This is a genomic window from Streptomyces tremellae (assembly GCF_039540215.1).
In the GTDB taxonomy this organism is placed as follows: domain Bacteria; phylum Actinomycetota; class Actinomycetes; order Streptomycetales; family Streptomycetaceae; genus Streptomyces; species Streptomyces tremellae.
On the sequence record NZ_BAABEP010000036.1, the window covers coordinates 1 to 57,193 of the forward strand.

The window sequence follows — 57,193 nt, forward strand, 5'->3', positions numbered from 1 at the left end:
CAAGGAGTTGGGATCGCACGTTGTCTTCCTAAGACCGCTTGGCCTCCGACTTGAGGGCGCGGACGGCGGGCCTGAGGAGGCGGAGGAGGCCGGCGGCGCGGAGGAGGCCTGCGGGGCGGGAGGCGCGGGCGGGGCCGCCGGGTCCTGCCGGCCGGCGGGGGCCGGCGCGCTCGCCTGGGGCGGCGCGGCCACCGCGTCGTCGTCCACCGAGACGCCGAAGTCGGTGGCGATCCCGGCCAGCCCGTCCGCGTACCCCTGGCCCACGGCGCGCACCTTCCACGCGCCGCCCCGCCGGTAGAGCTCCACGACGAGCAGCGCGGTCTCCGCGCCGAGGCGCGGCGGGGTGAACGCGCCGACGACGGCCCCGTCGTCGGTGCTCCGGACCGTCGCGGTGGGCTCCGTGCCCTGGAAGGTCGCACCCGCCGCGTCCGGGCTCGCCGTCACGACGATCTTCTCGATGTCCGCGGGCACGGCCGCCGTGTCGACGACGACCGCGTCGGGTCCCGAGCCGCCGCCCGAGCGGTAGGTGACACCGGGGCCCGCGGGCTGGTTGTAGAAGATGAAGTCGTCGTCGGAGCGGACCTTGCCCGCGGCCGTGAGCAGCAGTGCCGACACGTCGAGCCGGACGGGCGCCGCGACGTCCACCGTCACGCGGGTGGTCGGGAGCGGGAGGTTCGAGCCCGGGGTCATCTCAGTCATGCCAGGCGTAACGAGCGGCCCGGCTTTGCCGTTCCCTTACTTTTCAGCGGGGCCACAGGGGCGGGTTCGACACCCAGTGACCGCCGAGCCCCGCGTGGTCGGGCTCGTCGGGGCGCAGCTCCCCCTGTTCCGCGATGAGCTTCGCCGCGTACGGCTCCGAGTCGTCCTGCGGCTCGTAGCCGAGGGCCCGCGCGCTCGACAGGTCCCACCACAGGCGGGTGTTGGCCGAGGAGCCGTAGACGACGGTGTGGCCGACGCCCTGGGCGGTGAGGGCCGCGTGGAAGAGGCGGGCGCCGTCGGCGGGGCTCATCCACAGGGAGAGCATGCGCACGGTGGTCGGTTCGGGGAAGCAGGAGCCGATGCGGACGGAGACGGTCTCGATGCCGTGCTTGTCCCAGTAGAGCTGCGCCAGGTCCTCGCCGAAGCACTTGGAAAGCCCGTAGAAGGTGTCGGGGCGGCGCGGGGTGTCGACGGGTACCAGGGGCTCGCCCCCGGCGGGGCGCGGGGTGTAGCCGACGGCGTGGTTGCTCGACGCGTAGACGATCCGCCCGACGCCCTCGGCACGCGCCGCCTCGTAGAGGTTGTACGTGCCCTCGACGTTGGCGCGGAGGATCTTCTCGAAGGTGGACTCCAGGGAGATCCCGGCGAGGTGGAGTACCGCGTCCACGCCGCGCACGGCCTCGCGCAGCGCGCCGGTGTCGGCGAGGTCCGCGGTGATCGCGTCCGGCTCCCCCTCGACGGGGACGGCGTCGAAGAGGCGCAGCTCGTAGCCGTGTGCGGGCAGCAGCCCGCGCATCAGGGTGCCGAGGCCGCCGGCCGCGCCGGTGAGCAGGACGGTACGAGGTGCGGGCATGGCGGTCACTCAGCTCCGTAAACGTCGTTCATATGCGTGATCGAGCGGTTCCCGCTCAACCTAGGGAGGCCGCGCGGGGGGCGTCAAGGGGGGCCGGTCGCGGGCGCCCGGCGGGGCGCGCCACCACCCCGTTCCCCCTCTTCCCATACGGGAATATCGTGAATCGGGCCGGGCCGGCGCACCGCACGCCCGGGGCGCGACGGAACGCGAGATCGGGCGACACCCGGCTTGACCGGGGCGGAGGGGGCCCATTAGCGTGGGAGTGTTCAGAAATATAGACACAAATCACAGACGTGCACAGAGCAGCAGGGAGCATTCCGTGACCTCAGCCGCCCCGCTCACCGACCGCCTCACCCGCGGGGAGGGGCCGCTGTTCTTCCCCGTCACCGCGTACGGCCCGGACGGCGGTCCCGGCCTGGCCACCTACCGCGAGCACGTCGCCGCGGGCGTCGAGGCGGGCGCGGCGGCCGTCTTCGCCTGCTGCGGCACCGGCGAGTTCCACGCCCTCACGCCCGAGGAGTTCCGCGCGTACGTCGCCGCCGCCGTCGAGGCCACCGCCGGGCGCGTGCCCGTCGTCGCGGGCGCCGGATACGGCACCGCGCTCGCGGTCCAGTACGCGCGCATCGCGCAGGAGGCGGGCGCGGAGGGGCTGCTCGCCATGCCGCCGTACCTGGTCGTCGCCGGCCAGGAGGGCCTGCTGCGGCACTACACCGCGCTCGCCGCGGCCACGGAGCTGCCGGTCATCGTGTACCAGCGGGACAACGCCGTCTTCACGCCCGAGACCGTGGTGGAACTCGCCCGGACCGAGAACATCGTCGGCCTCAAGGACGGCGTGGGCGACCTCGACCTGATGCAGCGCATCGTCAGCGCCGTGCGCAGCGCGGAACCAGGCCGGGACTTCCTCTACTTCAACGGCCTGCCCACCGCGGAGCTGACCGGTCTCGCCTACCGCGGCATCGGCATCACGCTCTACTCGTCGGCCGTGTTCTGCTTCGCGCCGGAGATCGCCGTCGCCTTCCACCGGGCGCTGAACACCGGCGACGACGCCACCGTGAACCGCCTGCTCGACGGCTTCTACCGGCCGCTCGTCGAACTGCGCGCCAAAGGCCGCGGCTACGCGGTCTCACTGGTCAAGGCGGGCGTGCGGATGCGCGGTCTGGACGTCGGCGAGGTGCGCAGCCCGCTGTCCGAGCCGCAGCCCGCCCACCTCAAGGAGCTGACGGAGATCGTGGAGCACGGCCTCGCGCTCGTCGCCCGGACGCAGGGCGAGGACGCATGAGGGCGTCCGCGTTCCTCTACCCGTGGGACGTGCGGGGCGACGCGGCGGCCCCCGGGCGCGTCGCGGACCTCGGCGTCCAGCAGGCCACACTGGCCTCCGCGTACCACTCGACGCGGGCCGTCACCCCGCGCCACCCGCACCACAGGATCGTCACGGCGGAGCACGCGGCGGTGCTCTACCCGCCGTCCGAAAAGCGCTGGGCCGGCCGGGAGCTGCGGCCCTACGCGGCGGGCGGGTGGGCGCGCGGTGACGCCTTCGGCGAGGCCGCCTCCGCGCTCGCCGACGCGGGCCTCGCCGTGCACAGCTGGGTGGTGCTCGCGCACAACTCCCGCCTCGGCGCCGAGCACCCGGAGACCTCCGTGGTCAACGCGTACGGCGACCGCTACCCGTGGGCGCCGTGCATCGCACGCCCCGAGGTGGCCGCGTACCTGACCGACCTGGCGGTCGAGGCGGCCGTGCGCCCGGGCGCCACGGGCACCGAGCTGGAGTCCTGCGGCTGGTACGGGCTCGCGCACCTGCACGCGCACGACAAGACCGCCGGATTCGCCGCGGGCGAGACCGAGCAGTACCTGATGTCCGTCTGCTTCTGCGGCGTCTGCCGCGAGGGCCTCGCGGAGCACGGGGACGGTGTGACGCCCGAGGAGGTCCGCGCCGCACTCGCGGACAGCGCCCCGGACGCCGGCGGCGCGCTGCGGCGCAGGACCATGGGGTGGCGCGGCCGCGTGGCCCGCGCCTTCCAGGAGCGGGTGGTGGCCGCGGTGCGCGCGGCGGCGCCCGCCGGCTTCCGGATCCTGCTGCACGCCGACCCGCACCCGCACCGCACCGGCGCCAACACCGGGGTCGACGCGGCGCACATCGCGAAGGTCGCGGACGGCGTCGTCGTCCCGTGCGCGGGCGGCCCCCAGGGCGTGCTCGAACCGTTCGCCGCGGCGGGTGCCGGGGTGGTCGCCGCCAACTTCACCGTGGTCGGCGGCATGGGCGGCAGCCCCGCCACCCTCGCCGCCGACGCGTCGCGGGCCCGCGCGCTCGGCGCCACCGAACTGCGCCTGTACCACGCGGGCCTCGCCTCCACGGCCGACCTGGCGGCCGTACGGGAGGCCCTGCGCGCGCTGTGAGGCGGCCCCGGAAGGGGCGATCGCGCGCCCGCCGGCGCCATGCGGCCCAGGCGTGCTCCACAGGACGCGGAAGGTGGCGGGCTCCCGGCCGGTCAGTTCGGCCGGCGTCGGGTCGACGGACGTGAACTCGCCGTTCCGCGCCGCCGCGAAGATGCTCTGCATCAGGTCGGCGACCGGCGCGGGGACACCGTGCGCCAGGGCCTGCTCGCGGAAGGCGCCGTCCGTGACGGCGGTGCGGGTGAAGGGCCTCCCGGTGGCCCGGGACGCGATCCCGGCCACCGCGTCGAAGTCGAGCGCCGCCGGGCCGGTGAGCGGCGGGGTGGGCCCCTCGAACCGCCCCTCGTCGGCGAGGATCGCCGCGGTGGCCTCAGCCAGGTCGTCGTGGCCCGTCCAGGCGACCGGGCCGTCCACGGGGAGGGCGATGTCACCGGTGCGGCGGGCGGACTTCAGGAACTCCAGTGCGCCGGCGGCGTAGAAGCCGTTGCGCAGAGCGGTCCAGGACACGCAAGCGCGCGCAGTTCGACCACGCGCCGGAAGACCCCGCGGAGGAGCTGCGCCGCGCCTGGGACGCGGTCGTGGGGTTCGGGACCTCGCGCCCCGAACTGTTCGCGGTGATGAACCGGGCCATCGGCCGGGTACCGGACTTGGCACACCGCACGGGCCTGGAGATGCTCCGCGGCCGGGCGCGCCGGCTGGCGGCCGGAGGGAGGCTCCGGGTCGATGAGGAGCCGGCGGCCCAGATCATCCAGGCCACCGGCCAGGGCGCGGTCATCACCTGGAACTCGACCCCGCAGGGACGGCGCAGTCCGGCGCTGCTCACCGTTCTCCGCGAGTCCATGGTCGCCGCCGTCACCCGCGCGCAACCGGCCCGTCCCCGCCGCGGAGTCAGGGCCCGCCCCGGCGGCCCGCGCCCTGCGCGCCGCCCTCCCGGACGATGCCGACGTCCTGAGCGGCGCCGAGCAGCTCCTGCTGCGCGAGTGGCTCAGCCGCCCGGCGGCGGACGGCGGCGCGGCACACGCCTGATCCCGCGTCAGGCGCCCTCGTTCAGGTCGAGCCTCCCCGGGAGCGGCCGTTCGACGGCGCGGCCCGCCGTCGACGACGCCCGGCACGACCCGCCCGGCTCGGCGGGGTCACGCCTCGCCGCGGGAACGGCTGCGGAACGCGGCCTTCCTGGCCTCCTTCGCGAGGGCCCGGTCCGGGTGGAGCCTGCCGATCGCCTCCAGCACGTCGGCGGTCGCCGGGTGGTCCACCCGCCACGCCTCGTCGAAGAAGCCGGCATGCCTGCCGACGAGTCCCTCGACCAGCTCCCGGAGTTCGTCGGGTTCACCCTCCGCGTCGAGCTGGGCCGCGATCGTGTCGACGGTCAGCCAGAACACCAGCTCGGGTGAGGGCGGCGGCACCGGGGTGCCCGTGCCGAGCTCCGCGAGCCAGACCCGCGCGAGGCCGCCGAGCTCCGGGTCGTCGAGCACACCGCGCACCGCGGGCTCCGCGGCGGGGCCGATCAGCGCGAGCGCCTGCTGGCAGTTGAGGCGGCGCAGCGGTGCGCCGGCGTCCCTGCCGTGCGCGGCCTCCAGCAGGGCGGCGGCCGCCTGCCCGGCCCCGCGGCCCGCGAGCCACTGCTCGGTCTCCTCGCGCGCCGCCCACTCCGGGTAGCCCGCGATGCCGTCGAGCAGGCCGCGCGCATCCCGGTCCGCGAGGTCGCCGACCCGGGGCGCCGCCATGCCCGCGTCCATCAGCCGGGCCCTGAGCCCGTACAGGCCGAGCGGGGTCAGCGTGACCAGGCCGTAGCGCGCCACGTCGTCCTCGCTCAGCGGCGCCTCCTGCTCGCCGGCGGGCGCGTCGGCGTCCGCCATCAGGGCCGCGTCGACCGGGGTGTAGGCGACGAGGCCGACCGGTTCGAGCACCTGGAACTGGTCGTCGAGCCTGACCATCGCGTCGGAGACCTGCTCCAGGACGTCGTCGGTCGGCTCGTCCATGTCGTCGGGCACGATCACCGACGCGGCGAGCGCGGGCAGCGGCACGGGAGCGGCCGCCCTGCCGGTCGCCGTGTCGTCCCTGACGGTCAGCTGGTAGAGGTTGCCGAGCACGCCGTCGAGGAACTCGGCCTCCGCCTCCGGGTCGAGGTCGAGGGCGTCGAAGTCGAAGCCGCCGTCCTCCTGGAAGGCGGCGGACGTGGCGTCCAGCACCGGCGCTGCCGCGTCCACGAGGGCCACGTCGAGCAGGTCGAGCCAGTAGGCGAGGACGTCCTTGGGGCTGCCCGAGGTGACCGCCTTCAGCTGCTCGCCCGGCAGGACGCGGCCCGCACCGCCCCCGCCGTCCCCACTGTCCTCGTCCTCTGCGGGCCCGGCACCGCGCGCCACCTCCACGAGGCCGGTGTCGAGCGCGGCGCGCCAGGCGTCGGCCGCGTCGTCCTCGCCCGTCTCCCCCGTCAGCCCGAGCACCTCGGCGGCGGACGCGAGCTCGTCGGCCACGAGCTCGCCCTCCGCGTCGACCCGGGTCCCGGGGCCGGCCCAGCGCGCGAGCCGCACCGCGCGGCCGACCAGCGGCGCGGCGAGCGCGTCCCGCGCGAGCTCGGCCTCCGAGGGCAGCCGCACCGGCGGCAGGGTCATGCGGTCTGCGGGCACGGACATCTGACGGCTCACTCCTCGGTGGACGGCTGCGCGCCGCAGCGTCGGCGGTCGGCGACCCCAGCGTAACCGCGCCGGACTCCCGGGCCGCACCGCTCGCCGCCCGCGGCGCCCGCCCCCGCGGGCGCGGGCGCCGCGGTGGTTCATCCCGGCGACAACCCCCGTACACCCAGGCACTCTTGACACGCCCGACACCGACAGACGAGATTGACGCGCGTAGAAATCGACGAAGTCCACGCCCCCGCTTCCGCCGGCGCCTGCCAGTTTCGGAGTCTGTGATGGTCTCTTCCCTGCCGAGAACGGCCGCCGTGCCGGCCCTCGTCGCCCTCGCCCTCGCGGGCGGGCTCATCGTGACCGCGGGGCCCGCGTCGGCCGCCGGGGTACGCATCCACGGCATCCAGGGCACCACGAGGATCTCGCCGCTCGTCGGGTCGCCTGTCGCCGACGTGCCCGGCGTCGTCACCGGCGTACGGGCCTACGGCAGCTCGAAGGGGTTCTGGTTCCAGGACCCGGAGCCGGACGACGACCCGGCCACCAGCGAGGGCCTGTTCGTCTACACCGGCTCCGACCCGGCGGTCGCGGTGGGCGACAGCGTCACGGTGTCGGGCACCGTCAGCGAGTTCGTGCCCGGCGGCGCCGCCTCGGGCGAGCAGTCGGAGACCGAGCTGACATCCCCCGAGGTGACGGTCGTCTCGTCGGGCAACGCACTGCCCGCCCCCGTGAAGATCACCGCCAGGTCCGTCCCCGCCGCGTACGCTCCTACGGGCACCGCCGCGACCGGCGGCTCGGTCAACGGCCTGAAGCTGAAGCCCCGGCAGTACGCGCTCGACTACTTCGAGTCGCTCGAGGGCATGAACGTCAGCGTCTCCGACACCCGCGTCGTGGGCGCGAGCGACCAGTACGGCGAGCTGTGGGTGACGGTGAAGCCGTCGGAGGACGCCGACCGGCGTGGCGGCACGGTCTACGGCTCGTACGACGAGCAGAACACCGGCCGGGTGCAGATCCAGCAGCAGGCGTCCACGGCGCAGAGCCCCTTCCCCGCGGCGAACGTGGGCGACCGGCTCAAGGGCACCACCGAGGGCCCCCTCGACTTCAACCAGTTCGGCGGCTACACCATCGTCGCGGGGCGGCTCGGCACCGTCGTCGACAAGGGCCTGCGGCGCGAGGTGACGGCGAAGCAGAAGAAGGACCAGCTCGCCGTCGCCACGTACAACGTGGAGAACCTCGCACCCACCGACCCGCAGTCGAAGTTCGACTCGCTGGCGTCCGCCGTCGTCACCAACCTGTCCTCGCCCGACATCGTGTCGCTTGAGGAGATCCAGGACGACAGCGGCGCGAAGGACGACGGGACCGTCTCCGCGGCCGGGACCGTGCGGAAGTTCGTCGACGCGATCGCCGCGCACGGCGGCCCCGCGTACGCCTGGCGCTCCGTCGACCCGGAGAACGACAAGGACGGCGGCCAGCCCGGCGGCAACATCCGCAACGTCTTCCTCTACAACCCCGCCCGGGTCTCCTTCGAGGACCGCGGCACCGCGGACGCCACCACCGGGACGCGGGTCGTCTCCGCGCAGGGCGGGCCCGACCTGACGCTCTCCCCCGGCCGCCTCGACCCGGGCAACCCCGCCTGGCAGGACAGCCGCAAGCCGCTCGTCGGCGAGTTCACCTTCCGCGGCAAGCGGGTCTTCGTGGTGTCGAACCACTTCGTCTCGAAGGGCGGCGACGAGTCGCTCACCTCGCAGCACCAGCCGCCGACGCGCTCCTCGGAGGCGCAGCGGCAGGAGCAGGCGAAGGCCGTCAACTCCTTCGTCAGGGACATCCGCGCGGTACGGAAGAACGCGGACGTGGTGGTGCTCGGCGACCTCAACGACTTCCAGTTCTCCGGCACGCTCGCGGCCCTGACCAAGGGCGGCGTGCTCCACGACGACATCGACACGCTGCCGGTGCCCGAGCGCTACTCGTACGTCTACAACGGCAACACGCAGACGCTCGACCACATCCTGACCACGCCGTCGATCACGGACTTCCGGTACGACAGCGTGCACATCAACGCGGAGTTCGCCCGGCAGGACAGCGACCACGACCCGCAGGTGCTGCGCCTGCGCCCGTGAGGCGCGCGCGGCGCGCGCGGGGGCGCGGGAGCCAGCCGTGTGCCCCCGCGCCCCCGCCGCGCCCGACCCGCCGCTGCCGCCGTCAGTTGTGCGCGTGCAGCACGTCGTTGAGGCCGCCCCAGGCCGCGTTGTTCGGGCGGGCCTCGACCCGGCCCGTCTCCGAGTTGCGGCGGAAGAGGATGTTGCTCGCGCCGGACAGCTCGCGCGCCTTGACGACCTGGCCGTCGGGGAGCGTGACCCGGGTGCCGGCCGTGACGTACAGGCCCGCCTCGACCACGCACTCGTCGCCGAGGGCGATGCCGACGCCGGCCTCGGCCCCGATGAGGCAGCGCTCGCCGATCACGATGCGCTCGGTGCCGCCGCCGGAGAGCGTGCCCATGGTGGAGGCGCCGCCGCCGATGTCGGAGCCGTCACCGAGCACGACGCCCTGCGAGATCCGGCCCTCGACCATGGACGTGCCGAGCGTGCCCGCGTTGAAGTTGACGAAGCCCTCGTGCATCACGGTCGTGCCGGCGGCGAGGTGGGCTCCGAGCCTGACCCGGTCCGCGTCGGCGATCCGCACGCCCTGGGGCGCCACGTAGTCCGTCATGCGGGGGAACTTGTCGACGGAGGTCACCTGGAGGTGCAGGCCGTCCGCGCGGGCGTTGAGCCGCACGGTCTCCAGGCTGTCCACGGGGACCGGGCCGAGCGAGGTCCAGGCCACGTTGGCGAGCAGGCCGAAGATGCCGTCGAGGCTCTGGCCGTGCGGGGGGACGAGCCGGTGGCTGAGCAGGTGCAGCCGCAGGTAGGCGTCGTGTGCGTCGAGCGGCTTCTCGTCCAGCGAGGAGATGACCGTACGCACGGCCACGACCTCCACACCGCGGCGCGGGTCGGGGCCCGCGGCGCGCCGGGCGGCGTCGCCGAGCAGTTCGGCCGCGCGCTCGGCGGAGAGGCGCTCGGTGCCCGCGGGGCCCGGCTCTGCCACGAGCTCGGGGGCGGGGAACCAGGTGTCGAGTACGGTGCCGTCTGCGGCGACGGTGGCGAGGCCCGCGGCGGCCGCGCCTGAGGGGCGGGAGGTCGTATCGGTCATACCGAAAACCTATCCGCAGCGGCGCGCCCGGGGCCAACCGCCCCGGTCCGCCGGGGCCGCTCAGCCCAGTCGGTTGGCGTCGGCCCCGCAGCCGTGGCCGCGGTGCTCGTCGTCCTCGGCGCGCGGCAGGGGCCTGTGCCCCTCGGAGTGGTGGTTGACCCAGCCGCAGACGCCGCAGCTGTAGCGGCCGTCGAGCCCCGCGATGAGCGTGCCGCACTGGCGGCACTCGGCGTAGGTGATCTCGGGGGCCGTGCCGGGGCCGGCGGGGCTGCCCTGCGGCTCGGCCTCAGGCGGTACGGGCGTGTTCACACGGGCCAACCTACCCGTCCCCGCCCGGTGCCGCGGCGCCCTCGCGCGGCCCGCTGCCGCCGCCGAGCAGCACCCTCCCGAACATCTCGCGCGCGTACGCCTCGTCGTAGGTGTCGCCGGTCAGCAGCACCTGGAGGCAGATGCCGTCGAGGAGGGCGACCAGGGCACGGGCGGTCGTCGGGTCGGTGTGCGCGGAGAGGATCTCCGAGACGGCGTCGGTCCACTCGGCGGCGACGGGGCGCAGGGCGGGCCTGCGCAGGGCCGCGAGGTAGAGCTCGTACTCCAGCTCCACCCCGGTGCGCTCGCCCGCGAGCCACTCGCCGGTGAGCCGGGCGAGTGTGGTGGCGACGTCCGCGCCGGGGCCCGCGAGGCGCCCGCCGTCCCCGATCAGCGCGGCGAAGCCCTCGTTGGCCTGGCGCAGCGCCGCGATCAGCAGCTCGTCGAGCGAGGCGAAGTGGTACGTGGTCGAGCCGAGCGGCACGTCCGCCTCGGCCGCCACGGTGCGGTGGCTGAGCCCCGCGATGCCGGAGCGGCCGACGACCCGGATGGCGGCGTCGATGATCCGCCCGCGCCTGTCGGGGTCGTAGCGGCGCGTCATGAGTGGCTTCCGCCGAGGTTGAGCAGCACGACCCCGACGATAACGAGGGCGATGCCCGCGAGCCGCGCGGGGCTCACGGACTCGTGCAGGAACAGCATGCCGATCACGGCGATGACGGCCGTGCCCGCACCGGCCCAGATCGCGTAGGCGGTCCCCACGGACAGCGTCCTGAGCGTCTGCGAGAGCAGGGCGTACGAGAGCACGTATCCGCAGAGCGTGACGAGCGAGGGCCACAGCCGGGTGAAGCCCTCGCTGAACTTCATGGCGGTGGTGGCGGCGATCTCCGCCGCGATGGCTCCCGAGAGGAGCAGATATCCCATGCGTACGAGCGTACACAGCACTGTGTACGACCGTACACAGTCCCTCGGCGAGCGCGGCCGGCCCGGTCAGGCCGTGGGCCCGGTGTCCTCGCCGGGGCGGGGAGCGGTGGCGGGGGGCGAGTCGTACTCGGCGGTGCCGCCGTCGAGCAGCGGGGGCTGGGGGGTCCCCGCGGTCTTCGAGAGCCAGCGCAGGCCGTGGTACGCGGTGAGCACGACCAGCGTGCCGAGGGCGATGCCGCTCAGCTCGAAGTCGCCGGTGATCTTCAGCGAGACGCCGCCGACGCCGATGATGACGCCCGCGGCGGCCGGGACCAGGTTGAGGGGCTGGGCGAAGTCGACCTTGTTGCGGATCCAGATCTGCGCGCCGAGCAGCCCGATCATGCCGTAGAGGATGACGGTGATGCCGCCGAGCACCCCGCCGGGGATCGCGGCGACGACCGCGCCGAACTTCGGGCAGAGCCCGAACAGCAGCGCGAAGCAGGCGGCGGCCCAGTAGGCGGCCGTCGAGTAGACCCGGGTCGCGGCCATGACGCCGATGTTCTCCGCGTACGTCGTGGTGGCGGGCCCGCCGAAGGCGGTGGAGAGCACGGTGGCCGCGCCGTCCGCGACGATCGCGGTGCCCATCACGTCGTCGAGCGGGTCGCCCGTCATCTCGCCGACGGCCTTGACGTGCCCGGTGTTCTCGGCGAGCAGCGCGACGAGCACCGGAAGCGCGACCAGGATCGCGGAACCGGTGAAGTGCGGGGCGTGGACGTGCGGCAGGCCGATCCAGTGGGCCGAGCCGACACCGGAGAAGTCGACGCGCCAGTGGTCGACGACCTTGCCCGAGCCGTCCGCCGCGTGGATGCGGCCCGCGGTGCGGTCGAGCACCCAGGACAGCACGTATCCGAAGACCAGCCCGAGGAAGATCGCGACACGGGACCAGAAGCCGCGCAGCACGACCAGGGCGAGGCCGGTGAAGGCCATGGTCGCGAGGGCCGTCCACTGGTCCTGCGGCCAGTACGTGCCGGCCGTGACGGGCGCCAGGTTGAAGCCGATCAGCATGACGACCGCGCCGGTCACGGGCGGCGGCAGCACCGCGTGGATGATCCGCGCGCCGAGCACCTGCACGGCGACGCCGCACCCCGCGAGGCAGGCACCGACCACGAGCATCGCGCCGGTGAGGGTGCCGGCGTCGCCGCCCTGGCCGGCGATGGCGGCGGAGACGCCGACGAAGGAGAGCGAGGAGCCGAGGTAGCTCGGCACCCGCCCGCGGGTCGCGAGCAGGAACAGCGCGGTGGCCACCCCCGACGCCATCAGGGCGAGGCTGGGGTCGAGGCCCATCAGGACGGGCGCGACGAAGCACGCGCCGATCATGGACACCACGTGCTGGGCGCCGAGGCCGACCGTGCGGCCCCAGGAGAGCCGCTCCCCCGGCCTGACCACGTCCCCGGGTCCCAGGTGCTTGCCGTCGCCGTGCAGCTTCCACCCGAAGCCCGCCATGGCCGTTCTCCCGCTTCGTCGCTCTCGCCTGCGTCGCCGCTTCCGGCGGAGCCGCGCCGCTCCGCCACCGGTCGAACAGCTGAACAGCTCATTTAAAGCGGAACATCAGCGCGCGGCCAAACCGGACGGGCCCGGGACACCGGAAGGGGCGGAGAAACGGAGAAAACACGAACGGCCCCGTGGCCGGCCCTCGCAGGGGCCGGCCACGGGGCCGTGCGGCGCCGCCCGGTGCGGGCGCGGTCAGACGTTGAAGCCGAGCGCCCGCAGCTGCTCGCGGCCGTCGTCCGTGATCTTCTCCGGGCCCCACGGCGGCATCCAGACCCAGTTGATCCTGAGCTCGTTGACGATGCCGTCGGTGGCCGCCTTCGCCTGGTCCTCGATCACGTCGGTCAGCGGGCAGGCCGCGGACGTCAACGTCATGTCCAGGGTGACGGTGTTGTCGTCGTCGATGTGCATCCCGTAGATGAGGCCGAGGTTGACGACGTCGATGCCCAGCTCGGGGTCGACGACGTCGTACAGCGCCTCGCGGACCTCGTCCTCCGAGGCCGGCTTCATCAGGGTCTCGTTCTCGCTCATGCCGTCTCCTTGTGCGGGCTCTCGCCCAGGGCCTGGGCCGTCGCGTCCTTCCAGGCCATCCAGCTCAGCAGGGCGCACTTCACACGGGCGGGGTACTTGGAGACGCCGGCGAACGCGACCGCGTCCTCCAGCACCTCCTCCATGGCGTCGTCGGGCTCGACCTGTCCCCTGGACTGCATCAGCTCCAGGAACGTGGCCTGGATCTTCTGCGCCTCCGCGAGGTCCTTGCCGACCAGCAGGTCGTTCAGCACCGAGGCGCTGGCCTGGCTGATGGAGCAGCCCTGGCCCTCGTAGCTGACGTCGGCGACGGTCGAGCCCTCGTAGCGCACGCGCAGCGTGATCTCGTCGCCGCACGTGGGGTTGACGTGGTGCACCTCGGCGTCGCCGTCCCGCAGACCACGCCCGTGCGGGTGCTTGTAGTGGTCCAGGATGACGTCCTGGTACATCGAATCCAGTTTCACGACTCGGCCCTGTCCCTATCCGAAGAAGTCACGGACGTGCTCCAGGCCGTCGACCAAGGCGTCCACCTCGGCCGGGGTGGAGTACAGATAGAACGACGCCCTGGTGGTCGCGGGAATTCCGTACCTGAGGCAGACGGGCCGCGCGCAGTGGTGGCCGACGCGCACGGCGACGCCCTGCTCGTCCAGCACCTGCCCCACGTCGTGCGGGTGGATGTCGCCCAGGGTGAAGGAGATCGCCGCGCCCCGCTCCTCGGCCGTGGTGGGTCCGATGATGCGCAGGTCGGGGACCTGGAGCAGACGCTCGACCGCATATGCGGTGAGGGCCTTCTCGTGTGCGAGCACCCTCTCCATGCCGATGGCGGAGAGGTAGTCCACCGCCGCGCCGAGGCCCACGGCCTCGGCGATCGGGGGCGTGCCCGCCTCGAACTTGTGCGGTGCGGGGGCGTAGGTGGACGAGTGCATCGACACGGTCTCGATCATCTCGCCGCCGCCGAGGAACGGCGGCAGGTCCTCCAGCAGCTCCTGGCGGCCCCACAGCACACCGATGCCGGTGGGGCCGAGCATCTTGTGGCCGGTGAAGGCGACGAAGTCGGCCTGCAGCGCCTGCACGTCGAGCGGCATGTGCGGGGCGGCCTGCGAGGCGTCGATCATGACGAGCGCGCCGACCTGCTGCGCCCTGCGGACGATCTCCTCGACCGGGTTGTGCGTGCCGAGGATGTTGGAGACCAGCACGAAGGAGACGATCTTCGTCTTCTCCGTGATGACCTCCTCGATGTTCGACAGGTCGAGGCGGCCTTCGTCGGTGAGGCCGAACCACTTCAGCTTCGCGCCGGTGCGCTGCGCGAGCAGCTGCCACGGGACGATGTTGGAGTGGTGCTCCATCTCCGTGATGACGATCTCGGTGTCGCTGTCGACGCGGTACGGCTCGTCGGCCCAGCCCAGCATGTTGGCGACCAGGTTCAGCGACTCGGAGGCGTTCTTGGTGAAGATGACCTCGTCGCGGCTCGGGGCGTTGACGAACGACGCGATCTTGTCGCGCGCGCCCTCGTAGAGCGCCGTGGCCTCCTCGGCGAGCACGTGCACGCCGCGGTGGACGTTGGCGTTGTGGCGCTCGTAGTACTCGGTCATCGTGTCGAGGACCTGGCGCGGCGTCTGGGACGTCGCGGCGTTGTCCAGGTACACGAGCCTGCGGTCGTCGTGGACCAGTCGGCCGAGGACGGGGAAGTCCTTGCGGATCGCCTCCGTGTCCAGCAGGCCGTGCGGTTCCCGCGTCTGTGTCACGCCGTCGCGCCTCCCTTCACATATGCCTCGTAGCCCTCGTTCTCCAGCTTGTCGGCGAGCTCGGCGCCGCCGGACTCGGCGATGCGGCCCTGCGCGAAGACGTGCACGAAGTCGGGCTTGATGTAGCGCAGGATGCGCGTGTAGTGGGTGATCAGCAGCGTGCCGACCGTGCCGGTGTCGCGGACGCGGTTGACGCCCTCGGAGACGATGCGCAGGGCGTCCACGTCGAGGCCCGAGTCGGTCTCGTCGAGGATCGCGATGTGCGGCTTGAGCAGTTCGAGCTGGAGGATCTCGTGGCGCTTCTTCTCGCCGCCCGAGAAGCCCTCGTTGACGTTGCGCTCGGCGAAGGCGGGGTCGATCTGGAGGTTCTCCATGGTCTCCCGCACCTCCTTGACCCAGGTGCGCAGCTTGGGGGCCTCGCCGCGCACGGCGGTGGCCGAGGTGCGCAGGAAGTTGGAGACGGACACGCCGGGGACCTCGACCGGGTACTGCATGGCGAGGAAGAGGCCGGCGCGGGCCCGCTCGTCCACGGTCATCGCGAGGACGTCCTCGCCGTCGAGGGTGACGGTGCCGCCGGTGACCGTGTACTTGGGGTGGCCCGCGAGGGAGTAGGCGAGCGTCGACTTGCCGGAGCCGTTGGGGCCCATGATGGCGTGCGTCTCGCCCTGCTTGACGGTCAGGTCGACACCCTTGAGGATCTCGCGGGGGCCGCCCTCCGCCTCGACGGTGACGTGCAGGTCGTTGATTTCGAGCGTTGCCATGGGTGCCTCAGGACTCCTGGGTGACGGAGACGAGCACATCGTCCCCTTGGATCTGTACGGGGTATACGGGGACGGGGCGCGTCGCGGGCAGTCCGGACGGCTTGCCGGTGCGCAGGTCGAAGCTGGAGCCGTGCAGCCAGCACTCGATCTGGCAGTCCTCCACCTCGCCCTCCGAGAGGGAGACGTTCGCGTGCGAGCAGATGTCGTTGATCGCGAACACCTCGCCCTCGGTGCGGACGACGGCGACGGGGGTGCCTGAGAGCTCGATCCGTTTGGGGGTGTCCTCTTCGAGCTCGCTCAGGGCGCAGACGCGGGCGAAGGCCATCAGACGGATGCCTCCAGCTCCGCCTCGATCTTCGCGATGAGCCGCTCCTCGACGTCCGGCAGGCCGATCTGCTGGACGAGTTCCGCGAAGAAGCCGCGGACGACGAGGCGGCGCGCCTCGGTCTCCGGGATGCCGCGGGCCATCAGGTAGAACAGCTGCTCGTCGTCGAACCTGCCGGTGGCGGAGGCGTGTCCGGCGCCGGCGATCTCACCCGTCTCGATCTCCAGGTTGGGCACGGAGTCGACGCGGGCGCCGTCGGTGAGGACGAGGTTGCGGTTCATCTCGTAGGTGTCGGTGCCCTCGGCCGCCGCCCTGATCAGCACGTCGCCGATCCACACCGCGTGCGCGTCGTCGCCCTGGAGCGCGCCCTTGTAGGTCGCGTTGGACTTGCAGTGCGGGGTGTTGTGGTCGACGAGGAGGCGGTGCTCCTGGTGCTGGCCGCGGTCGGTGAAGTACAGGCCGAGCAGCTCGGCCTCGCCGCCGGGGCCCGCGTACTCGACGCGGGGGTGCAGCCGCACCAGGTCGCCGCCGAAGGTGACGACGACGGACTTGAACGACGCGTCGCGGCCGACGCGCGCGTTGTGCTGCGCGACGTGCACGGCGGTGTCGTCCCAGTCCTGCACGGACACGACGGTCAGCTTGGCGCCGTCGCCGACGAGGAAGTCGACGTTGGCCGCGACGACCGCGTCCCCGCTGTGGTCGAGGACGACGACGGCCTCGGCGAAGGCCCCGAGCTCGATCACCTGGTGGCTGAAGGCGGTCCCGCCCTGCCCGTGCACGGCGATCCTGATGGGCTCGGTGAGGACGGTCTCCTTGGGGACCGTCACCACGGACGCCTTCTCGAAGGAGGAGTACGCCTGCGCGGCCACGCGGTCGGCGGGCACACCCGCCCGGCCCACGCGGGGGTCGTCGCGGCCCACGGTCTCCTGCGTGACGCCCTCGGGCGCGGTCAGGTCCACCCGGATGCGGCCGTCGGCGACCGCGGTGCCGTCGTGCAGCCCGCGCAGGCGCTCCAGCGGGGTGAACCGCCACTCCTCCTCGCGGCCGTGCGGCACGGGGAAGTCGCCGACGTCGTAGGAGGGCGGCGCGCTCATGCGCGTGGCCACGGTGGACTCGGCCGCCACCGCGATGGCACCGGTGGTCGTGGAGCCCGCGGGTGCGGGGGAATTCTGGGCCTCAGCCATGGCTGTCGTCGTGTTCTCTCTGTCTGTCACTGGTGCTGTCTCGGGGCGGGGGCGGGGGCCGTCAGCCGACCGCGCCCTCCATCTGCAGCTCGATCAGCCGGTTGAGCTCCAGCGCGTACTCCATGGGGAGTTCCTTGGCGATCGGCTCGACGAAGCCGCGCACGATCATCGCCATCGCCTCGAACTCGGAGAGGCCGCGGCTCATCAGGTAGAACAGCTGGTCCTCCGAGACCTTGGAGACGGTGGCCTCGTGGCCCATCGACACGTCGTCCTCGCGCACGTCCACGTAGGGGTACGTGTCGGAGCGCGAGACCGTGTCGACGAGGAGCGCGTCGCACAGCACGTTGGACTTGGAGCCCTCGGCGCCCTCGCCGATCTCGATCAGGCCGCGGTAGGAGGTGCGGCCGCCGCCGCGCGCCACCGACTTGGAGACGATGTTGGAGGACGTGTGGGGCGCCATGTGCACCATCTTGGCGCCGGCGTCCTGGTGCTGCCCCTCGCCCGCGAAGGCGATGGAGAGGGTCTCGCCCTTGGCGTGCTCGCCCATCAGGTAGACGGCCGGGTACTTCATCGTGACCTTGGATCCGATGTTGCCGTCGACCCACTCCATGGTCGCGCCCTCGTACGCCACGGCGCGCTTGGTGACCAGGTTGTAGACGTTGTTCGACCAGTTCTGGATCGTCGTGTAGCGGCAGCGGCCGCCCTTCTTGACGATGATCTCCACGACGGCGCTGTGCAGCGAGTCGGAGGAGTAGATCGGCGCGGTGCAGCCCTCGACGTAGTGGACGTAGGCGTCCTCGTCGACGATGATCAGCGTCCGCTCGAACTGGCCCATGTTCTCCGTGTTGATACGGAAGTAAGCCTGGAGCGGGATGTCGACGTGCACGCCCTTCGGCACGTAGATGAAGGAGCCGCCGGACCACACGGCCGTGTTCAGCGACGCGAACTTGTTGTCGCCGACCGGGATGACCGTGCCGAAGTACTCCTTGAACAGCTCGGGGTGCTCCCTGAGGGCCGTGTCGGTGTCCTGGAAGATGACGCCCTGCGACTCCAGGTCCTCGCGGATCTGGTGGTAGACCACCTCGGACTCGTACTGCGCGGCGACGCCCGCGACGAGGCGCTGCTTCTCCGCCTCGGGGATGCCGAGCTTGTCGTAGGTGTTCTTGATGTCCTCGGGCAGCTCCTCCCAGGACTCGGCCTGCTTCTCGGTGGAGCGCACGAAGTACTTGATGTTGTCGAAGTCGATGCCCGACAGGTCGGAACCCCAGCTGGGCATGGGCTTCTTGCCGAACAGCCGCAGGCCCTTGAGGCGCAGCTTCAGCATCCACTCGGGCTCGTTCTTCTTCGCCGAGATGTCGCGGACGACCTCTTCCGAGAGGCCTCGCTTGGCGGCGGCACCCGCGGTGTCGGGGTCGGCCCAGCCGAATTCGTAGTTACCCAGGCCTTCGAGTTCGGGATGGGCGGTATCCGTGGGGAGCGTCATGCGGGGTTCCTCCCGGCTGTGCTGTCAGTGGTGGGGTCGGTGCGGGGGGCGGCGCCGTGGGGCGTCCGCGGTACGAAGGTCGTGCACACGCCGTCCCCGTGGGCGATGGTCGCGAGCCGCTGCACGTGCGTGCCGAGGAGCTGGGAGAAAGCCTCCGTCTCGGCCTCACAGAGCTGCGGGAACTGCTCCGCCACGTGCGCGACGGGGCAGTGGTGCTGGCAGAGCTGCTCGCCCTGGCCGTTCGGCGCGGCGCGGGTGGTGGCCGCGAAGCCGTCGGCGCTGAGCGCCTCGGCGAGCGCCGCGGCGCGGGTGCCGGGGGGCGCGGCCTCGACGGGGGCGCGGTACGCCTCCATCTGGGCGGCGAGCCTGGCGCGGGCGAACGCCGCGACGGCGGCCTCGCCCGCCTCGCCGCCGCCCGCGGCGGCGGCGATCCAGCGGAGCGCGTCGGCGGCGAGCTTGTCGTAGGACTGGTCGAAGGCGTCCCTGCCGCAGTCGGTGAGGGCGAAGACCTTCGCGGGGCGGCCGCGGCCGCGCGAGCCGTAGACCCGCTTCTCGCGGGGCTCGACCACGCTCTCGGCGGCCAGCGCGTCGAGGTGGCGGCGCACGGCGGCGGCGGTCAGGCCGAGGCGGTCGGCGAGCTCGGCCACCGTGGAGGGGCCGTGGTCCAGGATGGACCGCGCGACGCGGTTGCGGGTCGAGTGCTCACCGGTCGCCAGGTCGTCCTGCGGGGTCCCCTTGGGGGCCTCCCGAGTCTCGCCGACGTTTTTCACAACGCCATTGTTGCGTAATTCCGAGCACAGTGACAACCACGGTCCGCGACGATCGACGGTGCCCTACATCACTTAGGGTAACCTAACCAAGGGGGCGGGTCCCCGGTGGTCCCGGCCCCCGGAAGCGCTGCCTAGACTTCCGCCATGCACAGCGACTCCCCCGACACCACAGGCGGCGGCCCGGATCCCGTCGTGTCGATCCGGGGCCTGGTCAAGCGCTACGGGACCAAGACCGCCGTGGACGGCCTCGACCTGCTGGTGCGCGCGGGCACGGTGACCGCGGTGCTCGGACCGAACGGCGCGGGCAAGACCACCACCGTCGAGATCTGCGAGGGCTACCGCAGACCCGACGCGGGCAGCGTACGCGTCCTCGGCCTCGACCCGGTCGCCGACGCGGCGGCGCTGCGCCCCCGCGTCGGCGTGATGCTCCAGTCGGGCGGGGTGTACTCCGGCGCGCGCGCCGAGGAGATGCTGCGCCACATGGCGCGCCTGTACGCCAACCCGCTGGACGTGGACGCGCTGATCGAGCGCCTCGGCCTCGGCTCCTGCGGCCGTACGGCCTACCGGCGGCTCTCCGGCGGCCAGCAGCAGCGGCTCGCGCTCGCGCTCGCCGTCGTCGGCCGCCCCGAGCTCGTCTTCCTCGACGAGCCCACCGCCGGCCTCGACCCGCAGGCACGCCACGCCACCTGGGACCTGCTGCGGGAGCTGCGCGCCGACGGCGTCAGCACCGTGCTGACCACGCACTTCATGGACGAGGCCGAGAGCCTCTCGGACGACGTGGTGATCGTCGACGCCGGGCGTGTCGTCGCGCAGGGCGACCCCGAGGAGCTGTGCAGGGGCGGCGCGGAGAACACCCTGCGCTTCACCGGCCGCCCCGGGCTCGACCTCGGCTCGCTGCTGAAGGCCCTGCCGGACGGCACGGGCGCCGCGGAGCTGACGCCTGGCGCGTACCGGATCACCGGCACGGTCGACCCGCAGCTGCTCGCGACCGTCACCTCCTGGTGCGCGCAGCACGGCGTGCTGCCGGACGGCATCTCCGTGGAGCGGCACACGCTGGAGGACGTCTTCCTCGAACTGACCGGCAAGGAGCTGCGCCGATGACCGCCACCACCGGCCCCGCGGGTACGGGCACGGGCTCGGGCACGGGCGCCCACGCACCGGCGCCCGGCGCGGCGCCGCTCGTCCGGATGATCGCCGCGCAGACCGCGTTCGAGACCAAGCTGCTGCTGCGCAACGGCGAGCAGCTGCTGCTCACGGTGGTCATCCCCTCGCTGCTGCTTGTGCTGTTCTCCACGGTCGATGTCGTGGACACCGGCAGCGGCAGGTCCGTGGACTTCCTCGCCCCCGGCGTCCTCGCGCTCGCCGTGATGTCCACCGCCTTCACCGGGCAGGCCATCGCGACGGGCTTCGACCGGCGCTACGGCGTGCTCAAGCGGCTCGGCGCCTCGCCGCTGCCGCGCTGGGGTCTGATGGCCGCGAAGACGCTGTGCGTGCTGGTCACGGAGATCCTCCAGGTGGCACTGCTCACGGTCATCGCGCTGCTGCTCGGCTGGTCGCCGCACGGGGACCCGGCCGCCGTGGCGCTCCTGCTCCTGCTCGGCACGGCCGCGTTCTCCGGGCTCGGGCTGCTGATGGCGGGCACGCTCAAGGCCGAGGTGACGCTCGCTGCCGCCAACCTGGTCTTCATCCTGCTGCTGGTCGCGGGCGGGGTGGTCGTGCCGCTCGACAAGTTCCCCGACGCGGCGCGCGAGGTGCTCCAGCTGCTGCCGATCGCCGCGCTCTCCGGCGGGCTGCGGGACGTGCTCCAGCACGGCGCCTCGATGCCCTGGGGCGACCTCGGCGTCCTCGCCGCGTGGACGGTCGCGGGGCTCGGCGCGGCCGGCGCCCTCTTCCGCTGGGAGTGACCCGCGCGGCCCCCTCGTGCGGTCGGGCTCTCCGCGGAGCACCCCTCGTGAAAACGCGCACAAGCGGGCGCCTACGATGAGGCCCATGCCGAACGTCACCCGGGCGGCCGTGGCCGAAGCGGCCCGCAACCCCCTGGCCTTCCTCGCCGCGCGCTGGACGCCCTCCCCCCGCCTGGTCCGCTGGTCGCTGCTCGCGGCGGTGGTGATGAGCGTGGTCATCGTGGTCACCGGCGGCGCGGTCCGCCTGACGAGCTCGGGGCTCGGCTGCCCCACGTGGCCCAAGTGCTCGGACGCCAGCCTGACGGCGACGCCCACGCTCGGCGTGCACGGCGCGATCGAGTTCAGCAACCGGATGCTGACCGACGTGCTCTGCGTCGTCGTCGGCTGGGCGATCGTCGTGGCCCGCTGCGCCGAGCCCCGCAGGCGCAGCGTCACCCGGCTCGCCTGGTCGCAGTTCTGGCTGGTCGTGGCGAACGCGGTGCTCGGCGGCATCACCGTGCTGGTGAAGCTCAACCCCTGGACCGTCGCGGGCCACCTGCTGCTCGCCATGGTCTTCGTCACCGTCACCACCCTGGCCTGGCTGCGCTCCCGCGAGGGCGACCTGCCCGCCCGGCCGCGCGCCCCGCTGCCGCTGCGCCGCCTGACGGCGTGGATGGTCGCCGCGACGGCCGCGCTGATCGCCGCGGGCACCGTCACCACCGGCTCCGGCATCCACGCGGGCGACAGCAGCAAGGTGCCGCGGATGCCGTTCGACTGGCTGGACACGGTGTACGTGCACGGCGGCCTCGCCTGCCTCGTCGTCGCGATGTCCGCCGCCGTCTGGATCGGCCTGCACGTCGTGGACGCGCCGCGCGACACCCGTGCGCTGGCCCGCAACTTCCTCTTCGTCCTGCTGGCACAGGGCGTCGTCGGTGTCGTGCAGTCCGCGACCGGCGTGCCCGAGACGCTCGTCGCCGTGCACATGCTGGGCGTCTGCGCCGTGTGGATCGGCGTCCTGCGCGTCGCGGTGAGCCTGCGCGAGCGCCCGGTCACGGCGCCGGGCCTCCCGGCGCAGACCGAGCCGCCGCTCGCCGCCACGGTCTGACCGCGGCCGCCGCCCGCCGTACGGCCGACGGCCCGGTCCCTCCCCCGCGGGGGTGGGACCGGGCCGTCGTGCGCGGTACGGGTGGTGCGTACGGGCGTCAGGGCGACGCCGGCGGGTAGAGCGCGCGGGGCAGCTTCGACGCCGCCGCCTCGTCCATCAGCCAGAGCGTGCGGGAGCGGCCGGTGGCGCCCGCCGCGGGCGCCTGGAGCTCCCCCGCACCGGAGAGCGCGATCTCCGCCGCCTCCGCCTTGTCCTCGCCCGCTGCCAGCAGCCACACCTCGTGCGCGGCCCTGATCGCGGGCAGCGTGAAGGAGATCCGCAGCGGCGGCGGCTTGGGCGCGCCGTGCACCGCGACGACCGTGCGCTCCTTCTCCCGTACGCCCGGCAGCTCGGGGAAGAGGGACGCGACATGCGTGTCGGGGCCCACCCCCAGCATCAGGACGTCGAAGGAGGGGACCTTCGCGTGGTCCTCGGGGCGCGCGGCCGCGGCCAGCTCGGCGGCGTAGGCGGCGGCCGCCGCCTCGATGTCGCTGCCGTAGGGGCCGTCCGAGGCGGGCATCGCGTGCACCCGCTTCGGGTCGAGCGGCACGCTGTCGAGCAGCGCCGCACGCGCCTGGGTGGCGTTGCGCTCGCCGTCGCCCTCGGGGAGGAAGCGCTCGTCGCCCCACCACAGGTCGAGGCGGGCCCAGTCGACCGCGTCACGCGCCGGGGACGACGCGAGCGCGGCCAGCAGGCCGTTGCCGTTGCGGCCGCCGGTCAGGACGATCGAGGCGGAGCCGCGCGAGGCCTGCGCGTCCACGATCTTCGTGATCAGCCGCGCGGCGGTGGCGCACGCCATCAGCTCCTTGTCGCGGTGGACGACGAGCTGGGGCGTGGTGCTCACTTCGACGCCGCCTTCCTGGCCGCCGTCTTCTTCACGGGTGCCGGGGCCGCGCCGTCCTTCCCCTGGCCCGCGTCAGCCGAGGCCTCCCGCAGCCGGTCCACGCCGAAGCGCAGCGTCGCCGCGTAGGTGTCGTCGGGATCGAGCCTGCGCAGCTCCTCCGCGATCAGCTCGGCCGTGTCGCGGCGGTTGAGCGCGACGGCGCGGTCGGGCTGGCCCTCGATGGAGAGCGTGGCGAGGGAGCCGTCCGCGCGGTCGATGGCGACCGGGCCGCAGGTCGTCTCCATCCGGACGGCGGTGAGGCCCGGTCCCTTGGAGACCGCGCGCCTGACCGGCACGCCGAGGCGGTCGGCGAGCCACATGGCGAGCAGCTCGCAGCTCGGGTTGTCCTGCTCACCCTCCACCTCGACGGAGCTGACCTTGCAGGTCACCTGGTCGAGTGCGGCGGCGAGCATGGAGCGCCAGGGGGTGATCCTGCTCCAGGCGAGGTCGGTGTCGCCCGGCGTGTAGACGGAGGCGCGCTTCTTGAGCTCCTCGACCGGGTTCTGCGCGGCGAACGAGTCCGTGACGCGGCGCTGGGCGAGCGCGCCCAGCGGGTCCTTGGCCGGGTTGGCCGGCGCGTCGACGGGCCACCAGGCGACGACGGGCGCGTCGGGCAGCAGCAGCGGCAGCACCACCGACTGGGCGTGGTCGATGACCTCGCCGTACAGCCGCAGGACGACCGTCTCGCCGATGCCGGCGTCCTCGCCGACCCGCACCTCGGCGTCGAGGCGCGCGTTGGCGCGGTCGCGCGGGGAGCGCGAGGGGCGCTTGACGACGACGAGCATCCGCGAGGGGTGCTCGCGTGAGGCGTCGCTCGCCGCCTTGAGGGCGTCGTACGCGTTCTCCTCGTCGGTGACGACGACGAGGGTGAGGACCATGCCGACCGACGGTGACCCGATGGCCCTGCGGCCCTGCACCAGCGCCTTGTTGATCTTGCTGGACGTGGTGTCCGTGAGGTCGATCTTCATGGCCGCCGCCAGCTCCGTCCGTCTCGTGCGAGCATTTCGTCCGCCTCGGCGGGGCCCCAGGTCCCGGACTCGTACTGGGCGGGCCTGCCGTGCTTGTCCCAGAAGTCCTCGATCGGGTCGAGGATCTTCCAGGACAGCTCGACCTCCTCCGTGCGGGGGAAGAGGTTGGCGTCGCCGAGCAGCACGTCGAGGATGAGCCGCTCGTACGCCTCGGGGCTCGACTCCGTGAAGGACTCGCCGTACTGGAAGTCCATCGAGACGTCCCGTACCTCCATGGAGGTGCCGGGGACCTTCGAGCCGAAGCGCATGGTCACGCCTTCGTCCGGCTGGACCCGGATGACCAGGGCGTTCTGCCCCAGCTCGTCGGTGGCGGTGTGGTCGAAGGGCGAGTGCGGGGCACGCTGGAAGACGACCGCGATCTCGGTGACGCGGCGGCCGAGGCGCTTGCCGGTGCGCAGGTAGAAGGGCACACCCGCCCAGCGCCGGTTCTCGATCTCCAGCTTGACCGCCGCGTAGGTGTCGGTCTTCGACTTGGGGTCGATGCCGTCCTCTTCGAGGTAGCCGACGGCACGCTCGCCGCCCTGCCAGCCCGCGGCGTACTGGCCGCGCACGGTGTCGGCCGCCAGGTCCTTCGGCAGCCGCACGGCGCCGAGGACCTTGGTCTTCTCCGCGACCAGCGCGTCCGCGTCGAAGGAGGCGGGCTCCTCCATCGCGGTCAGCGCCATCAGCTGGAGCAGGTGGTTCTGGATGACGTCGCGGGCGGCGCCGATGCCGTCGTAGTAGCCGGCACGGCCGCCGATGCCGATGTCCTCGGCCATGGTGATCTGCACGTGGTCGACGTACGAGCGGTTCCAGATCGGCTCGAAGAGGGTGTTGGCGAAGCGGAGCGCCAGGATGTTCTGGACGGTCTCCTTGCCGAGGTAGTGGTCGATCCTGAAGACCTCGTTCGGCGGGAAGACCTCGTGGACGACCGCGTTGAGCTCCTTCGCGGACTTGAGGTCGTGGCCGAAGGGCTTCTCGATGACGGCGCGGCGCCAGGAGCCCTCCTTCTGGTCGGCGAGCCCGTGCTTCTTGAGCTGCTGCACGACCTTGGGGAAGAACTTCGGCGGCACCGACAGGTAGAAGGCGAAGTTGCCGCCCGTGCCCTGGGACTTGTCGAGGTCGTCGATGGTCGACTTCAGCGTGTTGAACGCCTCGTCGTCGTCGAAGGTGCCCTGCACGAACCGCATGCCCTGGCTCAGCTGCTGCCAGACCTCCTCGCGGAACGACGTGCGCGCGTGCTCCTTGACGGCGTCGTGGACGACCTGGGCGAAGTCCTCGTCCTCCCAGTCGCGGCGGGCGAAGCCGATGAGCGAGAAGCCGGGCGGCAGCAGGCCGCGGTTGGCCAGGTCGTAGACGGCCGGCATCAGCTTCTTGCGGGACAGGTCCCCCGTGACACCGAAGATGACCAGGCCCGAAGGCCCCGCGATGCGCGGGAGCCTCCGGTCCGCGGCGTCACGGAGCGGGTTGGCTCCGTGTGTTGCGGTCAAGGGGATCAGCCCTCCGAGGGGGCGAGGCGCTTGAGCTCCGCCTCGGTCGACTTGAGCAGGTCCGTCCAGGACGCCTCGAACTTCTCGACGCCCTCTTCCTCAAGCAGCCGGACGACCTCGTCGTAGGAGATCCCCAGCTTCTCCACGGCGGCCAGGTCGGCACGGGCCTGGTCGTAGGTGCCGCGGACGGTGTCACCGGTGACGCCGCCGTGGTCGCCGACCGCTTCGAGGGTCGCCTCTGGCATGGTGTTCACCGTGTTCGGCGCGACCAGGTCGTCGACGTACATGGTGTCCTTGTACGCCTTGTCCTTGACGCCCGTGGAGGCCCACAGCGGACGCTGCTTGTTGGCCCGCTCGCGGTCGAGGGCGGCCCAGCGGTCGCTGCTGAAGACCTCCTCGTACGCCTCGTAGGCCAGCCGGGCGTTGGCGACGGCGGCCTTGCCGCGGGCCGCCTTGGCCTCGTCCGTGCCGAGCGCGTCGAGGCGCTTGTCGATCTCGGTGTCGACGCGGGAGACGAAGAACGACGCCACGGAGTAGATCGTCGAGAGGTCGAGGCCGGCCGCCTTGGCCTTCTCAAGGCCGGTCAGGTAGGCGTCCATGACCTTGCGGTAGCGCTCGAGCGAGAAGATCAGGGTCACGTTGACGCTGATGCCGCGGGCGATGGTCTCGGTGATCGCAGGCAGGCCCGCCTCGGTCGCCGGGATCTTGATCAGCGTGTTCGGCCGGTCCACCAGCCAGGCGAGCTGCTTGGCCTCGGCGATCGTCGCCAGCGTGTTGTGCGCGAGACGCGGGTCCACCTCGATGGAGACCCGGCCGTCCTGGCCGCCCGTCGCGTCGAACGTCGGGCGCAGGATGTCCGCGGCGTCGCGGACGTCGGCCGTGGTGATCATCCGGATGGCTTCCTCGACGGTCACCCTGCGGGCCGCGAGCTCGGTGAGCTGGGTGTCGTACCCGTCGCCCTGGGAGATCGCCTTCTGGAAGATCGACGGGTTCGTCGTGACGCCCACCACGTGCTGCTCGTCGATCAGCTCGGCGAGGTTGCCCGAGGTGATCCGCTTGCGCGACAGGTCGTCCAGCCAGATCGCTACGCCTTCGTCGGAGAGGCGCTTCAGTGCGTCTGTCATGTCGGTTGCATCTCCTACTTGTCGTGTACAGGCGTCAGCGTGCGGCGGCGGCCAGAGATTCCCGCGCCGCGGCGGCCACGGCCTCGGGCGTGAAGCCGAACTCGCGGAAGAGGACCTTGCCGTCCGCGGAGGCGCCGAAGTGCTCAAGCGAGACGACCCGGCCCGCGTCGCCCACGTACCGGTACCAGGTCAGGCCGACACCGGCCTCGACCGCGACCCGCGCCTTCACGGACGGCGGCAGCACGGACTCCCGGTACCCCTGGTCCTGCTCCTCGAACCACTCGACCGACGGCATCGACACGACGCGCGTGGCGACCCCCTCGGACTGGAGCTGCTCGCGGGCCGCGACGGCGAGCTGCACCTCGGATCCGGTGGCGATCAGCACGACCTGCGGCGCGCCGCCCTCGGCCTCCGCGAGCACGTAGCCGCCGCGGGCCGCGTCCTCGTTCGGCGCGTAGGTCGGCACGCCCTGGCGGGTGAGCGCGAGGCCGTGCGGGTGGCCCTTGCCGTACTCCTTGGTGTAGCGGCGCAGGATCTCGCGCCACGCGATGACCGTCTCGTTCGGGTCGGCGGGGCGGACGATGTTCAGGCCGGGGATCGCGCGCAGCGAGGCCAGCTGCTCGACCGGCTGGTGCGTGGGGCCGTCCTCGCCGAGGCCGATGGAGTCGTGCGTCCACACGTACGTGACCGGCAGGTGCATCAGCGCGGACAGGCGCACGGAGTTGCGCATGTAGTCCGAGAAGATGAGGAACGTACCGCCGTACACACGGGTGTTGCCGTGCAGGGTGATGCCGTTCATCGCCGCGGCCATGGCGTGCTCGCGGATGCCGAAGTGGATCGTGCGGCCGTACTGGTCCGCCTCCGGCAGCGGGTTGCCGACCGGGAGGAACGACGAGTTCTTGTCGAACGTCGTGTTGTTCGAGCCCGCGAGGTCGGCGGAGCCGCCCCACAGCTCGGGCACGATCGGGCCGAGCGCCTGCAGGATCTTGCCGGACGCGGCGCGGGTGGCGAGGGACGTGCCGGTCTCGAAGACGGGCAGCGCGTCCTCCCAGCCCTCGGGGAGGGTGCCGGACGCGACCCGGTCGAAGGTCGCCGCGTGCTCGGGGTTGGCGGTGCGCCAGGCGGCGAACGACTTCTCCCACTCGGCCCGCGCCTCGCGGCCCCGGTCGAGGGCCTTGCGGGTGTGCGCGACGACCTCGTCGGCGACGGCGAAGCTCTGCTCGGGGTCGAAGCCGAGGACGCGCTTGGTCGCGGCGACCTCGTCGGCGCCGAGCGCCGAGCCGTGCGCGGCCTCGGTGTTCTGCGCGTGCGGGGCGGGCCAGGCGATGATCGAACGCATCGCGATGAAGGACGGCCGGTCGGTGACGGCCTTGGCCTCCTGGATCGCCGCGTACAGCGCGTGCGGGTCGAGGTCGCCGTCCGCCTTCGGCTGGACGCGCTGGACGTGCCAGCCGTACGCCTCGTACCGCTTGACGGTGTCCTCGCTGATCGCGACCTCGGTGTCGCCCTCGATCGAGATGTGGTTGTCGTCCCACAGCAGGATCAGGTTGCCGAGCTTCTGATGGCCCGCGAGGGAGGACGCCTCGGCCGAGATGCCCTCTTCGAGGCAGCCGTCGCCCGCGATCGCGTAGATGTAGTGGTCGAACGGGGAGGTGCCCTGCTCTGCGTCCGGGTCGAAGAGGCCGCGCTCGTACCGGGAGGCCATGGCCATGCCGACGGCGTTGGCGACGCCCTGGCCGAGGGGGCCCGTCGTCGTCTCGACACCGGTGGTGTGGCCGTACTCCGGGTGCCCCGGCGTCTTGGAGCCCCAGGTCCGCAGGGCCTTCAGGTCGTCCAGCTCAAGGCCGAAGCCGGCCAGGTAGAGCTGGATGTAGAGGGTCAGGGACGAATGCCCGGCGGACAGCACGAACCGGTCGCGGCCCGTCCAGTCGGCGTCGGCGGGGTCGTGCCGCATCACCTTCTGGAAGAGGGTGTACGCGGCGGGGGCCAGGCTCATCGCCGTACCGGGATGGCCGTTGCCGACCTTCTGCACGGCATCCGCTGCCAGGACTCGGGCGGTGTCGACCGCCCTCTGGTCCAGCTCTGTCCACTTGAGGTCTGTGGTGGTCGGCTTGGTGCTCACCCTGAGTCAGGGCTCCTCTCCACATGTCGCGGCCGGTGTCCTGCGGGCGCACCGGATCGGTGTCGAGCCTACCCTTGCGCCCGTGGCCGACCGCGCACGCATTTCCCCTGTATTTCCCGTGCATTCCCAGGGTGCGGTCTCGGCCGGAAGTCCGCCTCCCGATGAGCCGTTCGCCGCGCCTTTGAGCACCCCCAACACGAGCGACCCCCGCGGGGGACGGCATCTGGGCAACGTCTAGAGTGGCGTGGTACGCGCAAGGCTTCACCGGGGCTTCACGACGCCCGGGACTTGCTGGGATTTCTCTGTCAGGGGTGTACGTGACGGCCGTCGAGTCCCGACCCGCAGGGGTCGCCGCGACGTCGAGCCCGAGGGCCCAACGGCCGTTCGGAGCCCGCGTCAGGGCATTCGTGGAGCTGACGAAGCCGCGGATCATCGAGCTGCTGCTGATCACCACCGTGCCGGTGATGTTCCTCGCGGCCGGGGGCGTGCCCGATCTGTGGCTGGTGCTCGCGACCTGCCTCGGCGGTTACCTCTCCGCGGGCGGCGCCAACGCGCTGAACATGTATATCGACCGTGATATCGACGCTCTGATGGACCGGACGTCCCAGCGGCCCATCGTGACCGGAATGGTCTCGCCGCGCGAGGCGCTCGTATTCGGCATCGCACTCGCGGCGGTCTCGACGCTCTGGTTCGGTCTGCTGGTCAACTGGCTGTCGGCGGCGATGGCGCTCGGCGCGCTGCTTTTCTACGTCTTCGTCTACACCCTCGGCCTCAAGCGCCGTACGTCACAGAACGTGGTCTGGGGCGGCATCGCGGGCTGCATGCCGGTGCTCATCGGCTGGTCCGCCGTGACGGACTCGATGTCATGGGCCGCGGTCGTCCTCTTCGTCGTCATCTTCTTCTGGACGCCGCCGCACACCTGGGTCCTGATGATGCGCGTGCGCGACGACTACGAGCGGGTGGGCGTGCCGATGCTGCCCGCCATCGCCACGAACAAGGCGGTCGCCAAGCAGGTCGTGGTCTACAGCTGGGTCATGGTCCTGGTCTCGCTGACGCTCACCCCGCTCGGGTACACGGGCTGGTTCTACACGGCGGTCGCGGCGCTGTCCGGCGCGTGGTGGCTCATGGAGGCGCACCGCCTCAGGGCGCGCGCCAACGCGGGCGTGACGGGCGCGAAGCTCAAGGAGATGCGCCTGTTCCACTGGTCCATCACCTACGTGTCGCTGCTGTTCGTCGCGGTGGCCGTGGACCCGTTCCTGCGCTGACCCGTACGCTCCCCGGCGCCCCGGTGATCGCGTGGCCCACACCACGCGCCCGGGGCGTCGCCGTACCCGCTACCCGTGGGTAGCCTTCGCACATGGCAGAGAGCGAAGACAAGGGCGCCACGGACGCCGAAGACGCCGGTACGCCCGGGGACACGAAGCCGGCGGGGCCGCCCGCAGCGGAGGCGACGTCCACGTCCGCACCGGCGGCGGCGCCGAAGGCGGACGCGGCGGCGGCCACCGAGGAGCCTGGGGCTGGGTCCGCCGCGAAGACGGAGGCTGCGGCCGACAGGCCCGCGACCACGCGCGAGACCGCCCCGCGGGCCGAGTCCGAGCCGGAGCCCGCCGCACGGGCCGAGGCCGCGGACGCGAAGCCCGCGCCGGAGGCGGACGCGGCGGCGGCCACCCCGGAGGCCGGGGCTGGGCCCGCCGCGAAGGCCGGGGGCGCGGCGGAGAAGCCCGCCGCCAAGGCTGAGGCTGCGGCCGAGAAGACCACGTCGAGGGCCGCGGCCCCGGAAGCGGAGCCGGCCGCCAAGGCCGAGGGCGGGGACGGGAAGGGCGCGCCCACGGGCGAGTCCGGCGCGCGGGCCGAGGGCGGGGCCGGCGTGGATCCCGCGGAGCGGCGGCGGGCGGCGCGGGCTGCGCGGAGCGCGGCACGGCTCGCCAGACGGATCGGCGCGTTCGCGGCGCGGCACGGCGGCGCCGAGGGCCAGGTCGCGTACCTCGGCAGGCGGGGCACCCGCATCGTGCTGGTCGGCGCGGACGGCGGCTGGGGCGACCTCGTGGCGCCGTCCGACGAGGTCGCCCGCAGGGCGGCCGGGCAGGCGGGGCTCGAACTGCGGGAGTCCTTCGACGGCGAGCTCGCCGCGAAGGTCGTCACGGGCCCGTACGAGTGGAAGCGGATGGCGGGCATCCAGCTCGGCGGGCGCGGCGCGGCCTGAAACCGGGCACCGCCCGCCTGCTGCCCTCCCCGAGGGGCGACGCCCGTCAGGGACCGTGCGGCGGCCACGGCGTGAGGAACGGGGCCAGCAGGCCGGGTACGGCCTCCTCCGCGAAGGCCAGCGCCTCGGACTCCGCGGCGTCCGGCACGCGGTAGCGGCCCCGGCCCGCCGCCGTGGTCGCGGTGAGCGTGACGAGCCCGGCCCTGCGCTGGACGTACGACTGCCGTACGGTCCAGCCGATCACCCCCGAGCGCTGCAGCGCCACCGTGGACCTGCGGACCGCGCCGGAGCGTGCCACCAGGTAGGGGCCGCTCAGGCGGTGTCCCAGGGCCCGGTACGCGCTCCGGGCCAGCGCCGCCGCCACGGGCAGCGCGACGGTCGCCACGCACACCGCCGCCCACCAGGGGCCGAGCACGACGGCGAGGCCGACCGGCACGAGCGCCGCGGCCAGCGCCCGGCGCAGCCGCCTGCCCCCGGCCGCCGCCGGGTGCGCGGCCAGCGGGGCGGCCGTGGGCGGCACCGGTTCCCTGAGCACCCGCGCGGCGACCTGATGGGCGACGGCGCGCGGCGCGGCGGGCAGCAGGTTGCGGTGGTCGACGTGCCTCTCCCGGGCCTCCTTGTGCACGAGCCCCGTCGCGACCGCGTCGACCCGCGCGGCGCGGAGCAGCCGTACGCCGAGCGGCTCCACCACTTCGACACCCCGCAGCCGCCGCTCCTCGACGGAGACCGACCGCGCGGTGAACAGGCCGCGCCGCACCCGCAGCGTGCCGCCCGGCTCGCGCTCAAGGCGGTGGTTCCACCACATCTCGGTCCACACGCCGAGCGCGCCGACCGCCCCTGCGGCCAGCGCGGCCCCCGCCGAGCCCGCGACGGCCCACCCGAGCGGCGCGTGCCGGAAGCAGCGCGCCACCAGTCCGATCACGTCGCGCTGCGCCCCGAACCAGTCGCTGATCTGGAGCAGGCCGCCCGCGGAGGCGCCGGCGAGCAGCGGGGAGAGGAACGAGACGGGCGCGTACAGCACCCAGGCGGGCCGTATCGAGCCGAGCGTGCCCTCGTCGGGCGGCGGCGCCTGCGGCGCCGGGGGGTGCGCGAGGAGCTCCCGCCGCAGCCGCTCGCCCTCGGCGCGGGCCACCGACTCCAGTTCGAGGGCGCCGTCGCGGGCGTGCTCGCCGGTGCCGATCCGTACGGTGACCAGGCCGAACACCCGCAGCAGCGGGTTGGCGGTGAGGTCGACGGTCCGGATGCGCTCCAGCGGCAGCGAGCGGCGCTTCACCAGCAGCAGGCCCTGACGGAGCTCGGCGCGCTCGGGGCCGACGCGGTAGCCGGTGCGGCGCCAGCGCACGTAGTCGACGCCGGTGCCGAGCGCGGTGACGAGCACGGCGCCCGCCACCGTCCACAGCGTGGCGTGTGCCACGCCGAGGGCGGCCGTGACGCCGAGCCCGGCGGGCACGCCCGCGGTGACGACGACACCGGCGAGGACCAGTGCCGTGACGATGTACGTCCGCGGGTCGAGGCGCCGCCACCGCGCGGCCCTCCCGGGGCCCGGCGGCGCGGTCCGCCCGTCCGCCTCCGCCGCGTCGGCCTTCATGTGGCGTCGCCCGGGGTCTCCTGGGTGATGCGGGTGAGGCGCTCGGCCAGGCCCGCGGCCGTGTCCCGGTCGAGGCCCCTGATGTGCACGGCCCCCTTCGCGGACGCCGTGGTCACCGTGACGGTCGACAGGCGGAACAGCTGTTCCAGGGGGCCGCGCACGGTGTCCACGGTCTGGATGCGGGACATCGGCGCGACCCGCCACTCCTGCCAGAGGAACCCGGAGCGCACGTAGACCGCGTCGTCGGTGACCTCCCACCGGTGCACCCGGTACCACCAGCGCGGCAGCGTGGCCGCGCAGGCGAGGCCCGCGGCCGCGACGGCGACCGCGGCCGTGAGCAGCTGCCCCCGCGCGGGCCCGACGAGCGCGCCGAGGAGGGCGAGCAGCGCGGCCGGGCCCGCCGCGGCCAGCAGCCACTGGGTGCGCCACCAGGCGACGGCGCGCGGGTCGAGCGCCCTGCTGGGCGGCCGCAGCCGGTACTGCGCGGCGGGACCGCCGGGCCCCTGGTGCGGCGCCGTGTGCGCGGACCCGGCCGCCTGCGCCCCCGTCGTCATCGGTCAGCGGCCGCGCAGCGAGCGGTAGAGGGCGACGAGCCCGGTCGTCGAGGAGTCGAGCCCCTCGGCGGACTTCTCGCCGGTGAGGACGGGCTCGATGTTCTTGGCGAGCACCTTGCCGAGCTCGACGCCCCACTGGTCGAAGGAGTCGATGTTCCAGACGGCGCCCTGCACGAAGACCTTGTGCTCGTACAGCGCGATCAGCTGGCCGAGCACCGAGGGCGTCAGGTCGGGCGCGAGGACGGTCGTCGTCGGGTGGTTGCCGCGGAAGGTCTTGTGCGGCACGAGTTCCCCGGCGACGCCCTCCGCGCGCACCTCGTCGGGCGTCTTGCCGAAGGCGAGCGCCTGGGTCTGCGCGAAGAAGTTGGCCATCAGCAGGTCGTGCTGCGCGGCGAGGGGGGCCGGCAGGTCCGCGCAGGGGCGGGCGAAGCCGATGAAGTCCGCCGGGATGACCTTGGTGCCCTGGTGGATCAACTGGTAGTACGCGTGCTGCCCGTTGGTGCCCGGGGTGCCCCACACGACGGGGCCCGTCTGCCAGTCGACGGGCTTGCCCTGACGGTCCACGGACTTGCCGTTGGACTCCATCTCCAGCTGCTGGAGGTAGGCGGTGAACTTCGACAGGTAGTGGCTGTACGGCAGGACCGCGTGGGTCTGGGCGTCGAAGAACGAGCCGTACCAGACGCCCAGCAGGCCGAGCAGCAGCGGCACGTTGGACTCGGGCGGCGCGGTGCGGAAGTGCTCGTCGACGGTGTGGAAGCCGTCGAGCATCTCGCGGAAGCGGTCGGGGCCGATCGCGATCATCAGGGAGAGCCCGATGGCCGAGTCGTACGAGTAGCGGCCGCCGACCCAGTCCCAGAACTCGAACATGTTGTCCGTGTCGATGCCGAAGTCGGCGACCTTGCCCGCGTTGGTGGACAGCGCCACGAAGTGCTTGGCCACCGCCTCCTGCCCCGCGCCCAGCTCGCCGAGGAGCCACTGGCGCGCGGAGGTCGCGTTGGTGATGGTCTCGATCGTCGTGAACGTCTTGGACGCGATGATGAACAGCGTCTCGGCCGCGTCGAGGTCGCGCACCGCCTCGTACAGGTCGGCGCCGTCGACGTTGGAGACGAAGCGGACGGTGAGGTCGCGGCGGGTGAAGGTGCGCAGGACCTCGTAGGCCATGGCGGGGCCGAGGTCGGAGCCGCCGATGCCGATGTTGACGACGTTCTTGATGGGCCTGCCGGTGTGCCCGGTCCACGCGCCGGAGCGCACCCGCCCGGCGAAGTCGGACATCTTGTCGAGGACCGCGTGCACGGCCGGTACGACGTTCTCCCCGTCGACCTCGATGACCGCGTCGCGCGGGGCGCGCAGCGCGACGTGCAGGACGGCGCGGTCCTCGGTGGTGTTGATCTTCTCGCCGCGGAACATGGCGTCCCGCAGCTCCGCGACGCCCGTGGCCTTCGCGAGGTCCCGCAGCAGCGCCAGCGTCTCGTCCGTCACCAGGTGCTTCGAGTAGTCCACGCGGAGGTCGCCGACCCGCGCCGTGTACTCGGTGCCCCGCGCGGGGCGCGAGTCGAACAGCTCCCGCAGGTGCGTGTCGCCGAACTGTTCGCGGTGCTTGGCGAGCGCGGCCCACTCGGGCAGCTTGTCCAGCCTGGTGCGAGCCCCGTAAGCGTTCATGTCGGATCAGCCCACTTCTTCTCGTGCCTCGATGCGTGCCCCTGTTCGGCTTCCAACCTAATTGATCAGGCGGACGGCCGAGGGGCCGGCGGGCACGGACCCGTCCGGCCGGGCACCCCTGGGGTGTCCCGGCCGGTCCTCCGCGTCAGATCTCGCCGCGCAGCTTCGCGAGCGCCTCGGCGAGGATCGCCTCGCCGTCCGCGTCGCTGCGCCGCTCCCGCACGTACGCGAGGTGCGTCTTGTAGGGCTCGGTGCGCGGCGGGTCCGGCGGGTTGTCCTGGTCCTGTCCGGCCGGGAAGCCGCAGCGGGGGCAGTCCCACGTCTCGGGGACCTGCGCGTCGCTGGCGAAGCTCGGCTGGGTCTCATGCCCGTTGGAGCACCAGAAGGAGATGCGCAGGCGGGGCGCGGACTCGCCGCGCTCGGCCTCGCCCATCGGCCCCGCTCCGACCCGGCTGCCCCGGATCGCGTTGCCACTTGCCACGGTCGTAACTCCCTGCGTGATGGTGCCGCAAAGCATCGAACGGCAGCTGCGCTGCCGGGCTCCCCGACGGCCGGGCGCCCCTGGGCGCCCCAGTCTAGAGAGCGCCGAACACGCGTCCAGTCAAGGGAGTTGCTGCCCCTCGCGCCGGGCGCGGACCCTCATGATAGGCCGCGCCGGGCAGGGCGGTACCCGCGCGCGCTCAGCCCTTGAGCTTGATCACCAGGCCGAGCACCACGATGCACGCCACCCACAGGAGGGCGACGACGACCGTGATCCGGTCGAGGTTGCGCTCCGCGACCGAGGAGCCGCCCACGGAGGACTGCATGCCGCCACCGAACATGTCGGAGAGGCCGCCGCCCTTGCCCTTGTGCATCAGCACCAGCAGCATCAGCAGCAGGCTGAAGACGATGAGGGCGATCGAGAACCCCAGAACCACGGCTGAACCAACTTCCTCGGACAAGCGGATCGGACAGGACGGACAGGACGTGCGGCGGCCCGGGCGGTCGCACCGCCCGCCGCGCACTGCGGGGGCCCGCCGCCGGACGTTCGCGTCCGGGGCCGGCCCCCGCAAGGGTACGACGAATCCGTACTACGGCACACTCACTGGTCGCGGAAGCGCACGATCTTGACGTACTCGTCCGTGTCCAGCGAGGCGCCGCCGACGAGGGCGCCGTCGATGTCGGGCTGCGCCATGATCCCGGCGACGTTGCCCGACTTGACCGAGCCGCCGTACTGGATGCGCACCTTGTCCGCGACATCCTGCGCGTACAGCTCCGCGATCTTGCCGCGGATGGCGCCGCACACCTCCTGGGCGTCGTCGGCGCCGCAGGTCTTGCCGGTGCCGATGGCCCAGACCGGCTCGTAGGCGATGACGAGCGTCTCGGCCTGCTCGGCCGTGACGTCCCTCAGGCCGCCCTCGACCTGGGCGAGGGTGTGGGCGACGTGGCCGCCCGCCTCGCGCACGGACTCGGGCTCGCCGACGCACAGGATCGGGGTGAGGCCGTGCCGGTAGGCGGCCTTGACCTTGGCGTTGCACAGCTCGTCGGTCTCGCCGTGGTACTGGCGCCGCTCCGAGTGGCCGACGACGACGTACGAGCACTTCAGCTTGGCGAGCATCGGGCCGGAGATCTCGCCCGTGTACGCGCCCGAGTCGTGCGCGGAGATGTCCTGCGCGCCGTACTTGATCTTGAGCTTGTCGCCGTCGATCAGGGTCTGGACGGACCTCAGGTCGGTGAACGGCGGCAGGACGGCGACCTCGACGGCCGCGAAGTCCTTGTCGTTCAGGCCGAAGGCCAGCTTCTGCACCTGGCTGATGGCCTCCAGGTGGTTGAGGTTCATCTTCCAGTTGCCCGCCATCAGCGGGGTGCGGCCGGTGCTCTCGGGTGTTGCGGTCATGGGAAGGTCAGTCCTCCAGTGCGGCGAGGCCGGGGAGCGTCTTGCCTTCGAGGTATTCGAGGCTGGCGCCGCCGCCGGTCGAGATGTGGCCGAACGCCGACTCGTCGAAGCCCAGCGTCCGCACGGCGGCCGCGGAGTCGCCGCCGCCGACGACGGTGAAGGCGGAGGAGTCGAGCAGGCCCTGGGCCACGGCCCTGGTGCCCTCGGCGTAGTCCGGGTGTTCGAAGACGCCCATCGGCCCGTTCCAGAAGACCGTGGCCGCGTCGGCGAGCTTCGACGCGTAGAGCGCGCAGGTCTCCGGGCCGTTGTCGAGGCCCATCTTCCCCGCGGGCATGGCGTCGGCGCGCACGGTCTCGGGGTGGGCGGGCGCCTTGGTCTTCAGGTCGGGGAACTCGGCGGCGACCTTCAGGTCGACGGGGAGCACGAACTCCACGCCGCGCTCGTCGGCCCGCTTGAGGTACTCCCGCACCGCGGGGATCTGGTCCTCCTGGAGCAGCGAGGAACCGACCTCGTGGCCCTGGGCCTTGAGGAAGGTGAAGGCCATGCCGCCGCCGATGAGGATGCGGTCGGCCTTCTCCAGGAGGTGGTCGATGACGCCGAGCTTGTCGGAGACCTTGGCGCCGCCGAGCACGACGGCGTAGGGGCGCGCGACGTCCTCGGTGAGCTTCTTCAGGACACCGACCTCGGTGGCGATGAGGAAGCCCGCGGCGTGCGGGAGGCGGGCCGGCAGGTCGTAGACGGAGGCGTGCTTGCGGTGCACGGCGCCGAAGCCGTCGCCGACGTACAGGTCCGCGAGGGCGGCGAGCCGGTCGGCGAAGGCGCCGCGCTCGGCGTCGTCCTTCGCGGTCTCGCCGGGGTTGAAGCGCAGGTTCTCCAGCACGGCCACCTGGCCGTCCTTGAGGTCCGCCACGGTCCCCCGGGCGGAATCGCCGACCGTGTCGGTCGCGAACGCCACGTCCTTGCCGAGGAGTTCGCCGAGGCGGGCGGCGGCGGGCGCCAGCGAGAAGGCGGGGTCGGGCGCGCCCTTGGGGCGGCCGAGGTGCGAGGCGACGATCACGCGCGCGCCGGCCTCCGCGAGGCGGGCGACCGTCGGCTCGACGGCCCGGATGCGGCCGTCGTCGGTGATGGCGGTGCCGGACAGGGGCACGTTCAGGTCGGCGCGCACGAAGACGCGCCTGCCGCGTACGCCGTCCGCCAGAAGTTCTTCGATCGTCCTCATGGGTCTCCTGGTCTCCTCAGGGCTGCCGACAGGCCACAGGGCCCGTGCTCCGCGACGCTGCGCGGGCCGGGCCCTGGGCTCGTGCCGTACGGATCAGAGCTGGTTGCCGACGAAGGCGGTGAGGTCCACGAGGCGGTTGGAGTAGCCCCACTCATTGTCGTACCAACCGATGATCTTCACGCTCTTGCCCTGAACCATCGTCAGGGAGGAGTCGAAGGTGCAGGAGGCGGGCCAGTTGACGATGTCCGAGGAGACGATCGGGTCCTCGGTGTACGAGAGGTAGGCCTTGAGCTGGCCCTCTGCGGCCTTCTGGAACGCGGCGTTGACCTCGTCCTTGGTCACCGCGCGCTCGGTCTCGACGACCAGGTCGGTGACGGAGCCCGTCGGGACGGGCACCCGCATCGCCATGCCGTTGAGCTTGCCTGCCAGCTCCGGGATGACCAGGCCGAGGGCCTTGGCCGCGCCGGTGCTCGCCGGGATGATGTTCTCGGCCGCGGCGCGGGCACGGCGCAGGTCGCGGTGCGGGAAGTCCTGGAGGCGCTGGTCGCTCGTGTAGGCGTGGACCGTGGTCATCAGGCCGGACACGATGCCGAAGTTCTCCAGCATGACCTTCGCCATCGGCGCCACACAGTTGGTGGTGCAGGAGGCGTTGGAGATGATGGTGTGCTTCGCGGGGTCGTACTTGTCCTCGTTGACGCCCAGCACGATGGTGATGTCCTCGTCCGTGGCCGGAGCCGAGATGAGGACCTTCTTCGCGCCGCCCGCGACGTGCTTCTCGGCGTCGGCCTTCTTCGTGAAGATGCCGGTCGACTCGATGACGATGTCGACGCCCAGCTCGCCCCAGGGGATGTCGGCCGGGTTGCGCTCGGAGAGGACCTTGATGGTGTGGCCGTCGACGGTGATGGTGTCGGCGGTGTGGGTCACCTCGGCCTTGAGGCGGCCCAGGATGGTGTCGTACTTCAGCAGGTGGGCCGTGGTCGCGGTGTCACCCAGGTCGTTGACAGCCACGATCTCGATGTCCGCACCCTGCTCCAGCAACGCGCGGAAGTAGTTACGCCCGATGCGGCCGAAGCCGTTGATGCCTACGCGGATCGTCACGAAACCGATCTCCTCGTTGGTACGCCGTGCGTCGCGACGCCCGGCGAGCTGTATGGGATGTCCCCGACCACCTACGACCCTACCGCCCCCGGTCCCGGGCCGTGACATCAGAGGGGGGCCTGCGGCGGGGCCGCTCACCTGCGCGCGAACGCGGCCCGATGGGCGGAAATCCGGCGGGCCTCCTGCGCCGTTCCCGGCCCCGCCGACCGGCTCCGCGCGCGGACGCAGGACCAGCCGCGACCGGCCCCGGCGAGTCCGCCACGGGCCCCGGACCGCGCGGCCGGGCGCGCCCGGGGCCCCGCGGGTCCTGCCGACCGGCTGGCCTATGTGATGCGCGCGGCGGGCGCACCCGGGCCGACTGCCCGGAGCCGGGGCGGCGCCGGACGGCCCGAGCGCGGCCGGGCGCGGCCGGCCGCCGGGGGCCGGGACGGCACAGGGGCGCCGGGCGGGCGTACTCGGACGCCCGAGGCCGCGAGGGCGCCGGGGCGACCGCCCCGGCTCGGGCGCCCGAGCCGGGGAGAGTGCCGGGTGGGCCGGGCGCTCGGCCGGGCGCGCGTCCCGGTGCCTGGCACGACGTACGACCCCGCGCCGCGCCCTGCGAGGGGCGCGGCCCCGCACTCCGGTGGCCGGAGGCGGCCCGGCCGCGGCGCTCAGACGGCCAGGCCGTCCGCCATCTCGTCGCTCAGCGTCGACTCCGTGCCCGGGATGCCCAGGTCCTGCGCGCGCTTGTCGGCCATGGCCAGCAGCCGGCGGATACGGCCGGCCACCGCGTCCTTGGTGAGCGGCGGGTCGGCGAGCGCGCCCAGCTCCTCCAGGGACGCCTGCTTGTGGTCCATCCGCAGCCGTCCTGCCGCGGCGAGGTGCTCGGGCACCTCCTCGCCGAGGATCTCCAGCGCCCGCTGCACCCGGGCGCCGGCCGCGACGGCGGCCCGCGCGGAGCGGCGGAGGTTGGCGTCGTCGAAGTTGGCGAGGCGGTTGGCCGTGGCGCGCACCTCGCGGCGCATCCGGCGCTCCTCCCACGCGAGCACCGACTCGTGCGCCCCGAGCCGCGTCAGCAGGGCGCCGATCGCGTCCCCGTCCCGTACGACCACCCGGTCGACGCCCCGGACCTCGCGGGCCTTCGCCGGGATCTGGAGCCTGCGCGCCGCGCCGACCAGGGCGAGGGCTGCCTCCGGGCCGGGGCAGGTCACCTCCAGGGAGGAGGACCTGCCGGGCTCGGTGAGCGAGCCGTGCGCGAGGAACGCGCCGCGCCAGGCGGCCTCCGCGTCGCAGGTCGCCCCCGAGACGACCTGCGGCGGCAGGCCCCTGATGGGCCGGCCCCTGCCGTCCACGAGACCGGTCTGCCGGGCCAGCTGGTCACCGCCCGTGATCACCCGAACGACGTAGCGGCTGCCGCGCCGCAACCCGCCGGGGGCCATCACGACCAGCTCGGAGTTGTGCCCGAAGATCTCCAGGATGTCCTTGCGCAGGCGCCGCGCGGCGATGCTGGTGTCGAGCTCCGCCTCGATCACGATGCGGCCGCTGACCAGGTGCAGACCGCCCGCGAACCGCAGGATCGCCGACACCTCGGCCTTCCTGCAGCACGTCCGGGTGACGGGGAGCCGGGCGATCTCGTCCTTCACCGCTGGCGTCATCGCCATGGGCCGATCCTTCCATGCATGCGAAAAATTCGGTCGTACGCGGCGGCCAGCAGCTCCGGGTCGTGCTTCGCGGAGCTGTCGCGCGCGGCCACCGGGGCCAGCTCGACGGCGGCACCGAAGCGTTTCGCGGCATCGGCGAGGGAGTCACTGTCGGGCACGGCGGCCCTGTCGGCCAGCACCACGTCCAGGGCGAGTTTAGGGGCGTGTCGCGCCAAAACCTCCAAATGACGCTGCGGTGAGAACCCCTCCGTTTCGCCGGGCTGGGGGGCGAGATTGAGCGAGAGGACCCGTCGCGCCCTGGTCTCCACCAGGGCCGTCAGCAGTTCGGGGACGAGGAGGTGGGGTATCACCGAGGAGAACCAGGAGCCGGGTCCGAGAACCACCCAGTCGGCGTCCATCACCGCCTGGACGGCCTCCGGCACGGCGGGCGGATCCGCGGGGACCAGGTGGACCGACTGGACCTCGCCGCGGGTGAGCGCGACCGTCGCCTGACCGCGCACGGTCTCGATCTCGTCGGGCCGCGCCGGGTCGTGGCCCCGCACCAGCGCCTGGAGTTCGAGCGGCACGGCGGACATCGGCAGCACCCTGCCGTGCGCGCCAAGGAGCTTGCCGACCAGGTCGAGGGCCTTGACGTGGTCGCCGAGCTGCTCCCACAGCGCGACGATCAGGAGGTTGCCCACGGCGTGGTCGTGCAGGTCGCCCTGGGACGCGAAGCGGTGCTGGATGACGTGCGACCAGGTCTGGCCCCACTCGTCGTCGCCGCACAGCGCGGCGAGCGCCTTGCGCAGGTCGCCGGGGGGCAGCACGCCGAGTTCCTCGCGCAGGCGACCGCTCGATCCGCCGTCGTCCGCGACGGTGACGACGGCGGTGAGGTCGCCGGTGATGCGGCGCAGCGAGGTGAGTGAGGCGGACAGCCCGTGGCCGCCGCCGAGCGCGACGACCTTGGGCTGCGCGCCCCGTCCGCGCGTCGACAGGGCGGGCGTGCCGGTGCGCAGCCTGCGCAGCCTGAACGTACGGCCGGTCACTCGCGCCCCAGGTCGCGGTGGACGGTGACCGTCTCGATGCCCGCGTCGGCGAGGCGCGCGGCGAGGCGCTCCGACATGGCGACGGAGCGGTGCTTGCCGCCCGTACAGCCGATGGCGATGGTCACGTACCGCTTGCCCTCGCGGCGGTAGCCGGAGGCGACCAGTTCGAGGAGTTCGGTGTAGCGGTCGAGGAACTCCTTGGCGCCCGGCTGGCTGAAGACGTAGCCGGCGACCTCCTCGTTGAGCCCGGTGTAGGGGCGCAGCTCCGGTACCCAGTGCGGGTTCGGCAGGAAGCGGCAGTCCGCGACCAGGTCGGCGTCGACGGGCAGGCCGTACTTGTAGCCGAACGACATGACCGTGGCCCGCAGTTCGGGCTCCTCCTCGCCCGCGAACCCGGCGTCGAGCTTGGCGCGCAGCTCGTGCACGTTGAGGCTGGAGGTGTCGATCACCAGGTCGGCGTCGCCGCGCAGCTCCCGCAGCAGGTCGCGCTCGGCGACGATGCCGTCGAGGGTCCTGCCGTCGCCCTGGAGCGGGTGCGGGCGCCGCACCGACTCGAAGCGGCGGACCAGCGCCTCGTCGGACGACTCCAGGAAGACGATCCTGCGCGTGACGCCCTTGGCCTCCAGGTCGGCCAGCGACTCGCGGAGGTTGTCGAAGAAGCGCCGGCCGCGCACGTCGACCACGACGGCGATCCGCGCCACGTTGCCCTGGGAGCGCGCGCCGAGCTCGACCATGGTCGGGATGAGCGCAGGCGGGAGGTTGTCCACGACGAACCAGCCGAGGTCCTCGAGGCACTTGGCCGCGGTGCTGCGGCCGGCCCCCGACATGCCGGAGATGATCACCAGCTCGGGGATGCCCGGCTCGTGTCCCGCCTCCTCCTGGCCGGCGCCCTCGGCGCCCGCGCCGCCCCTGTGCGGGGCGCCGCCCGTGCCCATCCGTCCCGCTCCGTCGTGCTGGTGCTCGCTGTGCCGGTCGTCCCGGTCGCCGTCAGTCATGCCCGCCGTCCCCGCTGTCCCCGTCGTCTTCCATGATCTCTCCGGTGGCCGTGTTCACGGCCGGTGCGGCCGGGGCCGCCTTGGCGAGGGCCACCACCACGGACTCGGCGGTCTTGCGGCCGAAGCCCGGCACCTCGCAGATCTGCTCGATTGTGGCCTGCCTGAGCCGCTTCACCGAGCCGAAATGCCTGACGAGTATCTGTTTCCTCGCCTCGCCGAGGCCGGGGACGTCGTCGAGGGGGCCCGACCTGATGCGCTTGGCCCGCTTCTGCCGCTGGTAGGTGATGGCGAAGCGGTGCGCCTCGTCGCGGACCCGCTGGAGCAGGTAGAGGCCCTCGCTTGAGCGCGGAAGCACCACCGGGTCGTCGTCGCCCGGCAGCCAGACCTCCTCCAGGCGCTTGGCGAGGCCGCACACGGCCACGTCGTCGACGCCCAGCTCGTCCAAAGCCCGCTTGGCCGCGGCGACCTGCGGCTGTCCGCCGTCGACGACGAGGAGCTGCGGCGGGTAGGCGAACCGCTTCGGCCTGCCGTCGTCGTCCTTGAGGTCCTGGAGGTCTTTGAGGTCCTGGAGCTCCTGGAGCCCGGCGAGCGCGTCGCCTGCGCGGTCCTGTGCCGGGTCCCGTCCGGGCGCGGGGGGCGCGCCGTCCCCGCGTACGGGCTCCAAGGTCCTCGCGGCCTCCGCGCGGACCATCACACGGACCGGGGCGGGGGCCGCGTCCTCGCCGGGCTCCTGCGCCTCGTCGCGGCCCTCCGGCCACTCCCCCGTGCGCTCCTTCTCCTGGAGGTAGCGGCGGAAGCGGCGGGTGATGACCTCGTGCATGGACCGGACGTCGTCCTGCCCGGCGAAGCCCTTGATCTGGAACCTGCGGTACTCGCTCTTGCGGGCGAGCCCGTCCTCGAAGACGACCATCGACGCCACCACGTCGTCGCCCTGGAAGTGCGAGATGTCGAAGCACTCGATGCGCAGCGGCGCGCTGTCCAGGCCGAGCGCGGCGGCGATCTCCTCCAGGGCGCGCGAGCGGGTGGTCAGGTCGCTCGCCCGCTTGGTCTTGTGCAGGGCGAGGGCCTGCTGCGCGTTGCGCGCGACCGTCGCCATCAGGTCCTTCTTGTCGCCGCGCTGCGGGACGCGCAGGGAGACCTGGGAGCCGCGCCGGTCACTCAGCCACTGCGCGACGGCGGCGGTCGCCGCCTCGTCGTCGCCGGGCAGCGCGGGGACGAGCACCTCCTTGGGGACGGCGTCGCCGCTCTCCTCCCCGTACAGCTGCTGGAGCGCGTGCTCGACGAGCTCGCCCGTGCCGACGGCCTCGACCTTGTCCGTGACCCAGCCGCGCTGGCCGCGGACGCGACCGCCGCGCACGTGGAAGATCTGCACGGCCGCCTCCAGCTCGTCCTCGGCGACGGCGATCAGGTCGGCGTCCGTGGCGTCGGCGAGCACCACCGCGTTCTTCTCCATGGCGCGCCGCAGCGCCCCTATGTCGTCGCGCAGGCGCGCCGCCCTCTCGTACTCCATCTCCTCGGCGGCCTCGGCCATCCGCCGCTCCAGGCGGCGCAGGTAAGCGCCGGTGCGGCCGGCCATGAAGTCGCAGAACTCCTCGGCGAGTTCGCGGTGGTCCTCCGGCTCGATCCGGCCGACGCAGGGCGCGGAGCACTTGTCGATGTAGCCGAGGAGGCAGGGGCGGCCCGTGCGCTCGGCGTTCCTGAACACCCCGGCGGAGCAGGTCCGCACGGGGAACACCCGGAGCATCAGGTCGACCGTCTCGCGGATCGCCCAGGCGTGGCCGTACGGGCCGAAGTAGCGCACGCCCTTGCGCTTGGCGCCGCGCATCACCTGCACGCGGGGGAACTTCTCGTTCAGCGTGACGGCGAGGTACGGATAGCTCTTGTCGTCGCGGTACTTGACGTTGAACCGCGGGTCGAACTCCTTGATCCAGGAGTACTCCAGCTGGAGCGCCTCGACCTCGGTGGACACGACCGTCCACTCCACGGACGCAGCGGTGGTGACCATCGTGCGCGTGCGCGGGTGGAGGCCGGAGAGGTCCTGGAAGTAGTTGGCGAGGCGCTGGCGCAGGCTCTTGGCCTTGCCGACGTAGATCACCCGGCGGTGCTCGTCGCGGAACTTGTAGACCCCCGGCGAGTCGGGGATCTCTCCCGGCTTGGGGCGGTAGCTGGAGGGGTCGGCCATACGGCCACCCTACTGGCGGGGACGGACAGTCAGGCGGACGGTCCCGCGCGTGATCAGGCTCCGTCCGCCGCCTTCGCGCCCTTGCCCTCGGGGCCCGCGACGAGCCTGCCGCCCTCGGCCCTGACCGGCACGGGCGGCAGCGGCGCCTGGGCGGGGCCACGCACGACCTTGCCGGTCGTGACGTCGAACCTGCTGCCGTGGCAGGGGCACTCGCCGGTGGTGCGCACCACCTTCGTCAGGACGCACCCCTGGTGGGTGCAGACCGCGCTGAACGCCTTGTAGGTGTCGTCGGCCTCGCGGTACACGACGACGCGGTCGTCCCGGTAGAGCCTGGCGCCGCCGACGGGCACGGCGTCGGGCGGCCCGAGGTCCACCGGAGCCGTGGGGGTGGGGCTCGCCGCGGGCCTGCCGCCCGGACCGCAGGCGGCCGCGCCGAGCGCGGTGGCGCCTGCGGCCGCCGCGCCCCTGAGCACGGCACGGCGGCGGGCGGTACGGGCGGGCAGGCCGGGCATGGGGGCGCTCCAGGCGGGGTGCGGGTGGGGTGCGGCGCGGCGGCCGCGGGGAACGTCCGCGACGATACCGGGACGGATCAGGCGCCCCGGTACCGGCCCCGCTCCCCGGGCCCGCGCCGGTCACCAGCCGCGCTCGCGCCACTCCGGCAGGTGGGGCCGCTCGGCGCCGAGCGTGGTGTCGGCGCCGTGGCCCGGGTAGACCCAGGTCTCGTCGGGCAGCGGGTCGAACAGCTTGGTCTCGACGTCGTGCAGGAGGCTCGCGAACGCCTCGGGGTCCTGGTGGGTGTTGCCCACGCCACCGGGGAAGAGGCAGTCGCCGGTGAACACGTGCGGGTGGCCGTGCGGGTCGTCGTAGACGAGCGCGATGGAGCCGGGCGTGTGGCCGACGAGGTGGCGCGCGGTGAGGGAGATCTCGCCGAAGGTGATGGTGTCGCCGTCGTCGACCGGCACGTCGGTGGCGACGGGGATGCCCTCGGTGTCGTACCGTCCGGCGTACGTGCGTGCCGCGGTGGCCTCGACGACCTCCGCGAGCGCCCCCCAGTGGTCGGCGTGGCGGTGCGTGGTGACGACGGCGGAGACGCCGTCCTCCCCGATGAGGCCGATGAGGGTCGCGGACTCGGCCGCCGCGTCGATGAGCAGCTGGCTGCCGGTGGCACGGCAGCGCAGCAGGTAGGCGTTGTTGTCCATGGACCCGACCGCGACCTTCGAGATCATCAGGTCGGGCAGTTCGTGCACGTCGGCGGGGCCGCCGACCCGCACTGCTCCGCTGTAGGTCATGGGGTCACTGTACGGGGAGCGTGACGGAGACCACTCGATCGGGTGAAGAGGTCGGAAGCCCGCCGTAAATCGAATGCGCGTGCTATAGGCTCGGGTACGGCGCCGGAAGAGGCATCCTGGTAGACGCACCTCGTGCACAGCCGCGCGGATGCCCCCTGCCCGGCGCCCGTACCGGTGCGCCTGCGGGCGGCGGCGTCCGCGCGGGCCGTGGCACCCCGTGCGCCCGCAGACACCCGTACAGCAGTCAGCAGTCCATCGCTCTGGCGACCCCCGGCACTCCGGCGAGGGGGCTCCGCCCCTGCATCCCCCAACGAAAGGTGCGGACCGGCGTGGCCGACCGTCTCATCGTCCGTGGCGCTCGCGAGCACAATCTCCGCAATGTCTCGCTGGACCTGCCCCGCGATTCGCTCATCGTCTTCACCGGCCTGTCCGGTTCCGGCAAGTCCTCGCTCGCGTTCGACACGATCTTCGCAGAGGGCCAGCGCCGCTACGTGGAGTCGCTGTCCTCGTACGCACGGCAGTTCCTCGGCCAGATGGACAAGCCGGACGTCGACTTCATCGAGGGCCTCTCCCCGGCCGTCTCCATCGACCAGAAGTCGACCTCGCGCAACCCGCGCTCCACGGTCGGCACGATCACCGAGGTCTACGACTACCTCAGGCTGCTGTTCGCCAGGATCGGCAAGCCGCACTGCCCGGAGTGCGGCCGCCCGATCACCCGCCAGTCGCCGCAGGCGATCGTGGACCGGGTGCTCGAACTGCCCGAGGGCAGCAGGTTCCAGGTCCTCTCGCCGCTGGTGCGCGAGCGCAAGGGCGAGTTCGTCGACCTGTTCTCGGATCTCCAGACCAAGGGCTACAGCAGGGCCAGGGTCGACGGCGCGACGATCCAGCTGACCGACCCGCCGAAGCTCAAGAAGCAGGAGAAGCACACCATCGAGGTGGTCGTCGACCGCCTCACGGTCAAGGACTCCGCCAAGCGCAGGCTCACCGACTCGGTGGAGACCGCGCTCGGGCTGTCCGGCGGCATGGTCGTGCTGGACTTCGTCGACCTCCCCGAGGACGACCCCGAGCGCGAGCGCATGTACTCGGAGCACCTGTACTGCCCGTACGACGACCTGTCGTTCGAGGAGCTCGAACCGCGCTCCTTCTCGTTCAACTCCCCCTTCGGCGCCTGCCCCGACTGCACCGGCATCGGTACGCGGATGGAGGTGGACCCCGAGCTGATCGTCCCCGACGAGGAGAAGTCGCTCGACGAGGGCGCCATCCACCCGTGGTCGCACGGGCACACCAGGGAGTACTTCGGCCGCATGATCGGCGGCCTCGCCGACGCGCTCGGCTTCCGTACGGACATCCCCTGGGCCGGGCTGCCGCAGCGGGCGAAGAAGGCCCTGCTGTACGGCCACAAGACGCAGGTCGAGGTCCGCTACCGCAACCGCTACGGGCGCGAGCGCGCCTATGTGACGCCGTCGTTCGAGGGCGCGGTGGCGTTCGTGAAGCGGCGCCACCAGGAGGCGGAGAGCGACTCCAGCAGGGAGCGCTTCGAGGGGTACATGCGCGAGGTGCCCTGCCCCACCTGCGAGGGCACCCGCCTCAAGCCGATCGTGCTCGCCGTGACGGTGATGGGGAAGTCCATCGCCGAGGTCTCCGCGCTGTCGATCAGCGACTGCGCCGACTTCCTCGCGCAGCTCACGCTGAACGCCCGCGACAAGAAGATCGCCGAGCGGGTGCTCAAGGAGGTCAACGAGCGGCTGCGGTTCCTGGTCGACGTCGGCCTCGACTACCTCTCGCTGAACCGCGCCGCGGGCACCCTCTCCGGCGGCGAGGCGCAGCGCATCAGGCTCGCCACGCAGATCGGCTCGGGCCTCGTCGGCGTGCTGTACGTGCTGGACGAGCCGTCCATCGGCCTGCACCAGCGCGACAACCACCGGCTGATCGAGACGCTGGTGCGGCTGCGGGACATGGGCAACACCCTGATCGTGGTGGAGCACGACGAGGACACGATCAAGGTCGCCGACTGGATCGTGGACATCGGCCCCGGCGCGGGCGAGCACGGCGGCAAGGTCGTGCACTCGGGTCCGCTCAAGGAGCTGCTGGCCAACGACGAGTCGATGACCGGCCAGTACCTCGTGGGCAGGCGGTCCATCCCGACGCCCGACGTGCGCAGGCCCGTCGACCCGGCGCGCCGGCTCACGGTGCACGGGGCGCGGGAGAACAACCTGCGGGACATCGACGTGTCGTTCCCGCTCGGGGTGCTCACCGCCGTCACCGGCGTCTCGGGCTCGGGCAAGTCGACCCTGGTCAACGACATCCTGTACACGCACCTGGCGCGCGAGCTGAACGGCGCGAAGACGGTACCCGGGCGGCACACCCGGGTCGCGGGCGACGACCTGGTGGACAAGGTCGTGCACGTCGACCAGTCCCCCATCGGCCGTACCCCGCGCTCCAACCCGGCGACGTACACGGGCGTGTTCGACCACGTCCGCAAGCTGTTCGCGGAGACGACCGAGGCGAAGGTCCGCGGCTATCTCCAGGGCCGGTTCTCGTTCAACGTGAAGGGCGGCCGCTGCGAGAACTGCTCGGGCGACGGCACGATCAAGATCGAGATGAATTTCCTGCCGGACGTGTACGTGCCCTGCGAGGTCTGCCACGGCGCCCGGTACAACCGGGAGACGCTGGAGGTCCACTACAAGGGCAAGAGCATCGCCGAGGTCCTGGACATGCCGATCGAGGAGGCGCTGGACTTCTTCGAGGCCGTCCCGACCATCTCCCGCCACCTCAGGACGCTCAACGAGGTCGGCCTCGGGTACGTGCGGCTCGGCCAGCCCGCGCCGACCCTCTCCGGCGGCGAGGCGCAGCGCGTCAAGCTCTCCAGCGAGCTCCAGAAGCGCTCCACGGGGCGCACGGTCTACGTGCTGGACGAGCCCACCACGGGCCTGCACTTCGAGGACATCAGCAAGCTGATCAAGGTGCTGTCCGGGCTGGTCGACAAGGGCAACTCGGTGATCGTGATCGAGCACAACCTGGACGTCATCAAGACGGCGGACTGGGTGATCGACATGGGCCCCGAGGGCGGCAACGGCGGCGGCCTGGTGGTCGCCGAGGGCACCCCTGAGCAGGTGGCGGGCGTCGCCACCAGCCACACCGGCAAGTTCCTCAGGGACATCCTCGACACGGAGCGGGTCAGCGACGCCACGGCGCCCGCCGGCAGGCGGACCCGCGCGGCGAAGCCCGCGGCGGCGCCGCGCAAGGCGACCGCGGGGGGCACGGCTGCCGCAGCGGGCCCGGCGGCAGCCGCCAAGAAGACGTCCGCCGCGGCCAAGAACTCGGCGGCAGCCGCCAAGAAGACCGCGGCGGCGAAGAAGACCGGGCAGGCGAAGAAGACCGCCGCTGCCCGCAAGCCGCGGGCGAAGTGAGGCCCGGGTGGGGCGTGACCGCACGCCCCGCCCTCGGCGCCCAGCCGCCGTACGCGCGCCACGGCTGTGCTCCCCGGAAGCACGGCCGCCCGTGTGCGGTCCACCCGGACGCGCCTCGCGCCGCAGCCCGTCGCCCCGGGAACGGGCCGGTCAGCCGGCGCGCCGGGCGGCAGGCAGGACCAGCCGCTGGGCGGACCGGCCGGCGGGTCGGCCGGATGCCGCGTGGGCGGCGCCGGGAGAGTGCGGGCGCTCAGGGGCCGGTCACCTCCGCGGCGTACGGGGGGTCCGCGCCGGGGCGTGAGCAGGTGACGGCGGCGGCGCGGGTGGCGAAGGCGAGGATCTCGCGCCAGCGGGCGTCGGACAGGCCGCCGGGCGCGGCCCGTCCGAGGGCGTCGTGGGCGGCGAGCCCGTGCAGCAGCGCGGCGTTGACCGTGTCGCCCGCGCCGATGGTGTCGGCGACCTCCACCGGCGCCGCGGGCACGGACACCTCGCCCGCGGCCGTGAACACCGTGAGCCCGTCGCCACCGCGGGTGACCACCACGGCGGACGGCCCGTCCGCGAGCCACTCCCGCGGTGCGCCGCCGAGCCACCCGGCGTCCTGCTCGGAGAGCTTCAGCAGCGACACGGACGGCAGCCAGGACCTGAACCTGGCACGGTAGGCGTCCGCGTCCGGGATGATGCCCGCCCGGATGTTCGGGTCGAGGAGGGTGAAGACGCCCCCGCGCGCCGCGCGCCGCAGCAGCGTCTCGTAGGCGGAGGCGCCCGGTTCGAGGACGAGCGAACAGGTGCCGAACGCGATCGCCCGTACGGACGGCGGCAGCGCGTCCGGGACGGTGAAGAGGCGGTCCGCGCTGCCCTGCGCGTAGAAGCCGAAGCCCGCGGAGCCGTCCGCCGCGAGCGCCGCCACGGCGAGGGTCGTGGGCTCGGGCCCGCGCTGGACGAGCGAGGTGTCGACGCCCGCCTCGCGCAGCCCTTCGAGGAGCGCGTCGCCGAAGGTGTCGGTGGAGATCCGGGAGCAGAACGCGGTGGGGCTGCCGATCCGCCCGAGGGCGACCGCCGTGTTGTAGGGGCCGCCGCCGCGCCGTGGCGCCAGCGGGGCGAGCGCCCCGCCTGCGCGGTCGGTGGGGACGAGGTCGATCAGGGACTCACCGGCGACGACGATCACGCGCCGACCGTAGCCCACGCCGCCTGGCCCGCGGCGCACGGGGCCGTCAACGGCCCCGGCGCATCCGCTGCCCGACCTCGCCGTCGTCGGTCTCCCACCAGGGCCGCACCCGCTCGGGTTCCGCGGCGGCGGGCGCGGGCACCCCGGGCACCCCGGCGGCGGGCGCGGGGGCCGCCGCCGGGGTCAGCTCCGCGTCGAGCCGGGCGTCGAGCTCGGCCGTCCTGGCGCGCTCGGCGTGCCACCACTGGAAGAACACCGCGATGAGGAACGGCAGCGCGACGAGCTCCGCGAGGGTCAGCATCAGGCCGCCGCCGAGCATCTGGTCGAACTGGAGCGTGGGCCCCCAGGTGCGCAGGTGCGCCCGGTACCAGTGGCCCGCGATCAGGGTTCCGCTGGTCATCACGACGATGCCGGGGATCGAGTCGAAGAGGCCGTCGAAGAAGACCAGGGCGGCCCTGACCGGGTGGGTGCACCAGCGTGGCAGGAGTTCCTGCCCGGTCAGCATCGGCAGGACGAACAGGCATCCGGTGAGCAGCAGTTGGGCGTGCATCAGCTGCCGCACCACGTCGTTGTGCAGGGCCGTGGGGAAGTACGGCGTGAAGTAGATCGTCAGCTCGGACACGAGCACGAACACAGAGCTGACCAGCGGGAAGGTGAGCAGCCGCACCGGCCGCGAGGTCATCGCGCGGTGCAGCCGACCGTCCGGCGGGGCGAGGCCGAGCGGGTCGCCGAGGGCGAGGCCGAGCGGCGCGAGCAGGTCGAGCAGGATGTTCTGCACGGCGGCGGGCCAGAACAGCACGCGGTCGTAGACGGCGAGCGAGGACATGGTGGCGACGACGATCATGCCGAGGCCGAGCACCGCGAACGACGCGGTCCGCAGGACGGACCAGCGTCCGCCCGCGCGGACGCGCCGCACCACCCCGTACGCGTAGAGGCCGCCGAGCAGGACCACGGCGACCAGGGCCGCCGGGTCGAGCGCCCAGGACGTGAAGCCCCGGCCCAACGTCAGTTCCGGCAGCACGCCGCACCTTCCTTCGCGTACCGGCCCCGCCCGCGGGGCGTGCCGGGTCCCGGGACGCCTCCGGCCGTCCGTTTGCCGCCCACCACGCTAGACCGCGGTGTGTTCCGGACGGACGTCGGGTCGGCGGCGGCCCGTACGCACGGCGAGGGCCCCCGCAGGCATCCGGGGCGGGATGCCGGCGGGGGCCGGGTCCGTCGCCCTCGGCCACCGACCAGTCGAGGGCGACGGACGTCTCAGACGTCCACGCTGTCGTTCTCCTTGCGGCCCGCGGCCTCGCCGCGGCCGCCAGGGTGCGCGGACGGGTCCGTGGGGCGGACCGCCGCCTGTCGCCGGGTGGCGAGCAGGCTGGTGGCCGTCGTGATGAGCAGCACGCCGCCGATCACCGAGAGCGACACGGCGATGCCGATCTCCGGTACGTGCACCCCGAGTTCGTGCAGGGCGTGCAGCACGAGCTTCACGCCGATGAAGCCGAGGATCACCGAGAGGCCGTAGCTGAGGTGGACCAGCTTCTTCATCAGGCCGCCGATCAGGAAGTACAGCTGCCGCAGGCCCATCAGCGCGAACGCGTTGGCCGTGAAGACGATGTACGGGTCCTGGGTCAGGCCGAAGATGGCGGGGATCGAGTCGAGCGCGAACATCACGTCGGTGGTGCCGATGGCGAGCATGACGACCATCAGCGGGGTGAGGACGCGCTTGCCGTTCCTGCGGATGAACAGCTTGGTGTCGTGGTAGCGGTCGGCGACGCCGAAGCGGCGCTCGATGGACTTGAGGAGGCGGTTCTCCTCCCACTCGGCTTCGTCGTCGTGGCCGCCGCGCGCCTCCTGTATCAGCTTCCAGGCTGTGTAGATGAGGAAGGCGCCGAACAGGAAGAACACCCACGAGAAGCTGGCGAGGACCGCGGCGCCCGCCGCGATGAACCCGGCGCGCAGCACCAGCGCGATCAGCACGCCGAACAGCAGCACGCGCTGCTGGAGCCTGAGCGGGACCGCGAACTTCGCCATGATGACGATGAAGACGAAGAGATTGTCGACGCTGAGCGACTTCTCCGTGACGTATCCGGCGAAGAACTCGCCGCCCGCCTTCGCCCCGCCGAACGCCAGCAGGCCGAGTCCGAACAGCGCCGCGAGGACGACCCAGACGACCGTCCAGATCCCGGCTTCCCTCACCGACACCTCATGGGGCCTGCGCCCGATGAGGAAGTCGATCGCGATCAGGGCCGTCAGACCGAGCACGGTCAGCAGCCACACGGTCAACGAGATGTCCATCGTGCCTCCGGCGTCGTACGAGTACGGGCAGCGCCGAACGGGTCGGACTGCCGCGCCGGAGGTCTCTTCCACCCGGGCGGCCTTTCCACCGCTCCCCGGGCCGACGCCCCGGAACCGATGGCGGTCCGTATTGACGGGTACGTCGCGATTTGGGAGTACTCCCCTCCGCTGCACTCCACGGTACAGGGATCACCATGAATCAGTAAAGCGATGGGCAAGTAAAAACCAAATACGCAGGTCGGTGGCGTGATCCTGCGCAGGCGCAGGGCAGAGAAGCGGGCGGTCGCGCGCCAGGAGGCGCGACCGCCCGTGTCCTCGCGACCGCCCGGCCGCGGGGCCGGGACTGCGGGGTCAGAGGTGCGGGAGGATCGCCGGCATCAGGTCCTGGAAGGTGCGGCCGTTCGCGGCGCTGCCCAGCGCGGTCATCTGCCAGCCGCCGCCCGAGCGGTGCACCTTGGCCATGATCTGCGCGGTGTACTGGCCCCCGCCGTCCAGGGTGTAGCGGGCGAGCTCCTGTCCGTTGGTCTCGTCCACCAGCCGGCAGAAAGCGTTCTGCACCTCCTGGAAGGTCTGGCCGGTGAACGAGTTGACCGTGAAGACGATCTGGTCGATGTGGGCCGGGACCTTCTCCAGGTCGACCAGGATCGACTCGTCGTCCCCGCCCTGGCCCTCACCGCCGACGAGGTTGTCGCCGGTATGCCGGACAGACCCGTCGTCGCTCACGAGGTGGCGGAAGAAGACCACGTCGACCGGCTTCTTCTCGGAGAAGAGGACGGCGGACGCGTCCAGGTCGATCTCCCTGGTCCGCATCCCGAACAGTCCCCTGCGCCTGGCGGCCTGCCAGCCGAGTCCCATGCGGACCGCGGTGAGCGTGCCGCCGCCCTTCTTCTCCAGGCTGATCGCCTGGCCCTTGCTCAGGCTGACGCCCCCGCCCTTGGATGTGTCCACCACGTCTTGGCCTCCTTCGCCATGGTCCCCCCGCCCCACGGTCCGTGTGCGGTGTTCGGGCACCCTACGCGGGGACGCTGCCCCACCCGTCGCGGCCCACGCCGACTGTGTCGATCCTGCGACACAGGAACGCCACAGCAGCGCGGGCGGGCACGCGGCACGGCGCCGGGCCGGGGCGCCGGGCACACGGCGGGGCGGCGCCGGGGCCGGACGGGTCAGGCCAGCCCCGCCTCCTTCATCTGCCGCAGCTCCTTCTTGAGCTCTCCGACCTCGTCCCGCAGCCGCGCCGCCACCTCGAACTGGAGGTCCGCGGCCGCGGCGCGCATCCGCTCTGTCATCTCCTCGATCATCCCGGCCAGTTCGGTCGCGGGGCGGTCCGTGAGGACCTCGGTGCCCTTGCCCTTCCCCTTGCCGCCCTTGGCCGCCGCGCCGAGGGACGGCACCGGAGCCTTGGCGGGCTTGCCGTTCTTGTTGTTCTTGCCGCTCTTGGTCTGCCGGTAGCCCGTGCCGAGCAGGGACTCCGTGTCGACCTCCTCGCGTGCGATGGTCGCCACGATGTCGTTGATCCGCTTGCGCAGCGGCTGCGGGTCGAGACCGCGCTCGGTGTTGTACGCGATCTGCTTCTCGCGGCGCCTGTTGGTCTCCTCGATGGCGCGCTCCATCGCGGGTGTGACCTTGTCCGCGTACATATGGACCTGGCCCGAGACGTTGCGCGCGGCGCGGCCGATGGTCTGGATCAGCGACGTGCCCGAGCGGAGGAAGCCCTCCTTGTCGGCGTCGAGGATCGCCACGAGTGACACCTCGGGCAGGTCGAGCCCCTCGCGCAGGAGGTTGATGCCGACCAGGACGTCGAAGTCGCCCGACCGCAGCTCGCGCAGCAGCTCCACCCGGCGCAGGGTGTCGACGTCGCTGTGCAGGTAGCGGACCTGGATGCCGAGTTCGAGGAAGTAGTCGGTGAGATCCTCGGCCATCTTCTTGGTGAGGGTGGTGACGAGGACGCGCTCGTCCTTCTCCGTGCGCTGCCTGATCTCGTGCACCAGGTCGTCGATCTGGCCCTGGGTCGGCTTGACGACGACCTCCGGGTCGATGAGTCCCGTGGGCCGGATGATCTGCTCGACCACGCCGTCGCCCCGGGAGAGCTCGTAGGGCCCCGGCGTCGCGGAGAGGTAGACGGTCTGGCCGACGCGCTCCTTGAACTCCTCCCACTTCAGGGGGCGGTTGTCCAGCGCGGACGGCAGCCGGAAGCCGTGGTCCACCAGCGTGCGCTTGCGGGACGCGTCGCCCTCGTACATCGCGCCGATCTGCGGCACGGTGTTGTGCGACTCGTCGATGACGAGGAGGAAGTCCTCGGGGAAGTAGTCGAGCAGGGTGTTGGGCGGCGAGCCGTAGTCGCGGCCGTCGAAGTGCATCGAGTAGTTCTCGATGCCGGAGCAGGACCCGATCTGCCGCATCATCTCGATGTCGTACGTGGTGCGCATGCGCAGCCGCTGGGACTCCAGGAGCTTGCCCTGTCTGTCCAGCTCGGCGAGGCGGCTCTCCAGCTCGGCCTCGATGTCGCGGACGGCGCGCTCCATGCGCTCGGGGCCCGCGACGTAGTGGCTCGCGGGGAACACGTACAGCTGGTCGTCCTCGCTGATGACCTCACCGGTCAGCGGGTGCAGCGTGGACAGCGCCTCGATCTCGTCGCCGAACATCTCGATGCGGACCGCGAGCTCCTCGTAGACCGGGAAGATCTCGATGGTGTCGCCGCGGACGCGGAACGTGCCGCGCTGGAAGGCGACGTCGTTGCGCGTGTACTGGATCTCGACGAAGCGGCGCAGCAGCTCGTCCCTGTCGTACTCGGCGCCGACGCGCAGCGGCACCATGCGGTCCACGTACTCCTGCGGGGTGCCCAGGCCGTAGATGCAGGAGACGGAGGCGACGACCACCACGTCGCGCCGGGTGAGCAGCGAGTTCGTCGCGGAGTGGCGCAGCCGCTCGACCTCCTCGTTGATCGAGGAGTCCTTCTCGATGTACGTGTCCGACTGCGGCACGTACGCCTCGGGCTGGTAGTAGTCGTAGTACGAGACGAAGTACTCGACGGCGTTGTGGGGCAGCAGCTCGCGGAACTCGTTCGCCAGCTGGGCGGCGAGGGTCTTGTTCGGCGCCATGACGAGCGTCGGGCGCTGGAGCCTCTCGATCATCCAGGCCGTGGTGGCGGACTTGCCCGTGCCGGTGGCGCCGAGCAGGACGACGTCGTTCTCCCCGGCGCGCACCCGCCGCTCCAGCTCGGCGATGGCCGCGGGCTGGTCACCGCTCGGCTGGTAGGGACTGACGACCTCGAAAGGCGCCGTGCTGCGTTCGATCTGGGTTACGGGCCGCATGGTCTCCACCGTACGACTCCCCACTGACAACGCCTCGCGCACCGGTTCCGACCTGCGGCAGAGCCTCGGCGGCGGGCCGGCGGACGGCCCGTGCGGGCACGGCGGGGCGCCTCAGCCGTCGTGGAGGTCGCAGGAGCCCCGCCGCACCGGCTCGGGGACGAGGGCACGGGCCGCGCGGCCCCTGGGCGCCTGGTGGCGGCGCGTCCTCGCGGGCCGCCCGGCCGCCGCGCCCCCGGCCCCCGCCCAGGGGCCCGGGACGGCGCCCCGGCCGCCGGTGCGGGCCCTGGAGGCGGCGGGCGCGCTCGCCTCACGTGGCGGCCCGCCGGAGAGCAGCCGCGGCTCGAAGGCCATGACGAGCCCGGCGAGCACCAGGAACGCTACGGGCCCGGCGAGCACCGGCAGCAGCTGTGCCAGGTCGGTGCCTCCGCCGCTCCCGGCCGTGGGGGCCGCGGAGGGCGAGACGTACACGTGGGCCCCGGTCATCGCCAGATAGTGCATGCCGGTGGCGGCGCCGCCGAGGCAGACCGCCGCCGCGGCCCCGGCGAAAGCACCGCGGTGGCGCGCCGTCGTGCAGAGGGAGGCGATGCCCGCGGCGACCGCGACGGCGACGGCGGCGATCACGGTGGGGGTGTCGTACGTGACGTACCCGTCGAGCCTGAGTCCCGCCATGCCGAGGTAGTGCATGCTCGCGATGCCGAGCCCGGTGAGGGTGCCTCCGGTGACCAGCGACATCGGGGTGG

The 57,193-nt window shown here is 72.7% G+C and carries 50 protein-coding genes and 1 pseudogene (1 of these 51 cut by a window edge); 11 read left to right on the forward strand and 40 right to left on the reverse strand.

Annotated features, from left to right (window positions below; translation table 11 throughout):
* Nucleotides 1–742: 742 nt before the first annotated feature.
* Nucleotides 743–1,552 carry an NAD-dependent epimerase/dehydratase family protein gene (locus ABEA77_RS22310; RefSeq protein WP_345650453.1) on the reverse strand — a complete coding sequence of 270 codons (810 nt, stop codon included), beginning with the start codon at nt 1,550–1,552 and terminating at the stop codon, nt 743–745.
* 319 nt (nt 1,553–1,871) lie between these two features.
* On the opposite strand from ABEA77_RS22310, the gene ABEA77_RS22315 reads away from it, so the two are divergent.
* The 4 genes and pseudogenes from ABEA77_RS22315 to ABEA77_RS22330 all read left to right on the forward strand — a co-directional run.
* A complete protein-coding gene (locus tag ABEA77_RS22315) occupies nt 1,872–2,831 on the forward strand; it encodes a 5-dehydro-4-deoxyglucarate dehydratase (RefSeq protein ID WP_345650455.1) in 960 nt (319 codons plus the stop codon).
* Entirely contained in the window at nt 2,828–3,946 is a 1,119-nt protein-coding gene (locus ABEA77_RS22320; RefSeq protein ID WP_345650458.1) for a hypothetical protein, read from the forward strand. The genes ABEA77_RS22315 and ABEA77_RS22320 overlap by 4 nt, the downstream gene beginning before the upstream one ends.
* Before the next feature lie 121 nt (nt 3,947–4,067).
* On the forward strand, nt 4,068–4,421 hold the full coding sequence (locus ABEA77_RS22325) for a hypothetical protein (protein WP_345650461.1): 354 nt from the start codon (nt 4,068–4,070) through the stop codon (nt 4,419–4,421).
* A 28-nt stretch (nt 4,422–4,449) separates the two neighbouring features.
* Nucleotides 4,450–4,969 (forward strand): annotated as a pseudogene (locus tag ABEA77_RS22330) (TetR family transcriptional regulator); the annotation flags it as partial.
* Nucleotides 4,970–5,076: 107 nt separating this feature from the next.
* Here the strand turns inward: ABEA77_RS22330 and ABEA77_RS22335 are convergent.
* The gene (locus ABEA77_RS22335; protein WP_345650592.1) at nt 5,077–6,570 is read right to left on the reverse strand and encodes a hypothetical protein; all 1,494 of its coding nucleotides are present in this window, start codon (nt 6,568–6,570) and stop codon (nt 5,077–5,079) included.
* 281 nt (nt 6,571–6,851) lie between these two features.
* Between ABEA77_RS22335 and ABEA77_RS22340 the strand changes: the two genes are divergently transcribed.
* Nucleotides 6,852–8,681, forward strand: coding sequence for an endonuclease/exonuclease/phosphatase family protein (locus tag ABEA77_RS22340; RefSeq protein WP_345650464.1), 1,830 nt, complete (start codon nt 6,852–6,854; stop codon nt 8,679–8,681).
* An 82-nt stretch (nt 8,682–8,763) separates the two neighbouring features.
* Here ABEA77_RS22340 and dapD read toward each other — a convergent pair whose 3' ends face one another.
* The 13 genes from dapD to ABEA77_RS22405 form a co-directional block, all read right to left on the reverse strand.
* Nucleotides 8,764–9,750, reverse strand: a complete 987-nt coding sequence (gene dapD, locus ABEA77_RS22345) for a 2,3,4,5-tetrahydropyridine-2,6-dicarboxylate N-succinyltransferase (protein ID WP_345650466.1) — start codon at nt 9,748–9,750, stop codon at nt 8,764–8,766.
* A 60-nt stretch (nt 9,751–9,810) separates the two neighbouring features.
* Entirely contained in the window at nt 9,811–10,059 is a 249-nt protein-coding gene (locus ABEA77_RS22350) for a hypothetical protein (RefSeq protein WP_345650469.1), read from the reverse strand.
* 10 nt (nt 10,060–10,069) lie between these two features.
* Entirely contained in the window at nt 10,070–10,657 is a 588-nt protein-coding gene (locus ABEA77_RS22355; protein WP_345650472.1) for a TetR/AcrR family transcriptional regulator, read from the reverse strand.
* The gene (locus ABEA77_RS22360) at nt 10,654–10,977 is read right to left on the reverse strand and encodes a DMT family transporter (RefSeq protein WP_345650474.1); all 324 of its coding nucleotides are present in this window, start codon (nt 10,975–10,977) and stop codon (nt 10,654–10,656) included. Before ABEA77_RS22360 ends, ABEA77_RS22355 begins: the two co-directional genes overlap by 4 nt.
* Before the next feature lie 66 nt (nt 10,978–11,043).
* Nucleotides 11,044–12,459 (reverse strand): uracil-xanthine permease family protein, encoded by a 1,416-nt coding sequence (locus tag ABEA77_RS22365; protein ID WP_345650475.1) that lies wholly within the window; start codon nt 12,457–12,459, stop codon nt 11,044–11,046.
* A 240-nt stretch (nt 12,460–12,699) separates the two neighbouring features.
* Nucleotides 12,700–13,035 (reverse strand): metal-sulfur cluster assembly factor, encoded by a 336-nt coding sequence (locus tag ABEA77_RS22370; protein WP_345650478.1) that lies wholly within the window; start codon nt 13,033–13,035, stop codon nt 12,700–12,702.
* Nucleotides 13,032–13,496: a Fe-S cluster assembly sulfur transfer protein SufU gene (gene sufU / locus ABEA77_RS22375; protein ID WP_345650480.1), complete on the reverse strand. Its 465-nt coding sequence runs from the start codon at nt 13,494–13,496 to the stop codon at nt 13,032–13,034. Before sufU ends, ABEA77_RS22370 begins: the two co-directional genes overlap by 4 nt.
* Before the next feature lie 15 nt (nt 13,497–13,511).
* Nucleotides 13,512–14,777 (reverse strand): cysteine desulfurase, encoded by a 1,266-nt coding sequence (locus ABEA77_RS22380; RefSeq protein WP_345650483.1) that lies wholly within the window; start codon nt 14,775–14,777, stop codon nt 13,512–13,514.
* Nucleotides 14,774–15,538, reverse strand: a complete 765-nt coding sequence (gene sufC / locus ABEA77_RS22385; RefSeq protein WP_345650486.1) for a Fe-S cluster assembly ATPase SufC — start codon at nt 15,536–15,538, stop codon at nt 14,774–14,776. Before sufC ends, ABEA77_RS22380 begins: the two co-directional genes overlap by 4 nt.
* Nucleotides 15,539–15,545: 7 nt before the next feature.
* On the reverse strand, nt 15,546–15,863 hold the full coding sequence (locus ABEA77_RS22390) for a bifunctional 3-phenylpropionate/cinnamic acid dioxygenase ferredoxin subunit (RefSeq protein ID WP_345650489.1): 318 nt from the start codon (nt 15,861–15,863) through the stop codon (nt 15,546–15,548).
* The gene (gene sufD / locus ABEA77_RS22395) at nt 15,863–17,047 is read right to left on the reverse strand and encodes a Fe-S cluster assembly protein SufD (RefSeq protein ID WP_345650492.1); all 1,185 of its coding nucleotides are present in this window, start codon (nt 17,045–17,047) and stop codon (nt 15,863–15,865) included. Before sufD ends, ABEA77_RS22390 begins: the two co-directional genes overlap by 1 nt.
* Nucleotides 17,048–17,108: 61 nt before the next feature.
* Nucleotides 17,109–18,530 (reverse strand): Fe-S cluster assembly protein SufB, encoded by a 1,422-nt coding sequence (sufB, locus tag ABEA77_RS22400; protein ID WP_345650494.1) that lies wholly within the window; start codon nt 18,528–18,530, stop codon nt 17,109–17,111.
* Nucleotides 18,527–19,300 carry a helix-turn-helix transcriptional regulator gene (locus ABEA77_RS22405; RefSeq protein ID WP_345650496.1) on the reverse strand — a complete coding sequence of 258 codons (774 nt, stop codon included), beginning with the start codon at nt 19,298–19,300 and terminating at the stop codon, nt 18,527–18,529. Before ABEA77_RS22405 ends, sufB begins: the two co-directional genes overlap by 4 nt.
* 144 nt (nt 19,301–19,444) lie before the next feature.
* Between ABEA77_RS22405 and ABEA77_RS22410 the strand changes: the two genes are divergently transcribed.
* From ABEA77_RS22410 to ABEA77_RS22420, 3 genes are all read left to right on the forward strand, one after another.
* Nucleotides 19,445–20,401 (forward strand): ABC transporter ATP-binding protein, encoded by a 957-nt coding sequence (locus tag ABEA77_RS22410; protein ID WP_345650499.1) that lies wholly within the window; start codon nt 19,445–19,447, stop codon nt 20,399–20,401.
* Nucleotides 20,398–21,204, forward strand: a complete 807-nt coding sequence (locus tag ABEA77_RS22415) for an ABC transporter permease (RefSeq protein WP_345650501.1) — start codon at nt 20,398–20,400, stop codon at nt 21,202–21,204. Before ABEA77_RS22410 ends, ABEA77_RS22415 begins: the two co-directional genes overlap by 4 nt.
* 76 nt (nt 21,205–21,280) lie before the next feature.
* On the forward strand, nt 21,281–22,288 hold the full coding sequence (locus tag ABEA77_RS22420) for a COX15/CtaA family protein (protein ID WP_425588361.1): 1,008 nt from the start codon (nt 21,281–21,283) through the stop codon (nt 22,286–22,288).
* A 97-nt stretch (nt 22,289–22,385) separates the two neighbouring features.
* Here ABEA77_RS22420 and pgl read toward each other — a convergent pair whose 3' ends face one another.
* The 5 genes from pgl to tkt are packed head-to-tail and all read right to left on the reverse strand — an operon-like array spanning nt 22,386 to nt 28,953.
* Nucleotides 22,386–23,171: a 6-phosphogluconolactonase gene (pgl, locus tag ABEA77_RS22425; RefSeq protein WP_345650504.1), complete on the reverse strand. Its 786-nt coding sequence runs from the start codon at nt 23,169–23,171 to the stop codon at nt 22,386–22,388.
* The gene (opcA, locus tag ABEA77_RS22430; RefSeq protein WP_345650506.1) at nt 23,168–24,178 is read right to left on the reverse strand and encodes a glucose-6-phosphate dehydrogenase assembly protein OpcA; all 1,011 of its coding nucleotides are present in this window, start codon (nt 24,176–24,178) and stop codon (nt 23,168–23,170) included. The genes pgl and opcA overlap by 4 nt, the downstream gene beginning before the upstream one ends.
* Nucleotides 24,175–25,707: a glucose-6-phosphate dehydrogenase gene (zwf, locus tag ABEA77_RS22435; protein ID WP_345650508.1), complete on the reverse strand. Its 1,533-nt coding sequence runs from the start codon at nt 25,705–25,707 to the stop codon at nt 24,175–24,177. The genes opcA and zwf overlap by 4 nt, the downstream gene beginning before the upstream one ends.
* 5 nt (nt 25,708–25,712) lie before the next feature.
* Entirely contained in the window at nt 25,713–26,831 is a 1,119-nt protein-coding gene (gene tal / locus ABEA77_RS22440) for a transaldolase (RefSeq protein WP_345650510.1), read from the reverse strand.
* A 34-nt stretch (nt 26,832–26,865) separates the two neighbouring features.
* On the reverse strand, nt 26,866–28,953 hold the full coding sequence (gene tkt / locus ABEA77_RS22445; RefSeq protein WP_345650512.1) for a transketolase: 2,088 nt from the start codon (nt 28,951–28,953) through the stop codon (nt 26,866–26,868).
* Nucleotides 28,954–29,270: 317 nt separating this feature from the next.
* Between tkt and ABEA77_RS22450 the strand changes: the two genes are divergently transcribed.
* Together ABEA77_RS22450 and ABEA77_RS22455 are read left to right on the forward strand one after the other, a co-directional pair.
* A complete protein-coding gene (locus tag ABEA77_RS22450; protein ID WP_345650515.1) occupies nt 29,271–30,218 on the forward strand; it encodes a heme o synthase in 948 nt (315 codons plus the stop codon).
* Nucleotides 30,219–30,820: 602 nt separating this feature from the next.
* Nucleotides 30,821–31,156 carry a hypothetical protein gene (locus ABEA77_RS22455; protein ID WP_345650595.1) on the forward strand — a complete coding sequence of 112 codons (336 nt, stop codon included), beginning with the start codon at nt 30,821–30,823 and terminating at the stop codon, nt 31,154–31,156.
* Between the two features lie 46 nt (nt 31,157–31,202).
* On the opposite strand, the gene ABEA77_RS22460 is transcribed toward ABEA77_RS22455, so the two are convergent.
* The 14 genes from ABEA77_RS22460 to ABEA77_RS22525 all read right to left on the reverse strand — a co-directional run bounded on the left by ABEA77_RS22460 (nt 31,203) and on the right by ABEA77_RS22525 (nt 46,281).
* A complete protein-coding gene (locus ABEA77_RS22460; protein WP_345650517.1) occupies nt 31,203–32,744 on the reverse strand; it encodes a PH domain-containing protein in 1,542 nt (513 codons plus the stop codon).
* Nucleotides 32,741–33,298 (reverse strand): PH domain-containing protein, encoded by a 558-nt coding sequence (locus ABEA77_RS22465; protein ID WP_345650520.1) that lies wholly within the window; start codon nt 33,296–33,298, stop codon nt 32,741–32,743. Before ABEA77_RS22465 ends, ABEA77_RS22460 begins: the two co-directional genes overlap by 4 nt.
* A gap of 3 nt (nt 33,299–33,301) precedes the next feature.
* Nucleotides 33,302–34,957, reverse strand: a complete 1,656-nt coding sequence (gene pgi, locus ABEA77_RS22470; protein WP_345650523.1) for a glucose-6-phosphate isomerase — start codon at nt 34,955–34,957, stop codon at nt 33,302–33,304.
* A gap of 145 nt (nt 34,958–35,102) precedes the next feature.
* Nucleotides 35,103–35,438, reverse strand: a complete 336-nt coding sequence (locus ABEA77_RS22475) for an RNA polymerase-binding protein RbpA (protein ID WP_079060169.1) — start codon at nt 35,436–35,438, stop codon at nt 35,103–35,105.
* A gap of 199 nt (nt 35,439–35,637) precedes the next feature.
* Entirely contained in the window at nt 35,638–35,874 is a 237-nt protein-coding gene (gene secG, locus ABEA77_RS22480; protein ID WP_345650530.1) for a preprotein translocase subunit SecG, read from the reverse strand.
* 164 nt (nt 35,875–36,038) lie between these two features.
* The gene (tpiA, locus tag ABEA77_RS22485; RefSeq protein WP_345650598.1) at nt 36,039–36,794 is read right to left on the reverse strand and encodes a triose-phosphate isomerase; all 756 of its coding nucleotides are present in this window, start codon (nt 36,792–36,794) and stop codon (nt 36,039–36,041) included.
* 46 nt (nt 36,795–36,840) lie between these two features.
* Nucleotides 36,841–38,052, reverse strand: a complete 1,212-nt coding sequence (locus ABEA77_RS22490) for a phosphoglycerate kinase (RefSeq protein ID WP_345650533.1) — start codon at nt 38,050–38,052, stop codon at nt 36,841–36,843.
* A gap of 93 nt (nt 38,053–38,145) precedes the next feature.
* Complete coding sequence (gene gap, locus ABEA77_RS22495; protein WP_345650535.1) at nt 38,146–39,150, reverse strand: type I glyceraldehyde-3-phosphate dehydrogenase; 1,005 nt, start codon at nt 39,148–39,150, stop codon at nt 38,146–38,148.
* Nucleotides 39,151–39,800: 650 nt separating this feature from the next.
* Complete coding sequence (whiA, locus tag ABEA77_RS22500; protein ID WP_345650538.1) at nt 39,801–40,790, reverse strand: DNA-binding protein WhiA; 990 nt, start codon at nt 40,788–40,790, stop codon at nt 39,801–39,803.
* Complete coding sequence (locus tag ABEA77_RS22505) at nt 40,781–41,815, reverse strand: gluconeogenesis factor YvcK family protein (RefSeq protein ID WP_345650541.1); 1,035 nt, start codon at nt 41,813–41,815, stop codon at nt 40,781–40,783. The genes whiA and ABEA77_RS22505 overlap by 10 nt, the downstream gene beginning before the upstream one ends.
* A complete protein-coding gene (gene rapZ, locus ABEA77_RS22510; RefSeq protein ID WP_345650544.1) occupies nt 41,812–42,810 on the reverse strand; it encodes an RNase adapter RapZ in 999 nt (332 codons plus the stop codon). The genes ABEA77_RS22505 and rapZ overlap by 4 nt, the downstream gene beginning before the upstream one ends.
* Complete coding sequence (gene uvrC / locus ABEA77_RS22515) at nt 42,803–44,992, reverse strand: excinuclease ABC subunit UvrC (protein ID WP_345650547.1); 2,190 nt, start codon at nt 44,990–44,992, stop codon at nt 42,803–42,805. The genes rapZ and uvrC overlap by 8 nt, the downstream gene beginning before the upstream one ends.
* Before the next feature lie 53 nt (nt 44,993–45,045).
* Entirely contained in the window at nt 45,046–45,504 is a 459-nt protein-coding gene (locus ABEA77_RS22520; RefSeq protein ID WP_345650549.1) for a Rieske (2Fe-2S) protein, read from the reverse strand.
* A gap of 120 nt (nt 45,505–45,624) precedes the next feature.
* On the reverse strand, nt 45,625–46,281 hold the full coding sequence (locus ABEA77_RS22525) for an MBL fold metallo-hydrolase (protein WP_345650551.1): 657 nt from the start codon (nt 46,279–46,281) through the stop codon (nt 45,625–45,627).
* A gap of 329 nt (nt 46,282–46,610) precedes the next feature.
* Here ABEA77_RS22525 and uvrA point away from each other — a divergent pair, with 329 nt between their 5' ends.
* Nucleotides 46,611–49,691, forward strand: a complete 3,081-nt coding sequence (uvrA, locus tag ABEA77_RS22530; RefSeq protein ID WP_345650553.1) for an excinuclease ABC subunit UvrA — start codon at nt 46,611–46,613, stop codon at nt 49,689–49,691.
* Nucleotides 49,692–49,941: 250 nt separating this feature from the next.
* On the opposite strand, the gene ABEA77_RS22535 is transcribed toward uvrA, so the two are convergent.
* The 6 genes from ABEA77_RS22535 to ABEA77_RS22560 form a co-directional block, all read right to left on the reverse strand.
* On the reverse strand, nt 49,942–50,856 hold the full coding sequence (locus tag ABEA77_RS22535; protein WP_345650555.1) for a carbohydrate kinase family protein: 915 nt from the start codon (nt 50,854–50,856) through the stop codon (nt 49,942–49,944).
* Between the two features lie 46 nt (nt 50,857–50,902).
* The gene (locus tag ABEA77_RS22540; protein WP_345650558.1) at nt 50,903–51,877 is read right to left on the reverse strand and encodes a cytochrome c oxidase assembly protein; all 975 of its coding nucleotides are present in this window, start codon (nt 51,875–51,877) and stop codon (nt 50,903–50,905) included.
* Between the two features lie 233 nt (nt 51,878–52,110).
* Nucleotides 52,111–53,142, reverse strand: a complete 1,032-nt coding sequence (locus tag ABEA77_RS22545) for a TerC family protein (RefSeq protein WP_345650561.1) — start codon at nt 53,140–53,142, stop codon at nt 52,111–52,113.
* 351 nt (nt 53,143–53,493) lie between these two features.
* Nucleotides 53,494–54,060 (reverse strand): TerD family protein, encoded by a 567-nt coding sequence (locus tag ABEA77_RS22550; protein ID WP_425588362.1) that lies wholly within the window; start codon nt 54,058–54,060, stop codon nt 53,494–53,496.
* Nucleotides 54,061–54,305: 245 nt separating this feature from the next.
* Nucleotides 54,306–56,453, reverse strand: a complete 2,148-nt coding sequence (gene uvrB, locus ABEA77_RS22555) for an excinuclease ABC subunit UvrB (protein WP_345650566.1) — start codon at nt 56,451–56,453, stop codon at nt 54,306–54,308.
* Between the two features lie 111 nt (nt 56,454–56,564).
* Nucleotides 56,565–57,193 carry the 3' portion of an MHYT domain-containing protein gene (locus ABEA77_RS22560; protein ID WP_345650568.1) on the reverse strand. The gene runs 337 nt beyond the window's last position, so 629 of the gene's 966 nt are visible here — the last part of the coding sequence; its start codon lies beyond the right edge, outside the window — the gene reads right to left on this strand; the stop codon is at nt 56,565–56,567.

Excerpts from the sequence above, each read along its gene's own strand:
- tal (WP_345650510.1), bottom strand. The coding sequence starts at position 26,831 with ATGACAGACGCACTGAAGCGCCTCTCCGACGAAGGCGTAGCGATCTGG.
- sufC (WP_345650486.1), bottom strand. The coding sequence starts at position 15,538 with ATGGCAACGCTCGAAATCAACGACCTGCACGTCACCGTCGAGGCGGAG.
- ABEA77_RS22340 (WP_345650464.1), top strand. The coding sequence starts at position 6,852 with ATGGTCTCTTCCCTGCCGAGAACGGCCGCCGTGCCGGCCCTCGTCGCC.
- ABEA77_RS22420 (WP_425588361.1), top strand. The coding sequence starts at position 21,281 with ATGAGGCCCATGCCGAACGTCACCCGGGCGGCCGTGGCCGAAGCGGCC.
- ABEA77_RS22310 (WP_345650453.1), bottom strand. The coding sequence starts at position 1,552 with ATGCCCGCACCTCGTACCGTCCTGCTCACCGGCGCGGCCGGCGGCCTC.
- ABEA77_RS22410 (WP_345650499.1), top strand. The coding sequence starts at position 19,445 with ATGCACAGCGACTCCCCCGACACCACAGGCGGCGGCCCGGATCCCGTC.
- sufB (WP_345650494.1), bottom strand. The coding sequence starts at position 18,530 with ATGACGCTCCCCACGGATACCGCCCATCCCGAACTCGAAGGCCTGGGT.
- ABEA77_RS22390 (WP_345650489.1), bottom strand. The coding sequence starts at position 15,863 with ATGGCCTTCGCCCGCGTCTGCGCCCTGAGCGAGCTCGAAGAGGACACC.
- ABEA77_RS22525 (WP_345650551.1), bottom strand. The coding sequence starts at position 46,281 with ATGACCTACAGCGGAGCAGTGCGGGTCGGCGGCCCCGCCGACGTGCAC.
- ABEA77_RS22465 (WP_345650520.1), bottom strand. The coding sequence starts at position 33,298 with ATGACGACGGGGGCGCAGGCGGCCGGGTCCGCGCACACGGCGCCGCAC.
- ABEA77_RS22360 (WP_345650474.1), bottom strand. The coding sequence starts at position 10,977 with ATGGGATATCTGCTCCTCTCGGGAGCCATCGCGGCGGAGATCGCCGCC.
- ABEA77_RS22320 (WP_345650458.1), top strand. The coding sequence starts at position 2,828 with ATGAGGGCGTCCGCGTTCCTCTACCCGTGGGACGTGCGGGGCGACGCG.
- ABEA77_RS22415 (WP_345650501.1), top strand. The coding sequence starts at position 20,398 with ATGACCGCCACCACCGGCCCCGCGGGTACGGGCACGGGCTCGGGCACG.
- ABEA77_RS22355 (WP_345650472.1), bottom strand. The coding sequence starts at position 10,657 with ATGACGCGCCGCTACGACCCCGACAGGCGCGGGCGGATCATCGACGCC.
- pgi (WP_345650523.1), bottom strand. The coding sequence starts at position 34,957 with ATGAACGCTTACGGGGCTCGCACCAGGCTGGACAAGCTGCCCGAGTGG.
- ABEA77_RS22370 (WP_345650478.1), bottom strand. The coding sequence starts at position 13,035 with ATGAGCGAGAACGAGACCCTGATGAAGCCGGCCTCGGAGGACGAGGTC.
- ABEA77_RS22365 (WP_345650475.1), bottom strand. The coding sequence starts at position 12,459 with ATGGCGGGCTTCGGGTGGAAGCTGCACGGCGACGGCAAGCACCTGGGA.
- dapD (WP_345650466.1), bottom strand. The coding sequence starts at position 9,750 with ATGACCGATACGACCTCCCGCCCCTCAGGCGCGGCCGCCGCGGGCCTC.
- uvrB (WP_345650566.1), bottom strand. The coding sequence starts at position 56,453 with ATGCGGCCCGTAACCCAGATCGAACGCAGCACGGCGCCTTTCGAGGTC.
- tpiA (WP_345650598.1), bottom strand. The coding sequence starts at position 36,794 with ATGGCGGGCAACTGGAAGATGAACCTCAACCACCTGGAGGCCATCAGC.
- ABEA77_RS22545 (WP_345650561.1), bottom strand. The coding sequence starts at position 53,142 with ATGGACATCTCGTTGACCGTGTGGCTGCTGACCGTGCTCGGTCTGACG.
- uvrC (WP_345650547.1), bottom strand. The coding sequence starts at position 44,992 with ATGGCCGACCCCTCCAGCTACCGCCCCAAGCCGGGAGAGATCCCCGAC.
- opcA (WP_345650506.1), bottom strand. The coding sequence starts at position 24,178 with ATGAAGATCGACCTCACGGACACCACGTCCAGCAAGATCAACAAGGCG.
- sufD (WP_345650492.1), bottom strand. The coding sequence starts at position 17,047 with ATGGCTGAGGCCCAGAATTCCCCCGCACCCGCGGGCTCCACGACCACC.
- ABEA77_RS22520 (WP_345650549.1), bottom strand. The coding sequence starts at position 45,504 with ATGCCCGGCCTGCCCGCCCGTACCGCCCGCCGCCGTGCCGTGCTCAGG.
- ABEA77_RS22460 (WP_345650517.1), bottom strand. The coding sequence starts at position 32,744 with ATGAAGGCCGACGCGGCGGAGGCGGACGGGCGGACCGCGCCGCCGGGC.
- rapZ (WP_345650544.1), bottom strand. The coding sequence starts at position 42,810 with ATGACTGACGGCGACCGGGACGACCGGCACAGCGAGCACCAGCACGAC.
- ABEA77_RS22490 (WP_345650533.1), bottom strand. The coding sequence starts at position 38,052 with ATGAGGACGATCGAAGAACTTCTGGCGGACGGCGTACGCGGCAGGCGC.
- whiA (WP_345650538.1), bottom strand. The coding sequence starts at position 40,790 with ATGGCGATGACGCCAGCGGTGAAGGACGAGATCGCCCGGCTCCCCGTC.